The sequence below is a fragment of the Pseudomonas sp. EMN2 genome (genome assembly GCF_009650555.1).
GTDB classification, from domain to species: Bacteria; Pseudomonadota; Gammaproteobacteria; order Pseudomonadales; family Pseudomonadaceae; genus Aquipseudomonas; species Aquipseudomonas sichuanensis.
The window spans coordinates 57672-114041 of record NZ_VZZR01000025.1; the positions used below are offsets into that span (position 1 = coordinate 57672).

Below are 56370 nucleotides of genomic sequence, written 5' to 3' on the forward strand. Positions count from 1 at the left end.
GCAACGGTGTGGTGGTGGGCTTGAAGAATGTCAGCGAGCCGACCGCGCCGGTGTTCGGCAACAACGTCGATATCGGCGCCGGCGCCAAGGTGCTGGGCAATATCCGTATTGGCAACAACGTGGTGATCGGCTCCAACGCCGTGGTGCTGGTGGACGTGCCGGACAACTGCCTGGCGGTGGGAGTGCCTGCAACCGTCAAGGCGCGCAAGCCCGCCGAAGCGATGCCGTGCTCATGAGGCAGGCAACACTGCCCAGCGCCAGCAGGAGGGCGCCATGCTGAAAGGGATTGGTGTTGTGGTGATTGGCCGCAACGAGGGCCAGCGCCTGCAGCGCTGCCTGGCGTCACTGGCCGGACGTGCGCAGCAGGTGGTGTATGTCGACTCGGGCTCGACCGATGGCTCGCAGGCCTTGGCCCTGGGCTTGGGCGTGGAGGTGCTGGCGCTGGACATGACCCGGCCCTTTACCGCTGCGCGAGCACGTAACGAAGGCTTCGCCTGCCTGCAATCTTTGTTGCCGACACTAAGCTACGTGCAGTTCGTCGACGGTGATTGTGAAGTCGTCGACGGCTGGCTGCAGCAGGCCTGCGAATTTCTCGATGCACGTCCGGAAGTGGCGGTGGTGTGCGGTCGGCGCCGCGAGCGCTTTCCGCAGCATTCGGTCTACAACCTGCTGTGCGATCTGGAATGGGACACCCCGGTGGGCGAGGCTCGGGCCTGTGGGGGTGATGCGTTGATGCGTGCCGATGCGTTCAGGGCCGTGGGCGGCTTTCGCGCGGGGCTGATCGCCGGGGAAGAGCCCGAGCTGTGTATTCGCCTGCGGGGGGGCGGCTGGAAGATCTGGCGCCTGCCCGCTGAAATGACCCTGCACGATGCCGCCATGACCCGTTTCAGCCAGTGGTGGCGGCGCAGCCTGCGCGCAGGCTACGCCTTCGCCGAGGGCGCCTTCCTGCATGGCGCGCCTCCTGAGCGGCATTGGCAGCGTGAGTCGCGTCGTGCCTGGCTCTGGGGGCTGGGCATACCGCTGGCAATCGTGGCTGCGTGTTTACTGCTGGGGGGCTGGGGGTTGCTGCTGTTGCTGCTCTATCCGCTGCAGGCCGTGCGCCTGGCGCGCCGTGGTGGCCGCTCGGTTCGCGAGAACTGGCTGCAGGCAGTGTTCCTGATACTGGGCAAATTCCCGGAGATGGTCGGGCAGATGCGGTTTCTGTTGAACCGGTTCACTGCCGGCAAGACGGTGTTGATCGAGTACAAGTGAGAGGCCCATGGCGTTCAGATCGTTACTCAAGAGTGTGCTCACTTTGCAACCCGGCTATTCATTGCGGGCGTTGAACAACAAGTTCAAATTGCTGGTGCTGATCATCACCCAGTGGAGGGACCTGCAGCCGTTCCTGCGGCACATGGAAGCTGCGCTGGGCAAGGAAGGCTTCGACAAGCTCGGCGTCGATTGCATCGGCATGGTGCAATGGCCCTATATCAGCAAGTGCTGGTCGGTGCGTGAACGCCTCGACGCCGTGGCCTCGCACTACCAGCTGGTGACGGCGCAGTTCCCGACCCTGTTGCTGCTGGGCCGGGACGAGCGGCGGACATTGTGCGATCTGTCAGGCTTTTCTGCCGACTGCACCCTGGTCCTGGACCGGCCGATCTGGTTCAAGCGCGAAGGCGAACTGGTGCTCAACCTGTTCCAGGGCGACCTGCGTGTGGCGTCACTGGCTTTCACCCTGCAGCGCACGGCGGCAGGCCTGTGCCTGTTCATCGGCGCGGTGCAGGGGATTCACAAGGGTATCGACAGCGAGCGCTCGCTGGCCATCTACCGCGACCTGACCAAGGACTTCGAAGGGCTGCGCCCGCGCAGCCTGCTGCTCGAGGCGCTCAAATGCCTGGCCAGGGCGGTCGGGGCTGATGGCTTGTATGCGGTGGGCGACAACTATCGACATCACCGGCATCCCTACTTTGGCGCCGAAAAGTCCCAGGACCTGGCCGCCAACTACGACGCCATCTGGCTGGAGCATGGCGCAGTGCCCAGCGAGCGCGAAGACTTCTTCAGCATCCCGCTGGCGGCAGCGCAACGCGCGGCAGAAGACATCGCGCCGAAGAAACGCGCCATGTACCGCAGGCGCCAGGCCTTGCTCGAGGCGTTGTTCGCACAACTTGAAGCTGCGCTGGCGGCCAGTGTGGGCCAACTGCAGGTACATCGGCAACGGCTGGGCTATGCCCTGGCGTTGCAGGAGGCCAGTAAGCCGACAGCCGGGCATTCGCCGCTGGCAAAGGCTGCGCAACTGTTCCGACAGGCCCTGCGCGAACCCCGGGCGGACCAGCGTTTCATGGCGTACATACGCAAGGCCGGGCTATATCCGACCCTGAGAAAGGCCTGGCGGGAACTGTTGCGCCATGGTCCGGCGCTGCTGTGGAAACCACCCGCCGAGCAGCGTCACGACTTGCCCCTGGATGCCCCGGGCGTGGCGGCCAGCACGCTGTTCCCCGGGCACGTCCTGCTGATTTGCGAGGCTGACCCGGCACAAGCGCCTGATGCCCGTCCTGCACAGCTGCGGCACATGCTGGTCGAGCTTGGCTACACCTGCACGGTGGTGGACTGGCGCAATCCACAGGCCTGCCTGGATGCCCTGCAAACCTGCGCGGCAGTCATCCTGCACCGCTTGCCTTACTGTGCGCAGCTGTCGAGGCTGGTCGAAGAGGCCAGCCGCCTCAAGGTCACCTCTTGCTGGGATGCCGACGAGCTGATCTTCGACCCGCAGGCGTATCGCCAGGGCAACGACCTGAATGGTTTGAACGACGCGGATGTGGGCAAGCTGATGGCGGCCGTGGCCCTGCACCGGCAGGCACTGCTGGCGTGCGAGTGCGCAATCGCGTCGAGTGCGGCACTGGCGGCAGCGATGCAAGAGGCGGGGGCCCGGCAGGTCACGGTGGTCGAGTGCAGCCAGCAGTTGGGCCAGATCCTTCCGGCCCTGCCTGGCGTTCGCCCACGCAGGCTGCTGTCGGCGAACATCTTCTTCGCCCCCCGGAGTTTCGGTGGCGCCACGGTTGTTGCCGAGCAGATGGCGCGGTTGCTGGCGGCCACGTCGCCCTGGCAGCAATTCGTCTTCACATCGCTACCGCCGGCCGACACGCCCCCCTACAGCCTGTATAGATACCAGGCGCAGCAGGCTGCGGTGCTTGGCATCGGCCTGCCAGACCAGCGTTCGGCCCTTGAAGACTTCGAGAACCGCGCAACCCTGCCGTTGTTCGACGCCGTGCTCGAGCGCGTCGCGCCGGACCTTGTGCATCTGCATTCGATCCAGGGGCTGGGCGCGCTGCTGGCCGAAAGCTGTGTGCGGGCGGGCATACCTTTCGTGGTGACCTTGCATGACGCGTGGTGGATCTGCGGGCGTCAGTTCATGATCAATGGCCACGGACAATACTGCGGGCAAACGCTTATTCGCGCCGAGGTGTGTGCCGTCTGTGTCGAGGATGCGCCGCTCAACGCCTACCGTCAGCAGGCCCTGGCCGCCACCCTGCGCAAGGCCAGCCTGCTGTTGGCGCCAAGCCGCTTCGCCCGCGACCTGTACGTGGCCAATGGCTTCGACGCGGCGAAGATCCGCATCAACCGCAACGGCATCCTGGCCCCCGGTGCGGGCTACCACAAGCAACCGGGGGCCTTGCTGCGCTTCGGTTTCGTCGGGGGCAACACCGCAATCAAGGGCATCAACCTGATCACCCAGGCGTTTGCCGGGCTACCCCGCTCGGACTACGAACTCAAGGTGGTCGACAACCTGTTGCACCTGGGTTTCCGCTCGTTCAACCGGCACAGCGTAAAGATCCCGGGCAGCGTCAGCATCATCCCTGGCTACACCCAGGACGACATCGACGCGTTCTTTTCCGGCATCGACGTGTTGCTGTTTCCGACCCAGTGGAAGGAGACCTTCGGCCTTGCCGTGCGCGAAGCGCTGGTGCGCGACGTCTGGGTGATCAGCACCGACGCGGGGGGCACGGTCGAGGACATCGTCGACGGGGTCAACGGCACCATCATCCCGTTGAGCTCCGACCCACGGTATCTGCGCGATGCGCTGGCCGATGCGCTTGAGCATCCGGAGCGCTTCGCGCACCCACACAACGCATTCAAGGGCAGCATCACGCTGTGCAGCGACCAGGCCCTGGAGCTACAGGGCATCTATGCGGACGTCATCGAGGGCATTGCAACGGCAGACCCTGCGCCGTCAGCACTGAAAAGCCTGAAATAGGGGGCCGGATGCCGCCGGGGCGGCCCAGCTCATTCATCACGCGGGTATGGACTCGGATTCCAATGCGCATTGCTTATTTCATCAATCAGTACCCCAAGGTCAGCCACAGTTTCATTCGCCGTGAAATTCTCGCGTTGGAGCGCCAGGGTTTCGAGATTCAGCGCATTGCCTTGCGTGGCTGGGATGCCGAACTGCAGGACGACGAGGATGTGCAAGAGCAGGGCAAGACACAGTACGTACTGCAAGGCGGCGTGAAAGCCCTGCTCAAGCCCGGGCTGCAGGTGTTGCGCCAGCAGCCCGGGCGCTTTTTCGCCAGCCTGTGGCTGGCCCTGCGCCTGGGTCTGCGGGCTGACCGGGCATGGCCCTACCACTTGATCTACCTGGCCGAGGCCTGCCGTGTGATGCAGTGGCTGCAGGCATCGGGCGCGGTGCATGTGCATGCGCATTTCGGCACCAACTCGACCGAGGTGGTGATGCTGGCCCGCGCCTTGGGCGGTCCGGCCTACAGCTTTACCGTGCATGGCCCCGAGGAGTTCGACAAGCCACAGTTCCTGCATGTGGGCGAGAAGGTGCGGCGCGCCGCATTCGTCGCGGCGGTCAGCTCCTACGGGCGCAGCCAGCTGTTCCGCTGGGTGGCGCACGAGCACTGGGGCAAAGTCAAGGTGGTGCACTGTGGCCTGGAGCGCAGTTTCCATGATGTGCCCGCCGTGGCTGTACCCAGCGCGCCGCGGCTGGTGTGCGTTGGCCGCTTGTGCGAGCAGAAAGGTCAGTTGCTGTTGCTTGAGGCCGCACGGCTGCTGGCGGCGCAGGCGGTGGAATTCGAGCTGGTGCTGGCTGGGGACGGCGAAATGCGCGAGCAACTGCAAGCCCTGATCGCCCGGCACGGCCTGCAGGCGCAGGTGCGCATTACCGGCTGGATCAGCAGCGCACAGGTACGCGAAGAGATCCTCGCCGCCCGCGCGCTGGTCTTGCCAAGCTTCGCCGAGGGCTTGCCGGTGGTGATCATGGAAGCCATGGCCTTGCGCCGCCCGGTGCTGACCACCTATGTGGCGGGTATCCCCGAGCTGGTAACCCCGGGCGAGAACGGCTGGCTGTTTCCGGCGGGGGCGGTGGAGGAACTGGCCGCGGCCATGGCCGATTGCCTGGCGCAACCTGCGCAAGTGCTGCAGCGCATGGGAGAGGCGGCGTACCAGCGCGTGCTGCAACGCCATGACATCGATACCGAAGCGGCCCGCCTGGCCAGCTACTTCAAGGCATCCGCATGATGATCCTACTGAGCTGGCTGTTGGGCGCCGCGGCGCTGCTTGTCCTGTTACCGGTGCTGGTACTGTTCGTCCAGGTGTTGCTGGGCTGCCTGCCCGCCCGGCCGCTGCCCATGGCCACAGGAGAGCGGGCGCGGGTAGCGGTGCTGGTGCCGGCGCACGACGAGGCCTCGGTCATTCGTGCCACACTCGCCAGCATTACCCCGCAACTGGCCGCAGGTGACCGCCTGCTGGTGGTGGCGGACAACTGCAGTGATGACACCGCCACGCTTGCTCGGCAAGCGGGCGCGCAAGTGGTCGAGCGCCAGGATGATCGGTTGCGAGGCAAGGGCTACGCACTGGATTTCGGTGTGCGCCACCTGGCGGACGACCCACCGCAGGTGCTGATCGTCATCGACGCCGACTGCCTGGCGGACGTAGGCGCTATCGAGCGGTTGGCGCGTTGCTGCAGCGAAACTGCGCGGCCCGTGCAAGCCCTCTACCTGATGCATGCGCCAGCCGGTGCCGGGCTGAAGGTGCAGATCGCCGAGTTTGCCTGGCGGGTGAAGAACCTGGTGCGCCCGCGTGGTTGGGCGTGGTTGGGCCTGCCTTGCCAACTGATGGGCTCGGGCATGGCGTTGCCGTGGCGCGACCTTGCGCTGATCGACCTGGCCAACGGGCACCTGGTCGAAGACCTGAAGCTGGGGCTGGACCTGTGTCGCAACGGCAAACCACCGCTGTTCTGCCCGCAGGCGCAGGTTTACAGCCAGTTCCCGAGCAGCGACGAAGGTCTGGCAATACAGCGTACTCGCTGGGAACACGGCCACCTCGGCGTTTTGCTTGCTGACGCCCCCCGGCTGCTGCTGAGCGCGTTGACTCGAGGCAACGGGCGCCTGCTGGCCATGGCCTTGGATCTGCTGGTGCCGCCGTTGGCCCTGCTGGTGCTGACATTGATGGCATTGCTGGGCATTACCTGGTTGGCGTATGCACTATTCGGCATCTTGTTGCCGGCATTGCTCGCCACGCTGGCCATGGGCCTGCTGGGTAGCGCGGTGCTGCTGGCCTGGCTGCGCTTCTGCCGCGAGCAGATGCCTTTTTCGGTGTTGCTGTATGCGCCTTGTTACGCGGCGAAGAAGATCCCGTTGTATTTGGGGTTTCTGGTGCGGCGCCAGGTGGAATGGGTGCGTTCGAAACGGGATGACAGCTGATGACGGATCGTACATGGCAGCAGCGCTGGGCCACTGTCGTCGACAAACTGCAGGTGGTGGCTGACGCGGCTGATGAGCAACGGCTGCTCGACACTTTGTTGGCACCGCAAGCGCCCACCGTGCTGGGTTTCGTCAATGCCCACGCCATGAACCTTATGGCGGCCAATGGTGAATTCTACAAAGCGCTGGTGGCCGCCGACCTGTTGCTGCGAGACGGTTCGGGCATGGGGCTGCTGTACCGCCGTCTGGGCCTTGCGCCTGGCTTGAACATGAACGGTACCGATTTCATTCCCCGTGTGCTGGCGGCCTGCAAAGGCCGGCGGGTCGCCCTGTGGGGCACTCGGGAGCCTGCCCTGGCCCAGGCGGCGCAGCACTGCGAAGCCCGCTTCGGCGTGCGGCTGGTGTCGGTGCACGATGGCTTCGCCGACATGGAGACCTATCTGCGGCTTGCCCGCGAACTGCAACCCGAGCTGATCGTGCTGGGCATGGGCATGCCCAGGCAGGAACTGGTTGCCGCCCGGCTGGTGGCCGTTTCCGGGCCATGCCTGATCATATGTGGCGGGGCGATCCTGGACTTTCTGGGGGGAGGGGTGGAGCGCGCCCCAGCCTGGATACGACGGCTGGGCATGGAGTGGCTGTACCGCTTGATGAAGGAGCCCAGGCGCTTGTTTGGCCGCTATGTACTGGGTAACCCCTTGTTTGTGTTGCGAACCCTGGCCTGCAGCAAGGCGCGTGGCACCGCCGGTTCCGGTGTGCCGGACAGTGAGCCCTGAACCGTCTGAATGGTGGGGCGCGCCGCAGCGATGGCGCAGTACTGCTACAGTGATATCAATCGCCGCCAGACAGCAAAAACAATAAACAGGCGAAATGCAGCATCAGCCCCTGAATGAACGCCACCCTGGTGGCCGGACGCTCAGGCGGGCTCTTGAATCAGGGGGTCTTGCCGCATGCAGGGATCGATATTGCGCGCTCGCGTTCACGCCATCCGTGGCACCTCAATCACTGCAGTGCAATACAACCCCGGCAGGCTTGCCGGGGCGCGACCGCTATCGCCCGTTGATTTCGTATCGTGTTCAGCCTGATGCAAGGGTGTTCGACACGCTCACATTGATGAGGCCTGACAATGGTTTTGGAACCCAGAAGCAGTCGTCCCGTACTCCAGCGCAGAAGCAACGTCAGCAACGCGGTGCAGGCGGGCCTTGACGGTATTGCGGTGACTGGTGTCGCCTGGTACCTGATCTACGAACAGTTTGGCTACATCACCTCCGACTACGTGATCATGCTGCTGTTGCTGATCGGTGCGTTGGCGGTGATCTACGACCACTACGCCATCTACCGCACCAACGTCGGCCTGACGGTCAAGGCCTTCAGGCTGTTCAAGGCCTGGTCGGCGACCTTCTGCTTCCTGGTGGTGATGGCGTTCCTTACCAAACAGAGCGAATCCTATTCGCGGCTGCTGGTCGGGGAGCTGTTCGTCATCGGTTATTTCGTCCAGTTGTTCCTGCATGTTGCGGTGCGTGAAGTGCAGAAACGCTTCATGGCCCATGCGTACCGCATGGAAAACGCGCTGATCATCGGTAACGGTGAACTGGCCGATTTCCTTTATCGCAAGATCAGCAACAACCCCTGGTTCGGCGAGCGGGTGGTGGGCTGCGTGTTGTTCGACGAAACCGACACAGCGCAGCGGGCGGACGGGCAGCAGGGCCCGCCGGTACTTGGGCATATTTCCAAGCTTGACGAAATCGTCGCGCAGCACGCCATTCGCACGGTGTACCTGGTAACGCCGCTCGGCGGCTCCGAAGTGATCAACGATATCTACTTGAAGCTGCTGGAAAAATGCATTGCCGTGAACTGGGTGCCGGATATCTTCTCGCTGCGCTTGATCAACCACAGCGTTCGCGAAATCGCCGGCATCCCGGTACTGACCTTGTCCGAGACACCTTTGACCGGCATGAGCCTGTTCCTCAAGAACGTCGAGGACCGAGTGCTGGCGGCGCTTATCCTGCTGTGCATTTCGCCGGTACTGCTGGTTGTCGCCCTGGTGATCAAGCTCGATAGCCCCGGGCCGGTGTTCTTCCGCCAGGAGCGCATGGGCTGGACCGGCGAATCGTTCCGCATCTGGAAGTTCAGGAGCATGCATGTGCACCAGCCCGAGGCCGGCGTGCTCCAGCAGGCGCAGAAGAACGACCCACGGTTGACCCGGGTGGGTGCCTTCATCCGCCGTACCAGCCTGGATGAGCTGCCCCAGCTGTTCAACGTGCTGACCGGGGAGATGTCGCTGGTGGGCCCGCGCCCGCATGCGCTGCAACACGACACGCAATACTCCCAGGACATCGTCGACTACTTTGCCCGCCACAACATCAAGCCCGGCATGACTGGCCTGGCCCAGGTACGTGGCTTCAGGGGGGAAACCAAGGACATCGCGCAGATGGTCCAGCGCGTGAATTCCGATATCGAGTACATCAACAACTGGTCGCTGTGGCTCGACTTCGTGATTCTGGTACGCACGCTCAATGCCTTCACCGGCAAACACGCCTACTGAGTAGTGTCGGGCTGACCGGCGGGCCGACGGCCGGTCACACATCCCGCCCCGCAGCACTACACTTGCCCGGTGATGGCGACCTGCCTGCATCGGCCTGGTCGCCCCTTCAAGGATGAAAGACCCAGCCACTGTCGGTCCGCAGCGCGGACCGGCCGTGTCCTGCAAGGAGACGCAGGTCGATGGTCATCAAGCGAATGAGCAAGGTTCGCGTGCCAGCAATGGCCCGTGAGCCGTCGAAAAGTGGCAATGAACTCCAGGGAGCGGTCGAAGGGTTGCTGGCCAGCCCGCTGTTCGTCAAGTCGCGGCGCCTGGGCAGCCTGCTCAGTTACCTCGCCCAGCGTAGCCAGCAGGGCGGCGAGGGCATCCCCAGCGAATACGATATCGGCATCGCGGTGTTTCGCCGGGATCCTGCGGTGTATTGCACGGGCGACGACCCGGTGGTACGGGTGCAGATCGGTCGCCTGCGGCGCAAGCTTGCGGACTATTACGCCACGCATGGGGCTCATGAGCCGTTGCGCCTGAGCGTGCCTGCCGGTGGTTATCGGCTGTGCTGCGAACGGTGGGGCGCGCCGTTGGCCGATGGTCGGCCGGCGGTACTGTGCGTGCGGCCGTTCAGTTGCCTGACCAGCCTGGGTGGGGCGTTCGCGCGGGGGTTGGGCGAGGAGTTGTGCGACTTGCTGTTCCATGGTTTCGAGCGTGCCTCGGTGCGCGTGCGTTTACCACGGGGGGCACCGACGCCAGGCGAACTCACCCATGAGCATGCCTACCTGCTCGAGGGCAGTGTGCGGGCCGAAGCCAACCGTGTGCGGGTGGCGGTGCGTCTGCTGGACGTGGGGGCGGGCAGCCTGCTCTGGTCGGCCCGCTTCGACCGAGGCGGACCATTGCTGATCGCCACCGAGCAGGAGCTGGCCGAGGCCATCTGCCACTGCGTGATCGGTCAGTTCGTCCGGCACACAGGGTGATACCGCCGGGGCGAACCCCGGCGGCCAAGGCTCAGGAAGGGATGATCCACTTCTGGTCGGAGTACATGTAGGTGGCGCTGTTGGCGAAGGTCAGGTCGATCTCCTGGGCATTGGAGCGTGAGCTGCTGAACATGGTGCTGGTCTGCACGTCCTGTTGGAACCACACCAGGATGCTTTCCTTCGGCGTGAGGCTGGTGCTGCCCTGTACGACCGCACTGGTGGCCACGTAGATCGGCGTGCTCACTTGCTTGCCGTCGATGCCGGTGGACAGCTGGTTGACGCCCGGATGGATCGAACCGTACTTGTTGATCAAGGTGACCGCCGTTTCCGGTCCACCGGTGGAAGGCGCCCCGAGTATGCCTGCATCGTCGAGGATCGATTGTTGTCCGAGGCCGATGGTGACGATATTGGTGGCCGTGGTCACCGTGACATTGTCCTGGAAGGTGTTGGTGCCAAACAGCTGGTACTGGGGCGTCCAGCTGAAAGTGTTGTTCATCAGGTACTTGTCGTAGGACTGCCAGACCACGTTGTACGCAGCGTCTCCGACCTTCTTGGCGAAGCACAGCTTGTACTTACCGTCCTTGAGAGTACGCAGGTCATCGGCGGCAATCTGGATGTTCACCGATTTGGTAACGGCATCGGTGATGGTGCGGAACAGATTGGCGTAGTGGCTTTGCTCAAGGGGCTGGGTTCGGCCAAGCAGGGCCTTGACCGCTTGTTGCACCTGTTCCTGGCGCTGCTGGGCGACGGCGAGCTGTTGTTTGCTTGCGGCATTCGAATTGCTCATGGTGTCCCTCTGTCCTTGTTGAGTGATGGTTGCCGAATTCCGGCCTGTGCCGGGGTGTCGACCAGGCCACTCTAGGCGGGGCGAAAGGGCCGGCGAAGTATCACGGTGTTACAAGGCAGCGGCTGTCATGCCGCCCACTCAAATGAACAAGGGCCGCAATGCGGCCCTTGTTGCTCGTGCAGTTATGCAAGCAAGGCTTAGGCCGTGCTCTTGACGTTGGCGTCGGCCCAGGTGAAGTTCCAACTGGTGCGCTTGCCCTTGGCCACTTCGATGAGCTTGTTTTCGTAGGTCGTATGGCTGATCTCGCCGGTGAACGTCAATGTGCGTGCGCTGTTGTTGCCTGTGACTTCGCCCGGCGTGCCGTTGGACAGGATCATCGCTTTCTTGAGGTCTTCCGCGGATGGCGCGCTGGCCTGGTTCTTCTCGACGGTTACGAAATGCATGGTTACACCTCCTGTGTGGGTTTAACCTCGGCACGGCGCGGCGCGCAGGCCGAGGGGCACACTGTAGGCGCGTGGTGGGCAGGGGCTTAAGTTACAAGGCAGGCGCCGAAGTAACAGAGCGTAACTCCATGGCGGATACCCCCGGGTGGCCTTACGCACCTGGCAGTGACAATGGGTGCAATGCCCTGAACCCCTGTGCCTCTTCCACCAGCCAGTCATGCACTGCCCGGGCGCCGGGCTGGGTCAGCCCGCCGGGCGGGTAGTGCAGCACGTAGCGCTTGTGGTTGGCGATCGGTACGCCGAACGGCACGATCAGCGCGCCGCGCTCAAGTTCATCGTTGAGCAGGGTGCGCCGGGCGATGGCCACGCCGACACCGGCAATCGCCGCCTCGATGGTCAGGTGGTTGCGGTTGAAGGTGTGGCCACGGCGCACGTCCAGCCCGCCGGCGCCGATACCGTCCAGGTAGAACTCCCATTCGGCATATTCCGAGCTGCCGCGCCAGGCGGTGATGTCATGCAGCAGCGGATAGTGCACCAGGTCCGTCGGCCCGTGCAGCGGCGGGCGGCCGCGCAGCAGTGCAGGGGAGCAGACCGGGAAAATCTGTTCATCCAGCAACGGGGTGGACAGCATGCCCGGGTAGCTGCCGTCGTTGAGGTCGATGGCCAGGTCGAAGTCATCCGGGTGCAGGGCCTGGTTGCTGTCCTCGGCCACCAGGCGCAACTCGATGTCGGGGTAGCGCTGCTGGAAGCGCGGCAGGCGCGGCGTGAGCCATTTGGCCAGGAACGACGGGATCGAACGCAGGCGCAAGGTGCCACGGATCTCACCGGCATCCAGGCGCAGCAGCTCGGCCTCGATGCTGCCGTAGGCCTCGGCCACGGTCTGCGCCAGCCGCTGCCCCTCGGCTGACAGCTCGACGCCGCGGGCGCGCCGCAGGAACAGGCGATAGCCCAGGCGCTCTTCCAGTTGGCGCATTTGCTGGCTGACGGCGCCGGGAGTGATGTGCAGCTCTTCTGCGCAGCGGGTGAATGACAGGTGCCGCGCCGCGCAGGCAAACACATGCAGCCAGACGTACACCTGACCGTTGAGTGGCCCCTTCATTGTTTAGTCCTGCTAAAGGCTTGTGTAGGAAGTTTCGTTGGTCATGCCGACCTGAGCGCGTCAGTATCGCCCAACTTTGTAATACCGTTCAATTTTTCCGGAGATCCGTGGTGCGCGTTGTACGGCTGCCACGGTCAGGCATTAGCATGGCTATCAGTGTTTTCGACCTTTTCAAGATTGGCATCGGCCCATCGAGCTCCCACACCGTCGGCCCCATGCGCGCCGCGGCAACCTTCGCCTTGGCACTGCGCGAGCGCGGCCTGCTGGCCCAGGTGAGCCGGGTCGAGGTCCGCCTGTACGGTTCGCTGTCGGCCACCGGGGTTGGCCATGCCACCGACCGTGCCTGCCTGTTGGGCCTGATGGGCCAATGGCCGGACCGCATCGACCCGCACAGCATCGAGCCGCGTATCGACCAGTTGATGCAGGAGCAGTGCCTGATGCTCGATGCCAGCCATCCAATCGAGTTCCAGTACAGCCGTGACATGCGCCTGCTCGACGAGAGCCTGGCGTACCACCCCAACGCCATGACGCTGGAAAGCTTCGGCGCCCAGGGCAGCCTGTTCAGCCAGACCTACTATTCGGTGGGTGGCGGCTTCATCGTCGAGCAAAGCGAAATCGACGCACCTCAGGGTGGCGGCGCCGAGGTCGAGCTGCCCTACGAGTTTTCCAGCGCAGAGGAGCTGCTGGCGCTGTGCAAGCAGCACGGGCTGAGTGTCAGCCAGCTGATGCTGGCCAACGAGCGCGCCTGGCGCTCGGAAAGCGAGGTACGCGAAGGCCTGCTGAACATCTGGGCCGCCATGCGCGAGTGCGTGGTCAACGGCCTGCGCAATGAAGGCATCCTGCCCGGCGGGCTCAAGGTCAAGCGCCGCGCCGCGCGCCTGCACCGAAGCCTGCAGGAGCTGGGCAAGCCCAACGTGATCGGTTCGACCCTCAGCGCCATGGAGTGGGTCAACTTGTTCGCCCTGGCGGTCAACGAAGAGAACGCCGCCGGCGGCCGCATGGTCACCGCACCCACCAACGGCGCGGCCGGGATCATCCCGGCGGTGCTGCACTACTACATGAAATTCAACCCCGGGGCCTGCGACGACGATGTGGTGACCTTCCTGCTGGCGGCGGCGGCGGTGGGCATCCTGTGCAAGAAGAACGCGTCGATTTCCGGCGCCGAAGTGGGCTGCCAGGGCGAGGTCGGTTCGGCCTGTTCGATGGCTGCCGCCGGTCTGGCCGAAGTGTTGGGCGCCACGCCGCCACAGCTGGAAAATGCCGCCGAGATTGCTCTGGAACATAACCTCGGGCTGACCTGCGACCCGGTCGGTGGCCTGGTCCAGGTACCGTGCATCGAGCGCAATGCCATTGCTGCGGTCAAGGCGATCAATGCCGTGCAGATGGCCTTGCGTGGTGACGGTGAGCATTTCATTTCCCTCGACCAGGTGATCCGCACCATGCGCGATACCGGTGCCGACATGCACGCCAACTACAAGGAAACCTCCCGCGGCGGCCTGGCCGTGGCGTTCGTCGAGTGCTGACAGAACGCGAGGCATGCACTTGACCCTGTCGGCGTAACTGTCTTTGTAGGAGCGGCCTTGTGCCGCGAAAGGGCCGTGCAGCGGCCCCGGCAATCTATGTGGTAACGCCGGGGCCGCTGCGCAGCCCTTTCGCGGCACAAGGCCGCTCCTACAGAAGCCATGCAACCCATGAGGCCGGCAAGCCGGCTCCCAAACTGCAACACCCGCTGTACCTGCGACAAAAACAACTACAAGGCGATACCCATGACTGATGTACAAAGCACCACGACCCTTCGTGCGGATTCGGCTGCCCCGGCTACGGCCTCGGGCTCGACCACCTGGAACCGCCACGACACCACCTGGGCCCTGGGCCTGTATGGCACCGCCATCGGTGCCGGCACCCTGTTCCTGCCGATCAACGCCGGCGTCGGCGGCTTCTGGCCGCTGCTGATCCTGGCGCTGCTGGCGTTCCCCATGACCTTCTTCGCCCACCGCGCGCTGACCCGCTTCGTGTTGTCCGGGCGCAAGGGCGGCAGCGAAGACATCACCGAGGTGGTGGAAGAGCACTTCGGCGTTGGCGCCGGCAAGCTGATCACCCTGCTGTATTTCTTCGCCATCTTCCCGATCTTGCTGGTGTACAGCGTGGCGCTGACCAACACCCTCACCAGCTTCTTCGAACACCAGCTGCACCTGAGTGCTCCGCCCCGTGCACTGCTGGCGCTGCTGCTGATCTGCGGCCTGATGATCATCGTGCGCTGCGGCCAGCAACTCATCGTCAAGGCCATGAGCCTGCTGGTCTACCCCTTCGTCGCTTCGTTGCTGTTGCTGGCGCTGAGCCTGATCCCCAATTGGAACGGCGCGTTCTTCGCCCAGGCCAATGAAGGCCTCAGCGCCTCGAACCTGATGCTCACCCTGTGGCTGGCGATCCCGGTGATGGTGTTCTCGTTCAACCACTCACCGATCATCTCGGCCTTTGCCGTCGACCAGAAACATCGCTATGGCGTTGACGCCGACCGCAAGAGCGGCCGCACCCTGGCCACTGCCCACGTGATGATGGTGCTGACGGTGATGTTCTTCTGCTTCAGTTGCGTGCTGGCCCTGAGCCCGGAGAACCTGGCTGAGGCCAAGGCGCAGAACATCTCGATCCTGTCGTACCTGGCCAACCACTTCCAGACCCCGGTGATCGCCTTCGTTGCGCCGCTGATCGCGCTGGTGGCGATTACCAAGTCGTTCCTGGGCCATTACATCGGCGCCAGCGAAGGCTTCCAGGGCATGATCGTCAAGAGCCTGCGTGGGCGTGGCAAAACCTGGCCGGCCAAACGCCTGGAGCGTGCCACGGCGCTGTTCATGGTGGTGACCTGCTGGGCGGTGGCCACGCTCAACCCGAGCATCCTTGGCCTGATCGAAGGCCTGGGCGGCCCGGTGATCGCCTGCCTGCTGTTCCTGATGCCAATGTACGCGGTGCACAAGGTGCCGGCGCTGCGTCAGTACTCGGGCAAGCTGTCGAATGTGTTCGTGGTGCTGATCGGCCTGATCACCTTGTCGGCGATCCTCTACAGCTTCGTCGCCTGATCTTCGGGAGCTAGACACAACAAGGCCGCTGTCCCTGCCGGGCAGCGGCCTTGTTGCGTTATCGAGGGTAGCGGCCTATTTGGACTTGTGCTGCAGGGCCACGAAACTGCGACGCATGTCGCTGGCCCAGCCATCGAGCACCGGCTTGACGTCGGCCAGGGTGAGTTTCTGCGTGTCGTTTTCCAGCTCCTTGCCACTGCCTTTACGCACCACCTGGGCCAGCACTTTCTGGCTGGCGCCATCGAGGAAGGCCGCCTCTACCGCAATGTCCACGTCCTGGTCACGCCCGCCGGCGGCGGTGTTGACCGCTGCTGCCACCAGGGCGATGGGGATGACTTCATAGGGCCTGAGCCCTTCGTTGCTGGTGGCCACTGCGGTAATCGCCGGGCGCACCACGATGGTGTTCGGCCCAGGCTCCTTGACCAGCGTCAGCACACTGCCCAGCTCGCGGCGCATGGCTTCGTTGAAGTAGCGGGTGATCTCCTGCAGGGTCTGCGCCGAGATCACCTCGGTCGGTTGTGGTTTGGGGTAGAACTGGCTCGGTTCGATGAACACCTTGGTGTACTGGCTGGCTTTCAGGTTGGGGTCGACCCAGCGCATCACCGGCGCGCCGGAGACGCTTTCGGCCGGCTTCAGACGGCTGTAGTCCTTGAGAAAACCGGAGTAATCCTTGGGGTCGACGCGGTTGCTGGAGCAGGCAACCAGGGCAAGCAGGGCTGCGCACAACAGGGTGCTGCGAGACAGTTGCATCATGATGGCGGTGTCCATGAGTGAATTGGCCAGAACAACGCTAGCAGGTGCTTGGCGGAAGGCCAGCAACCCGTTCGATTCTCATTGCCGTTTCGCACGTCCATGCCCGAAGCAGCTGACTATCCATTCAATCCGAAAGCTGGAAAAGTATGCCCTTTACGGGTATGGTTTGGAGCGTTGGACATGGAAGTCTTTAAAAGAAGGGAGTTCGCCCGCTGGCAACTCAGCGAGAATCTCCCGGATTGCGTGCTGTGCAAGGCTGTTGAGGAGATGCAGTGCGGCCTTGTGGATGCCAGCCTCGGCGGGCTGCTATTCAAGAAACGCATCGCCGGACGCGGTGCCGGGAAGCGCGGCAGCTATCGCACGTTGTTGTCGGCCCGCATCGGTAGCCGCTATGTGTTTCTGCATGGTTTCAAAAAGAACGACCAAGCGAATGTTATGCCCAACGAGCAGAAGGCGTTGCAGTTCGCCGGCAAGGTATTCCTGGATTTATCACCACAGGCGTTGGCCAAGGCCCTGGGCTGCGGTGTACTGATGGAGGTCCACTGTGACCAGCAAACTCATTGAATCATTGCGTGACGACCTATGTGCCCTGGAGCGGGCGGGCGCGGTCGGCAAGGTCACGCTGCGCGATTTCGAAGCAATATGCCCGGCACCCGTGCGGGCGTTCAGTGCCCAGGACATCAAGCAACTGCGTGAAACCCTCAATTTCAGCCAGCCGGTGTTCGCCCTGCACCTGCACACCAGCGCTTCCACGGTGCGCAAGTGGGAGCAGGGCGAAACACGTCCGGCGGGGCCGGCGTTGAAACTGCTCAATGTCATCGCTGACAAAGGCCTGCAAGCCATCCTTTGAGCAGCGCCCGTCAGCCCAGCGCCTCGCGCAGCCGGTACCACAACATCCCCAGCGCCAGCAGCGGCGAGCGCAATGCCTTGCCGCCGGGGAAGGTCAGGTGGGGCACCGCGCTGAACACGTCGAACCCGTAACTGGCCTGGGTGGCGATGGCCTCGGCCAGCAGTTTCGCCGTCCAGTGCGTGGTGTTCAGGCCGTGCCCGGAATAGCCCTGGGCATAGAACACATTGGAGTGCTGGCTGAGCCTGCCAACCTGCGGGAAGCGGTTGGCGGTGATGCCGATCATGCCGCCCCATTGGTAGTCCAGGCGCACATCGGCCAACTGCGGGAACACCTTGAGCACCTTGGGCCGCATGTAGGCGCCGATGTCCTTCGGATCGCGCCCGGAATAGTGGCAGGCGCCGCCGAACAGCAGCCGGTTGTCGGCAGTAAGGCGGTAATAGTCCAGGCCGACTTTCTGGTCGCACAGCGCCATGTTCTGCGGGATCAGCGCCCGGGCAAGCTGTTCGGGCAGCGGTTCGCTGGCCACTACATAGCTGCCGGCAGGCAACACTTTGCCGCTCAGGCGCGGTTCCAGCTCGTCGAGGTGGGCGTTGCAGCCCAGCACCAGGCTCTGGGCGCGGACCTTGCCGCGCGCAGTGTGCAGGGTCACGGTGCTGCCATGTTCTATGCGCAGCACTGGGCTCTGCTCGAAGATATTTACGCCCAGGCCATGGGCGGCGCGGGCTTCGCCCAGGACCAGGTCGAGCGGGTGCAGATGGCCCGAGCCCATGTCCACCAGGCCACCGGCATACTGGTCGCTGGCGACGATTTCGTGCATGCGCTCGGCGCCGACCAGCCGGGTTTCGTGGCGGTAGCCGAGGTCGGCAAGATCGCGCTGCTCGTCTTCGAAGGCGGCGAACTGCGCCGGGGTGTTGGCCAGCTCGCAGAAGCCCCAGCGCAGGTCGCAGTCGATGCCGTACTGTTCGATACGCTTGGCCACCAGCGCCACCGAGTCGATCCCGGCCTGCTTGAGGTAGCGCACGCCGTCCTGGCCGACGTGGCGGGCAAAGCCCGAAACGTCATGGCCGATGCCGCGGATCAGCTGGCCGCCGTTGCGCCCGCTGGCGCCCCAGCCGACGCGCCGGGCCTCCAGCAAGACCACCGTGAGGCCGCGTTCGGCCAGCTCCAGAGCGGCGTTGACCCCGGTCAGGCCGCCGCCGACCACGCACACGTCGGCGTGCAGGTCCTGGTCGAGCACAGGGTAGGGCGCTGCCTGGCGCGCCGTGGCGGCGTAGTAGGAGGCGGTGTGTTCAGTCATGTGAGGCATGGGTGTGCTCGACTCAGCGGTTGGACTTGATCTTGCTCCAGGAGCGGGTCATCTGCCGCAGGATCGGCGGGCTCTGCATGGTGGAAACATACAGTTTGTCCAGCACCTCCTGGGGCGGGTAGATCTCGGGGTTGTTCACCAATGCCGGGTCCATGTCGGCCTTGGCGTCCGGGTTGGCGTTGGCATAGCCGACCGTGGCGCTGACCTTGGCAATCACCTTGGGGTCGAGCAGGTAGTTGATGAACGCCAGGGCCTGCTCGGGGTTCTTGGCATCCTTGGGGATCGCCAGCAAATCGAACCACAGGTTGCTGCCTTCCTTGGGAATGCTGTAGGCGATCTTGACGCCGTTGCCGGCCTCCTCGGCGCGGTGGGCGGCCTGCAGCACATCGCCGGAGTAACCGAAGGCCACGCAGACATCGCCGTTGGCCAGGTCGGATACGTACTTGGAAGAGTGGAAGTAGGTGATGTACGGGCGCAGTTCCAGCAAACGTGCCTCGGCCTTTTTATAGTCGTCGGCCTTCTCGCTGCGCGGGTTCATGCCCATGTAGTTGAGGATGGCCGGGAACAGTTCGTCGGGCGAGTCCATGAACGCCACGCCGCACTGCTTGAGCTTCTTCAGGTTCTCTGGCTCGAACAGCACGGCCCAGGAGTCGATCTTGTCGATGCCCAGCACCGCCTTCACCTTATCGACGTTGTAGCCAATGCCGTTGGTGCCCCACAGGTAAGGCACGGCGTACTGGTTGCCCGGGTCATTCTGCTCAAGCTGCTTGAGCAGTTTCGGGTCCAGGTGCTGCCAGTTCGGCAGCTTGCTGCGGTCCAGTGGCAGGAACGCGCCGGCCTGGGCCTGGCGGGCGAGGAAATGGTTGGACGGCACTACCACGTCGTAGCCGGTGCGCCCGGCCAGCAACTTGCCTTCCAGGGTTTCGTTGGAATCGAACACGTCATAGACCACCTTGATCCCGCTGCTGGCCTGAAAGTCCGCCAGGGTGGTATCGCCGATGTAATCGGTCCAGTTGTACACGCTCACCGTCGGCTGGGCCTGGGCGGCGGCGCCGAACAGCAGGGCGAAGGTTGCGGGGATCAGGGCTTTCGGATGACGCATGTCGACACCTCGTTGGTCTTGTTCTTGGTCGTGGTATTAACGATGGTTCGGGGTTGGGGCATTGTGGGAGCGGGCTTGCCCCGCGATTGGGCTGATGGCCTCGTCGCGGGGCAAGCCCGCTCCCACAAGATGTGTGGTTGATCAGACGCTGAGCAACAGGAACTCACGCTCCCACGAACTGATCACCCGCTTGAAGTTCTCGTGCTCGGCGCGCTTGACCGCCACGTAGCCCTGGACGAACTGCTGGCCCAGGTACTGCTGCACCACTTCACAGTCTTCCATGTGCTGCAGCGCGTCCTCGATGGTGATCGGCAGGCGCAGGTTGCGCCTTTCGTAAGCGCGGCCTTGCACCGGCGCACTCGGCTCGAGCTTCTCGACCATGCCGATATAGCCGCACAGCAGGCTCGCGGCGATGGCCAGGTACGGGTTGGCATCGGCGCCCGGCAGGCGGTTTTCCACGCGCATCGCCTCAGGGCTGGAGGTCGGCACGCGCAGGCCGGCGGTACGGTTTTCTTCACCCCACTCGACATTCACCGGCGCCGAGGTGTCGGGCAGGAAACGGCGGAACGAGTTGACGTTGGGCGCGAACATCGGCAGCAGCTTGGGGATGTACTTCTGCAGGCCGCCGATATGATGCAAGAACAGTTCGCTCATGCTGCCGTCTTCGTTGGCGAAGATCGGCTTGCCGGTGGCGATGTCGATCACGCTCTGGTGCAGGTGCATGGCACTGCCCGGCTCGTCGGTGATCGGCTTGGCCATGAAGGTGGCGGTGACGTTGTGCTTGAGCGCCGCCTCGCGCATGGTGCGTTTGAACACGGTGATCTGGTCGGCCAGGTCCAGTGCGTCGCCGTGGCGGAAGTTGATCTCCATCTGCGCCGGGCCGTCTTCGTGGATCAGCGTGTCCAGGTCCAGGCCTTGCAGTTCGCACCAGTCGTAGACGTCCTCGAACAGCGGGTCGAATTCGTTGGCGGCGTCGATGGAGAACGATTGGCGGCCACTTTCGGCGCGGCCCGAGCGGCCCAGCGGCACTTGCAGTGGCAGGTCCGGGTCTTCACAGCGTTGGGTGAGGTAGAACTCCATCTCTGGTGCAACGATTGGCTGCCAGCCCTTGTCGGCGTAAAGCTTGAGCACTTTCTTCAACACGTTGCGCGGCGACAGCTCGATCGGCTTGCCCTGCTTGTCGAAGGTGTCGTGGATCACGATCGCGGTCGGTTCGATGGCCCATGGGATCTGGTACACCGCGGTGGGGTCGGGGCGGCAGACCATGTCGATGTCCGCGGCGTCGAGCAGGCTGTAGTAGATGTCATCGTCGACGTAGTCGCCGGTCACGGTCTGCAGCAGCACGCTCTCTGGCAGGCGCATGCCACGCTCGTGGAGAAACTTGGCGGTGGGGGCGATCTTGCCGCGGGCGATGCCGGTCAGGTCGCTGATCACGCATTCGACTTCGGTGATCCGGTGTTCTTTCAGCCAGGTGGACAGCTGATCGAAGGGGGCGTTCATACAAACCTCTTGGTTGGGTAGTTGTGGTGGTCAGCACGTTGGGCACTTCCCACAGGTGACGCTGAGGACTATCTTGGGCGCAGCCCCCTGGGCTGATCTATCCACTTTCTTCGTCAGTCAATGCACCAAAAGAGTGCAACTAGGACAGCGCGTGACAACGCCAATCGCCTTGCAGGTTCAGGATTTCCACACCACCGATGTGACCGAACAGACCCGCGCCACTCCCGGCTGGCAGCAGCAGTACCGGCAAATGTCCCCCGGGCATTTCAACGGCCAGCTGCGCTGGCTGGGGCTTGAGGGCGTGGAGGTTTACGAGGAGCGCCTGAACACCCGCGTCGAACAGTTCTTCCGTGCCCCCAGCGGCGCCCTGGCGTTCTGTTTCGACCGCAGCGAGAACAGCCTGTACCTGCTGAACGAAGACAGCCGCAATATCTGGATTACCCCCGAGAACTACCAGGAGGTGGCAGTGGTGTTCGAGCAGCCGTTCCTGGCCAGCCACGGGTTGGATGTGGAGCGCTTGCGCGGGCTGTTCATGGTGCCGCTGAGCTGCCAGCAGAATGCCTTGTTCGGCAACTGGCTGAGCGCCACGCTGACCCGCCTGGGCCAGGCCGATTGCCCGCTGGAGGGCAGGGCGCTGGCGGAGCAGTTGCTGGAGGACTGCCTGTTCATTCTCGACAACGCCGGGCAGCGCCTGCAGGGCGATGCCCTGGGGCGACGCGACGAGGAACGTGCGATCATGCGCCGGGTCAGTGAATGGGCGGCCGATTGCCCCGACGAGACCCTCAACCTGGTGCAGCTGGCCAAGGTTGCCGGGGTTTCCGTGCGTCAGTTGCAGCAGGCGTTCAAGGGCTTTACCAACCTGCCGCCGGCGCACTGGTTGCGTCTGCGCAGGCTCAACGGGGCGCGGCGGGATCTTTTGGCGGGCGATGCGACCGTTGCCGAGGTGGCCATGCGCTGGTCGTTCTGGCACCTGGGGCGGTTTTCCGAAAGCTACCGGCAGCTGTTTCGCGAATTGCCGAGTGAGACTCTGAAGCGGACTCGCGGGATATGACAACAACCTGCAGGGGCTGCTGCGCAGCCCATCGCTGGCAAGCCAGCTCCCACAGATACAGCGCTGATTTTGAGGTTGGCGCTGTACCTGTGGGAGCCGGCTTGCCGGCGAACACCGGCGAAGCCGGTGCCAGGCAACGTTGCCTTATGCTTCGCGGCTAAAGCCGCTCCCACAGGAGCGCACCCCGGCAAAAATTTCTCGTCAGGCCCAGGTATGGATACCCAGCGCACCCCCCGTTTCACCTACCAGAAAGTCCACCGCTACCTCAGCCATTGGCTCGACGCCCGGCCTTCGGGACAAGCGCACCGGCTGCCCTCGCTGCGCGAGGTCGCCCAGCAGTTGCAGGTGTCGCTGTCCAGCTGCAAGCAAGGCTTCGCCCTGCTCGAGTCCCAGGGCCGCATCCAGGCACGGCCCAAGGTCGGCTATTTCAGCGTCGAACAGGCTCCGACGTCACCGCTGCCGCCCACGGCCAGCCTGCTCGATCGCGTCTACGCCAGCGCCCGGCAACCAGGAATGCTGGCCTTGAGCAGCGATGCTCCGGCCATGCTGGGCGCCCTCGATGGCCCGCTGCTGATGCTCGAACGCGAGCTGCTGCGCCGCTCACCGCCCGCGGACCTGCCGCCGTACCAGCCGCTGGGTGAACCTGAGCTGCGGGCGGCGCTGGCGCGTGACTACAGCCAGGGCTCGCCCGAGCCGTGGCAGGCCGACCAGGTGTTCATCGGCCCGGACCTGCGCTGCGTGTTCGATATCGCCCTGCAAGCGTTGATCCCAGCAGGTTCTGTGGCGCTGGTCGAGTCGCCGTGTTCCTGGTTGATACTGGGCCGGCTGCGTGCGGCGGGCCTACAGGTCTTCGAGGCGCCGCTGGACGGGGAGGGGCGGATGGACCTCGATGCCGTGGCCCGGATGCTGGACACCACGCCCGTGCGCGTGGCGGTGTTGTCATCCCGGGTCAACACCCCACAAGGCAGCGCGATGCCGGCAGCCGACAAGCGACGCCTGTGCGAGTTGCTGGCCCGGCGCCGAGTGTGGCTGTTCGAGAACGACAGCTACGGCGGCCTGTGCCCCAACCTGCCCAGTTACCGGGAGCATGCCGACCCGGAGCAACTGCTGGTGTTCGCAAGCTTCGATAAAAGCATCGGTGCCGAGGCCCCGTTCGCCTACCTGTTGTGCCGTAGCGCCACGGCAACCTTGGCCGAGGCATTCTTCGCCCGAGGCTTGCGCCTACCGTCCTACCGCCAGCGCGCCATTGCAGGGCTCTACGGTTCCGGGCGCATCGACCGGCAGCGGACCTTGCTGGGCAAGCAATTGGCAGCCAGCGCGGCGCGCATGGCCGTGCTGTTGAAGCAGCATGCCTATGACTGCTTGCAAGCAACCCTGCCTCAGGCCGGAGCCGCATTCTGGCTGCGGGCCATGCGCCCGGTGGACATGGATGCGGTCTGCGAAAGCCTGCTGGCCGAAGGCATCGTCATCGCCCCGGGCTCGCTGTTCAGCCAGGCGGGCCATTGGCGCGACCACCTGCGCCTGAGCGTCACCGTCGACTGGCGCCAGGACATCGAAGGCGCACTGGTGCGCCTGGCCCAAGCTGTTCGCCAGGCGCCTCAGCTCCCGTAGCAGTGGGATAGTTCGGGGAATTCGCCCTGGCGCACTTCGTTGGCGTAGCGCGCGCAAGCCACCCGGATCACTGCCGCCACGTCGGCATACTGCTTGACGAAGCGCGGCTTGCGCGGCCCGCCCAGGCCGAGCAGATCCTCGGTGACCAGGATCTGGCCGTCGCAGGCCGGGGAGGCGCCGATGCCGATGCAGGGTTGCGTGCTCTGTTCGCTGATACGCCGCGCCAGCGGCTCGGCCACACCTTCGAGCAACAGGCTGAACGCCCCTGCGTCCAAGTTGGCCCGGGCGTCCTCGGTAATCGCCTCGACGCTGGCCTTGGTCAGGCCCTGGGCCTTGTAGCCGCCCATCACGTTGACGAACTGCGGCATCAGCCCGACATGGGCCATCACCGGGATGCCGCGTTCGACCAGAAAAGCCACGGTGCCGGCCAGCGCCTGGTTGCTTTCCAGCTTCACCGCGGCGCAGCCGGTTTCGGCCAGTACCTGGGCGCAGTTGTTGAAAGCCTGCTCGGGCGAGGCCTGATAGCTGCCAAAGGGCATGTCGGCGATCACGCAGGCGTGTTCGGTGCAGCCCATCACCGCGCGGGTGTGGCTGATGGTTTCCTCCAGGCGCATGGCCAGGGTGGAGCGGCGGCCATAGGCGACCATGGCGGTCGAATCACCGACCAGGATGAAGTCCACCAGTGGGTCGATCAGGCGGGCGATGGGGGTGCTGTAGGCGGTGAGGGCGACGATCTTCTGCCGGCCTTTCATGGCGGCCAGTTCGGGGATGGTCAAGCGCCGGGTGGGGATATGGGTGCTCATCGGTTACCTCCGGGGTGGTCGGGAGGTCATCGATTATTCACCCGATGCAGGGTGATTCAAGGCACAGGATCGAGCGATTTTGCAGCCCAGAAGGTATTCGCCGGCAAGGCCGGCCCCCGCAGGAGCCTGCCTTGCCGGCGAGCAGCGCGGTCAGATCAGTTGCGATCCAGCCACACGGTCTGGGCATTGGTGAACTCACGCACGCCAAAGTGCGACAGCTCGCGGCCGAAACCACTCTTCTTCACGCCGCCGAAGGCCACACGGGGGTCGGAGGCGCAGTAGCCGTTGATGAACACGCCACCGGTGTCCAGCGCGCTGGTCATGCGCTCGGCCAGGGCGTAGTCGGCGGTGTAGATGGTCGCGGCCAGGCCAAAGTCGCTGTCGTTGGCCAGTTCCACCGCATGGTCGGCGTCACGGGCAGTGATGATTGCCGCCACCGGGCCGAACAGCTCCTGCTTGAACGCGGTCATGTCCGGGGTGACGTTGGCGAACACGGTCGGTGCGTAGAAGTTGGCCGCGCCTTCGACCTTGTGGCCGCCCAGCAGCAGGGTGGCGCCTTCAGCCAGGGTGGCCTGCACTTGGCCGTCGAGTTCGTCACGCAGGTCGTAGCGGGCCATCGGGCCGATGTAGGTGGCGTCGTCCAGCGGGTTGCCGACGGTCAGGGCACGGGTGGCCTCGACGAACTTGGCGGTGAAGGCCTCGACAATACTTTCCTCGACGATCAAACGCTTGGCGGCGGCGCACACTTGGCCGGTGTTCTGGTAACGGCCGATCACGGCTGCTTTCACAGCAGCGTCCAGGTCGGCGTCGGCCAGCACGATGAACGGGTCCGAGCCGCCCAGCTCCAGCACGCACTTCTTCAGCGCGGCACCGGCCTGTGCACCGATGGCCATGCCGGCGCGCACGCTGCCGGTGAGGGTGATGGCGGCGATGCGCGGGTCGTTGATGGCGCGGGTGACGCCGTCAGGGGTGACGTTGAGCACTTCGAACACGCCTTCCGGCAGGCCGGCGCGCTTGAACAGGTCGGCCAGCAGATAGGCGCTGCCCATCACGTTGGGGGCGTGCTTGAGCACGTAGGTGTTGCCGGCCAGCAGGGCGGGCACGGCGCCACGCAGCACCTGCCAGATCGGGAAGTTCCACGGCATCACGGCAAGGATCGGGCCCAGCGGGCGGTATTCGATGCGGGCTTTCTCGACCTGGGTCGGTTCGGCGGCGAGCATGGCCGGGCCGTGTTCGGCGTACCACTGGCACAGGCCGACGCACTTGGCGACTTCGCCACGGGCCTGGGCGATCGGCTTGCCGATCTCGCGGGCGATCATCTGGGCGAAGTCTTCGGCGTTGGCCTGCAGGGCGTCGGCCAGGGCGATCAGGTATTCGCTGCGCTGACCCAGCGACACTTTGCGCCACTGGTTGTAGCCAACCTTGGCGCGTTGCAGCGCCGCTTCCAGTGCGGCGTCGGTGTCGAAGGCATAGTGGCCGATCTGCTCGCCGGTGTAGGGGTCGACGGAGATGGCGTGGGTCAGGCTGCTGATCTCGCTCATGGCGGGGGTCTCTTGTTATGAATCGATGAGCCCAGACTAGTGGTGGCGCGCTTTAATGAAAACTGAATAATAATGAGCGAAACATTCACGTTTGGAGAATGACCTGTGGACCTGGTGCAACTGGAGATCTTCAAGGCGGTGGCCGAGCACGGCAGCATCAGCGCTGCCGCCCAGCACATCCACCGGGTGCCGTCGAACCTGACCACCCGTATCAAGCAGCTCGAAGAAGACCTCGGCGTCGAGCTATTCATCCGCGAGAAGAGCCGCCTGCGCCTGTCGCCGGCCGGCTGGAACTTCCTCGAATACACCCGGCGCATCCTCGACCTGGTGCACGAAGCGCGGCTGACCGTGGCCGGGGAGGACCCGCAGGGCACCTTCGCCCTGGGCTCGCTGGAGAGCACTGCGGCGGTGCGCATCCCGGCGTTGCTGGCGGCCTACAACCAGCGCTATCCCAAGGTAGACCTCGACCTGTCCACCGGCCCGTCGGGGACCATGCTCGAAGGCGTGCTGTCCGGGCGCCTGGTGGCCGCCTTCGTCGATGGCCCGGTGCTGCACCCCACGCTCGAAGGCATGCCGGTGTTCGAAGAGGAGATGATGGTCATCGCACCGCTGCACCATGCGCCGGTCACCCGTGCCCGCGACGTCAACGGTGCGAGCATCTACGCATTTCGCGCCAACTGCTCGTACCGCCACCATTTCGAGAGCTGGTTCGTTCACGACCAGGCCGTTCCGGGCAAGATCCACGAAATGGAGTCCTACCACGGCATGCTCGCCTGCGTCAGCGCAGGCGCAGGCCTGGCGATGATGCCGCGCAGCATGCTCGACAACATGCCCGGTTGCAGCACGGTCAGCGCCTGGCCGATGGCCGAGGACTTTCGTTACCTCAAGACCTGGCTGGTGTGGCGCCGGGGCACGGTGTCGCGCAGCCTGAGCATGTTCATCAAATTGCTCGAGGAGCGCCGGGCCGAGTCGTTGGCGGGTTGAGTGCAAGGCTCACACATTAAATGCCCGGAGCGATCCTTGTGGGAGCGGCGGTTCGCCGCTGCGATTCACCCGCGAACACGGGCATAGCCCGTGCCAGGCACCGAGGTGTCAGCTTCGCGGGTAAACCCGCTCCCACAGGCAAAGTGCAGGTCTTGAATTCGGCGGGATCATTTGGGAGCAACTGTCTTCTTGTAGAGGCTGGCCTTGCCGGCGATGGGCAGCGCAGCAGCCCCCCATACCTGACTAACGGTCCGAAACCACGCGAACGTGCGCTGCAGCCAGGCATCAAAACTGTGTAGACCATCCCTGCGAGGGAGGAATGCACCATGCGTACTCATCACTACGGGCTTTGCGCGGCACTGCTGGTGACCTTGGCCATGCCCTGGACCTTGGCGGCGGCCGCCGACCTCAACGCCCCCATCGACCCACAAGCCGTGCAACTGCAGCCGCAGGAGCAGAACGGCATCCGCTACCTGCAGGGCGGCATCGGCCAGGATGAGGCCAACGCCTTGCGCCGCACCCCCGGCTACGACCTGCACATCACCCTGTCCACCGGTGCCGAAGGCAAGTTCCAGAGCGGAGCTGCGTTGGATATCCAGTCTGCCCAGGGCAAGTCGGTGCTGGCCTTGCAGGACGTCGGGCCACTGATCTTCGTGCAACTGCCACCGGGGCACTACCGGGTGACTGGCAATGCCGACGGCCAGAGCGTGCAGCAGCAGGTCAACGTTGACGGCAAGACGCCGGCACGGGTGGACTTGAACTGGCGCTGAGCAATAAAGAGTACAAATGTGCCCATGGCCCGTGGAGGGACACCAATGAACCCTGTTGAGTCCCTCCACACGCAGGGCTTCGCCGTGATACCCGGAGTGCTCGACCCAGCACGCATCGCTTTGCTGCACGCTGCCATCGATGGCCTGCAACCGCTGCATTGGGACTATCAAGGCCTGCTCGAACACTACAAGTGTGTGTTCAACCGCGACCCACTGTGGTTGCCGTTCCTTGACCTGCCACCTTTGATCGAACTGGCCGAAGCGGTGCTGGGCAGCGACTGCCACGTCATCGGCCAGACCGCCTGGCGCAGCCACCCGGGCTACCCGGGCATGGGCCTGCACCTGGACCATCTGCCCATGCCACTGCCGACCGAGCTGCATGGTCGCTTTAGCCTGCCCGCCCAGATTCTCACGGCGCAGCTGTACCTGTGCGATATCGACCTGCAAGTGGGGCCGACCCTGATCATCCCCGGCAGCCACCGCGCCGGTCGCGAGCCCCAAACGGGAGAGGACAACTGGCAAGGGCATGTCCTGCGCCCGGTGCTGTGCCAGGCAGGTGACGCACTGGTGATGCGCAGCGATGTCTGGCACAGCGGCGGCGCCAACCGCAGCGCCGAGAGGGTGCGCGACATGCTGCAGGTGCATTACGGCCGGCGCATGGTGGCGCAGAAGTTCTCGCCCTACCTCACCTGGCGTTTCAACCCCGAAGTGCTCGCTGCGGCCACGCCGCGCCAGCGGCGGTTGCTGGGCGAGCATGAAGAATCGGTCTATGACTGAACGAGGCCTCGGTCAGTAGTGGCAAAGTACTTTCAACTTATGGCGCGTTCAGACAATAATCGAGAAAACTATTACCACTTGTGACCTGGTTGGATGCACCAGCCCACAGGTGCATAACGAGGGGCCCAAGCCCCCATTCGCCGCAGGCCTGCGCACGTCAGGCCGGGCCTGTTCGTGAAGACCCTCAGGAGTAGTCATTGATGAACACCCGTCTTGCCAGTTCCCTGGCCGCTGTCGTGCTGGCGTTCGCCGGCGTCAACCTGGCCCAGGCCGCACAGCTGTCCGGTGCAGTCGGCGCCACCAGCCAGGGCGACATGACCTACCGTCTCGGTGCGTCGTTCGATTGGGACAAGCGGTGGCTGGAAAGCAGTGCGGGCCACCTGACGGGTTATTGGGATGCGGCCTACACCTACTGGGAGGGTGGCGACTACAGCGGCGCCCATTCGCTGTCATTGAGTCCGGTGTTCGTATATGAATTCAGCGGCTTCACCTATACCCCGTTCATCGAGGCCGGCATCGGCCTGGCAGCGTTTTCCAAGACCGAGGTCGGCGACCAGCGCCTGGGCTCTTCGGTCAACTTTGAAGACCGTATCGGCTTTGGCCTGAAACTGCCGGCTGATCAGAAGATCGGCATTCGCGCCATGCATTACTCCAACGCTGGCATCAAGCAACCCAACGACGGCATCGAGTCGTACTCGTTGTTCTACAGCAAGGGTTTCTGACCCCGGCGAAGGCGGGCGCTGTCAGCGCACCGCCTTGATCGCCAGCACGTTGCACAGCGGGTGCTCCAGCACGTGCGACGTGGTCCCGCCGAGGAAGGTGTGCAGCGCATCGTGCCGGTGAGTACCCATGACGATCACGTCGATGCGGCTGTGGCTGACGTACTGGGCGATCGCCTTGATCGCCGGCCCTTCAAGGAAATGCCTGCGCTCCAGGGCGATTTCATAGTGATCGCCCAGGCGGTTGAACGCCGCGCGCTGGGCGGCGCGCACGCTGCCCTCGAAGCCGGGCATGGTCACGGTGCCGGCGCCGAAGTCGGCGATATGGGTTTTTGCCGCGTCGCACACGTGCAGCAGATGCAGCTCGGCGTTGCACTGCAGGGCCAAGGCATGGGCGCTGCGAAACACCTGGTCGTCCAGGTGCTCGCCGGCGCCGTGGAGGTTGAGGTCGACCGCTGCGGCGATCTGGCGGGGCAGGGGCAGGCGGATATCGCTGACCAGGTGCACGGCCACCGGGCTGTCCTTGAGCAGTTGCCAGTCCAGTGGCGTGACCAGCAGGCGCTTGAGCACCGGTTCGTGCTGCACGTCCTTGACCAGCAGGTCGCAGCCCAGGCGTTCGATCTGTTCGACGGCGCTGCCCAGCGGGTCGCGGGTCAGCAGCAGTTCGGTCGACACATCCAGCCCGTTGTCGGACAGTTGCTCCTTCGCGTCCGCCAGCCATTGCCGGTTATCGGCGAGCAGCCGTTCGCGCTCGCGGCCATCGCTCATCAGCCCGAAGGTATCGACGTCGTCGACGAATACATTGATGTCCAGCAGGGCCCCGCTGGACTCGGCCAGTGCTGCGGCCCGTTGCAGGGCAGGGCTGTAGCGCATCTGCGGGCCGAGCATGACGAACAAACGCTTGAACTGGCTCATCGCACACCTCCACGTGTGGCAGCCCCCCGTTCAGGTCTGGCCCGGACCGTGCGCTGCGGTGCGGGTGTAGTGCGTTTAGTCTAGCCGCTGTGCCGGCGAACAGGTTGCAGCGACTACCTTGCACTGCTTGTGCAGGCCTCATCGCTGGCAAGCCAGCTCCCACAGGTACAGTGCATTCCTTGAGTGCAGCGCTGTGATTGTGGGAGCCGGCTTGCCGGCGATGAGGCCAGAACAAGCAACACAACGCAGTGCCTTCCACCTCGATGCAATGGCATCAAATCGAATAGTGCTTCAACTCCCGCGCAATCAGCATGCGCTGGATCTCGCTCGACCCTTCGTAGATCTGGGTAATCCGCGCATCGCGGTAGTACTTCTCCACCGGATAGTCTTCCAGATATCCATATCCACCATGCACCTGGATCGCCATCGAGCACACCCGCTCGGCCATTTCCGAGGCGAACAACTTGGCCTGGGAGGCCTCCGACAAACACGGCTTGCCGGCCGTGCGCAACCGTGCGGCATGCAGGATCAGCAAGCGGGCAGCGTTGATCTGCACCTGCATGTCGGCCAGCAGGTTGGCGATGCTCTGGTGCTCGTTGATCGGCTTGCCGAACTGGATGCGCTCGCGAGAATACAGCAGCGCCGCCTCGAACGCGGCACGGGCGATGCCCAGGGCCTGGGCGGCGATGCCGATGCGCCCGCCTTCGAGGTTGGACAGGGCGATCGCCAGCCCCTTGCCGCGCTCGCCCAGCAGGTTGGCGGCAGGGATACGGCAGTTGTCCAGGGAGACCGCGCAGGTATCGGAAGCGCGGATACCCATCTTGTGTTCGCTGCGGTCGACCTTGAACCCCGGGTTGTCGGTGGGCACCAGGAACGCCGACAAGCCTTTCTTGCCCAGGTCCGGGTCGGTCACCGCGAACACGATGGCCAACTTGGCGCGGCGGGCGTTGCTGACGAACTGCTTGGCACCGTTGATCACCCACTGGCCATCGACCAGCTCGGCGCGGGTGCGCAGGTTGTGGGCTTCGGAACCGGCCTGGGGCTCGGTCAGGCAGAAGCAGCCGATCACCTCACCGCTGGCCAGCTTCGGCAGCCAGGCCTGTTGTTGCTCAGGGTTGCCGTAGGCCAGCAACGGGCCGCAGCCCACCGAGTTGTGAATGCTCATCAGCGCCCCGATGGCGCCGTCACCGGCGGAGATCTCCTCCACCGCCAGGGCATAGGCGACGTAGTCGGTGTAGCTGCCGCCGAACTGTTCCGGTGCGACCATGCCGAGCAGGCCGAGCTCGCCCATCTTGCGCACCACCTCGTCATCGATCCAGCCGGCCTTTTCCCAGGCCTGGGCGTGGGGCGCGATCTCGCCACGGGCGAAATCCCGTGCCATGTCGCGGATCATGATCTGTTCTTCGCTCAGTTCCAGGTCTTGCATCTGCGTACTCCCGGCCTTACAGGCCTTCGAAGAATTGGTCGACCCGCTGGGCATTGAGCGCCGCCAGGGTCGGCGGGTTCCAGCGCGGTTGCTTGTCCTTGTCGATGATCAGGGCGCGCACGCCCTCGATGATGTCGCCGTGGTCGAACCACTGGCGGTCGATGTGCAGCTCCATGGCGAAGCAGTCCTCCAGCGCCAGGTGGCGGCCACGGCGCAGCAGCTCCAGGGTCACGGCCATGGCCAGCGGCGAGCGGGTCTGCAGCAGGTCGGCGGTGTCCAGCGCCCATTGGTGGCTGTCGCCGATGCTCACAGCGCGTAGCTGCTCGACGATGCTGGGCAGGTCGGGCAGGGCGAAGAAGTGGTCGATCACCGGGCGCAGCCTGGCCAGCGGCGCATCGCCCAGGGTCTGGGTGCCAAGCCGCGCGAGCAGGCCTTGCAGGTCCTTGAGCGGGTGGTCGCCGAAGGCCAGGCGGTCGAGCCCTTCATCCAGCGCGGCCAGTTTGTCGCTGTCCAGGTACCAGTCGGCGAGGCCGCAGTACAAGGCATCGGCGGCCTTTATCTGGGTGCCGCTGACGCCCAGGTAGATACCCAGCTCGCCGGGCACGCGCGGCAGGAAGTAGCTGCCGCCGACATCGGGGAAGTAGCCGATGCCCACCTCGGGCATTCCCAGGCGGCTGCGCTCGGTGACGATACGCAGGTCGCAGCCCTGGGCCAGGCCCATGCCACCGCCCAGGGTGAAGCCGTCCATCAGCACCATGACTGGCTTGCGGTAACGGTGGATGCACAGGTCGAGAGCGTATTCCTCTTCGAAGAAGTCCAGATGCAGGCGCTGGCCGGCCTTGTAGCTGTCATGCAGCGAGCGGATATCGCCACCGGCGCAGAAGCCCTTCGGCCCTTCGCCGCGCAGCACCACGGCGTGCACGTCGGCATCCTGGGCCCAGCGATGCAGGTGTTTTTGCAGGCTGCGGACCATGTCGAGGGTGAGGGCGTTGAGGCCGGCGGGGCGGTTGAGGGTGAGGTGGCCGATATGGTTACGGACCTCGGCCAGTACATGATCCGTTGCCGAGGTGTGAGCGTGCGCGGTCATCGCGTTCTCCCTGCTTTGTTATTGATTTTCCAAGTGAAGCCTGGAATGCGCGGGCGGGTCGCAGGATCCTGTCATGCGAATTTGCCTTGCACAATTGGCAAATCTGCAGGGTTAGGCTGCATTTTTACCTTAGGTGCGCGCCTTCCGGCCGAGGTGGTTCAACTTTAGCCCGTCGGGCCTCAAGGGTCCTGCGGATCATGTCCCAACGACTGCAGGAACAACGAAAACAGCTCTGGTTGCGACGAAATATCCAGCTTGGCGTACAGGTGACGCCGATGCACCTTGACCGTCTCCGGCGAGATCGCCAGCCGTTCGGCCATGGCTTTTGACGAATACCCCCGCAACACCAGCCGGGCGATCTCCAGCTCGCGCTCCGAAAGCACCTTGGCGCCGAACAGGCTCATGGCATCGCGCACCTGGCTGGCCATCGCCGGGGCAGGGGCCTGACGCTGCCAGTGCTGGCCGAGCAGCGCCAGCACCCACGGGCAGACCATCACCAGCAGGCCATGCTGCGCCGCCTCGAAGCGCTGGCGGCTGCCCAGCGACAGCGACAGGGCGCCGCTGTCGCCCAGTTGCACGATGAACTGCACCTCGTCCTCGAGCACATGGTCGTGGAAGTAGGTGAGGTAGTACTCGCTCTGGCGGAACTGGTCCGGAGCGACTTCTTCCAAGCGGTGCAGGCCATCGCCGATGCCTTCCTGGCAGGCCTGGTAGAAGGGGTCGAGCTGGTACAGCCCGCTCAGGTACAGGGCCATGGCCTCGGGGTTGCCCTCGCCGCGGGCATCGAAGATCTCCAGCGCCCGCGGCAGGCCGGCGCGCGGGTAGAACATCGCCAGGGCATTGTCGAACGGCACCCAGTGCTGCAACAGCAGCATCAACTGGCGCCAGAAGCGCGGCTGGCCGAGCTGCTCGACGGTGCGGGCCAGGCCTGTGTGGGCGCTGGCTTCGGTGAACAGGTTGTGCATGATCCCCCGGCATTCGCAATGTAGGCCTATCGCGGGGCAAGCCCGCTCCCACAGATGCCTCACAAAAACGTGGGAGCGAGCTTGCCCCGCGATGAACGTCCCACAGTATCAGGTGATCTTTCCCTACGTCGTCAAGGGGCGTACCCCCATAGGGTAATTGGCACCCAGCGCCTCCCAGCCTAGAGTCCAGCCAGGTCCAGCGGCCGCACGACCCCGGTTTTGCCCTCACAACCAATAACAATCAGAGGAAAAACACCATGAGCTCCAGCGAAGCGCCCGCGAGCGCGCTCAAGCAGCGCCTGGGTATGCCCGATGTGGTCGCCATCACCGTTTCGGCGGTCACCCCCGCCAGTTCCGTGTTCGTCATCGCCCCGTTCGCCATCCAGCAGGCCGGCAGCGGCGCGTTCCTGTCCTTTCTCATGGCGGCGCTGCTGGCCCTGATGTTCGCCTGGTGCTACGCCGAGCTGGGCCGCGCCCACAGCACCGCCGGCGGGGAGTACGTGTATGCCAAGCGGGTGTTCGGCGGGCTGGCAGGCTATGCCACCTTCCTCACCGTGCTGGCCTCGATGCTGTTCATCCCGCCGGTGCTGGCGGCCGGCGCCGCCACCTACCTCAATAACGCCCTGGGCACAGGCTTCGATACCCAGAGCGTGGCCCTGGTGATTGTGGTCGCCAGCTATGCCCTGGGCATTCTCAATATCCGCCTCAATGCCTGGATCACCGGGCTGTTCCTGATCTGCGAGGTGGCCGCCTTGCTGGTGATCGTCGCCCTGGGCTTCGGCAATGCCAGCCAGCCGACGGCCAGCCTGCTGCAGCCACAGGTGCTGGAGCAGGGTGCCCTGGTGGCTGCTCCCTGGGCGCTGGTGCTGGGCGCGGTGGGCATGGCGCTGTTCGCCTTCAACGGTTACGGCGGCGCGGTACTACTGGCCGAGGATATGAAGGACGGCGGGCGGACCGTGCACCGGGCGGTGCTGTGGTCGCTGGTCGTGGTGGTGGCCATCGAAGTCATACCGCTGGCCGCGCTGTTGATCGGTGCGCCGTCGCTCGAGGCGATGCTGGCCAGCGGCGACCCGATCGGCTACCTGCTCACCGCCCACGGCAACGAAACCCTCGCACGGCTGGTCAGCGCCGGGATCTTCCTGTCGGTGTTCAACGCCATCGTCGCCATCGTCATCCAGGTTGGCCGGGTGGTGTACAGCAGCGGCCGCGATGCCATCTGGACGCCGGCCCTCAACCGCGCCTTCACCGTGATCCACCCGCGCTGGGAATCGCCGTGGCTGGCCACGCTGTTCCTGGCCATCCCCTCGGCGCTGCTGAGCCTGTCCGGCAGCCTCGAAGAGCTGACCTCGTTCACCGTGCTGTTGCTGCTGCTGATCTACCTGGTAGTGGCCGCCTGCGCCCTGTGCAGCCGGGTGCTGCGCCGCGACCGCGAGCACCCGTACCGCATGCCACTGTGGCCGTTGCCGGCACTGCTGGCCGTGAGCGGCGCCGGCTGGCTGCTGGTGACCCTGCTGCAACAGGCCTCGCTACGTGACCTGCTGGTCCTGCTTGGGCTGCTGGCAGTGTCCGTCATTCTCTACAGCACCCACGGCCGACTCAGCCCGACCTTCCAGAAATTGTGAGTATCCAAGGAGTAGACATGCGTGCGCGTCATTTGGGCATTACCCTCGGCCACGGCACCCCGGGCCCGTTCAATGCCATTACCGATGTGCCGGGCGTGCGGGTTGGCCACAGCACCCTGCTGGATGAACAACGCCCGGCGCCGATCCGCACCGGGGTCACCGTGATCGAGCCGCGCCCCGGTGCCGCGCGCCTGGCGCCGTGCTTTGCCGGTTGCCATGTACTCAACGGCAATGGCGATGCCACCGGCCTTGAGTGGATCCGCGAGGCGGGCCTGTTGACCACGCCGATCGCCATTACCAACACCCACAGCGTCGGCGTGGTGCGCGATGCGCTGATCGCTGCCGAGCGTGAGCGCCTGGCGGACGAGGCCGTGTACTGGTGCATGCCGGTGGTGATGGAAACCTACGACGGGTTGCTCAACGATATCTGGGGCCAGCACGTGACCCCGTTGCAGGTGCGTCAGGCGCTGGACAACGCCGCACCCGGCGCGGTAACCGAAGGCCCGGTGGGCGGCGGCACCGGGATGATCTGCCATGAGTTCAAGGGCGGTATCGGCACCGCTTCGCGGCAATTGCCGGTGCAACAGGGCGGCTGGACGGTGGGGGCGCTGGTGCAGGCCAACCACGGCCAGCGTCAGGAGTTGCGCATCGATGGCTATCCGGTGGGGCGCCAGCTTGGGCACCTGCCATCGCCCTTTGCCGAACGTGAACAAGGCACGCCTGGGATGGGTTCGATCGTGGTGGTGATCGCCACCGATGCGCCGCTGCTGCCGCACCAGTGCCAGCGCCTGGCGCAACGGGCGTCGATCGGGATTGCCCGCACCGGTGGCGGTACCGAGGACTCCAGTGGCGATATCTTCCTGGCGTTCTCCACCGGTAACCAGGGCCTGCCGCCGGCTGACTACGGGCGCAAGGACCTGGCCCAGTGCACGCAGGTGCAGATGCTCAACAACGACCATATCTCGGCGTTGTTCATGGCGGCGGCGGAGGCGGTGGAGGAGGCGATTGTCAATGCGCTGCTGGCAGGGAGGACGATGGTCGGCAAGGGCGGGGCGGTGGTGCCGGGGTTGGATGGCGACACACTGCTGACTGCCTTGCATGAGGCAGGGTGGAAGGCGCAGGCCCGGCATTAAAAGTATCGCGGGGCAAGCCCGCTCCCACGCATTGAGGCGTGGGAGCGGGCTTGCCCCGCGATCGGTTTTGCTAGCGAGCGCGGGCGAACGCGGGATTACCCGAACGCGAAACCCGCAGCGCCACCACGCTACCCAGCACGATCAACCCCGCCAGCGCATACAGCGCCGCATCGGTCGACCCGGTCTGGTCCTTGATGAACCCGACCAGGTACGGGCTGAGGAAGCCCGCCATCTGCCCCACCGAGTTGATCACCGCCAAGCCCGCCACGGCGGTACCCGCACTGAGCAGCGCGGTCGGCATCGGCCAGAACATCGGCAGCCCGGTCAGCGCGCCCATGGTGGCGATCGACAGGCCGAGGATGGCAATGGTCGGCTGAGCGGCGAAGTTGACCGCGATCAGCAGGCCCAAGGCGCCCATCAGCATCGGCACGACCAAATGCCAGCGCCGTTCGTTGCGCAGGTCCGCCGAGCGGCCCACCAGGATCATGAACACCCCGGCCAGCAGGTACGGAATGGCACTCAGCCAGCCGATCAGCAGCGGGTTGTCGAAGCCCATGTTCTTGATGATCGACGGCAGCCAGAAGTTGATGGCATACACGCCGCTCTGGATGCAGAAGTAGACGAAGCCGAAGGTCCAGATCAACGGGTTGGTCAGCACGGCGAGCACGCCGTCACCCGTAGTGGCCGGCTTGCTCGCAGCGTCGGCCGCCAGGTCTGCCGCGATCAGCTGGCGTTCTGCCGGGCTCAGCCATGGGGCTTTCTGGTAGCCGTCGCTGAGCAGCACGATGGCCAGCGCACCCAGTGCCACGGTCGGCAGGCCCTGGATCAGGAACATCCACTGCCAGCCGGCCAGGCCACCCTGGCCTGCCGCGAAGTGCTGCAGGATCCAGCCGGAGAACGGTCCGCCCAGCAGGCCGGAGACCGGGATCGCCGACATGAACAGGGCCATGATCCGGCCCCGGCGCGCCGCCGGGAACCAGCGCGAAAGGTACAGCACCACGCCAGGGAAGAAGCCCGCCTCGGCGGCGCCGGTGAGCAGGCGCAAGGCATAGAACTCGGTGGGGGTGGTGACGAACAGCAGGCAGGTACTCAGGCTGCCCCAGGCGATCATCATCAGTGCGATCCAGCGCCGCGGGCCGAAGCGGTTGAGCGCCAGGTTGCTGGGCAGGCCGCATAGCACGTAGCCGATGAAGAAGATCCCGGCGCCAAGGCCGTACACGGTTTCGCTGAATTTGAGCGCGTCGAGCATCTGCAGCTTGGCGAAGCCGACGTTGACGCGGTCCAGGTAGTTGAACAGGTAGCAGATGAAAATGAACGGAATCAGCCGCAGGGTGATGCGCCGGTACAGCGCGTTGCGGGTGACGTCGTTGCCTTGGTCAGGGGCGGGGCTGTGTGCCATGATCGGGTTCTCTTTTGTTATGGTTGTCACCGCGTCGCCTGTCTCGGCGCTCGCCCTGACGAGTCTCGGGGAGTGTAGCGCCACTGTCTTTGTGCTTTTGCACAGCCCCAGACTCAGCCTGCTGTGCCGCCGACCAACCCTAGGCAACCCTAAGGACCTGCTCATGTTCGAACTGGACCACGACCTGGCCCAGGACATCGTCGACCGGGCGATGGCCATCCTGCCGTGCAACGTCAACGTGATGGACAGCCAGGGGCTGATCCTCGGCAGCGGCGAGCCGGAACGCATCAACACCCGCCACGAAGGCGCCCAGCTGGTGCTGGCCAACGGCCGGATCGTCGAGCTCGATGTGGACGCTGCCAAGTGCCTCAAGGGTGTGCAGCCCGGGGTCAACCTGCCGCTGATGCTCGATGACCGGCTGATCGGCGTGCTCGGCCTTACCGGCGACCCGCAGCAACTGCGCACCTACGGCGAGCTGGTGCGCATGACCGCCGAAATGCTCCTGGCCCAGCGCCACTTGCAGGTTGAGCAGCAATGGCGCCGCCAGCGTTGCGACGACCTGCTAGCCCTGCTGCTGGGGGGCAGCGGCGAATCGCCCCGGCTGGTCGATGAGGCCCAGCAACTCGGGCTCAAACCCAACCTGCCACGCATTCCCTGCCTGTTCGAACTGCAGGCCGGGCCCCCGGCCGAAGCCTTGTCGGCCTGGCTGATGAGCCGCTACCCCGACAGCTGGTGTGTAAGCCCCGCCCGCCAATCGCTGCTGTGGTGCCGCCCGGCCAACGTGGCGCTGGACGAGCCGCGCCTGCTGGAGCGCCTGCAACGCCATGGCTGGGTGGTCGAACGCCTGGCCTTGGGCAGCCCGGCGCAAAGCCTGGAGCAATTGCGCCGCGGCTACCGGCGGGTGCGCGACCTGCTGGCCTACGGGCGCGAAGTGCTGCCAGGCGAGCGCCTGCTAAGCCTGGCCCGCTACCGCCTGCCGGCGCTGCTCTGGCGCCACCGCAACGACGATGCCCTGGACGAGCTGCTCGAACCCTTGCTGCGCGTGCGCGCCAAGGATGCCAGCGGCCAGCTGCTGGCTACGCTGCGCGCCTGGTGCGCCCATGACGGGCAGAGCCAGGCCTGCGCCGATGCCTTGGGCATTCACCGCAACAGCCTGCGCTACCGGCTTGAACGCATCGCCGAACTGGGCGAAGTCGATCCGCTGCGCCTTGAAGGGATGCTCAGCCTGTACCTGGGCTTGCAACTGTTACCCGCAGACTGAGTGCTGCACCGCGTTTTTCATGGAGATGTGCATTGGATTCACTGACCCAAGCCGTACTCGGCGCCGCCCTGCAGGGCACCGTGCTGGGCCGCATTCAAGGCCGCCGCTCGCTGCTGTACGGCGCCGCCCTGGCCACGCTGCCGGACCTCGACGTGCTGATCCGCTACGCCGACCCGGTGTCGCAGATGACCTTCCACCGAGGCTTTTCCCATTCGCTGTTCGTCCTTACCGGGCTTGCGCTGTTGATGGCCTGGACGGTTGCCTGGCTGGGCCAGCGCTACTGGCCGCACAAGGGCTACCGCTGGCCACGGTTGTTCCTGGCGTTCTGGCTGGTGCTGGCCACCCACCCGATCCTCGATGCGTTCACGGTGTATGGCACCCAGTTGCTCTGGCCCTTGCAGCCCACGCCGCAAAGTTGGGCGGCCGTGTTCATCATCGACCCGGTGTACACCGTGCCGTTGCTGCTGGCGGTGCTGTACGCAACGTTCAAGGGGCTGCAGGGCAGGGCGGTCGGCGTGTTGTGCCTGGCGTTGGCGTTCAGCACGGTTTACCTGGGCTTTGGCCTGGCCGGGCGCATGGCTGCAGAGCAACGCTTCAGCCAGGCGCTGGCTCAGCAGGGTATCGTCGCAAGCGAAGTGCGCGGGGTGCCGATGGCCTTCAACAGCCTGGTCTGGCGGATGCTGGCGAAAACCCCAGGCGGCGATTACTACGAAGGCGTCAGCAGCCTGTTCGACCGTGAGCCGCCCGAAATACTGCGCCAGTCACTCAACCTTGAAGCCGGCAAGGTGCTGGCCGGGGTGCCGCTGCACGAGCGTCTGCGCTGGTTCACCGGCGACTGGCTGCGTTACGACGTAGTCGGCGACGCGCTGGTGGTCACCGACCTGCGTATGGGTGTGCCGGGCAACTACAGCTTCCGCTTCCAGATGGCCCAGCGTGACGCTGCTGGCCAATGGCAGGTGATCCAGCCCAGGGGCTGGATCGGCGGCGGTGCGGCTTCGCTGTTCGATGGCGCCAAACTGAGCCTGATCTGGCGGCGCATCCTCGACCAGCAGCCACCCTTGCCGCTGGCAGCCTGGGCCAGCCAGTCGCTGGGGCATGCCGCCGAGGCCGGGCGCTGAGGGCGGCGGCCTTGCAATCAGCGGTTGCGCACCCATTTAGCTGGCTTGTCTTGTTCAGGAATACAGCATGGAACCCAACCGCTTCGGCGATATCGCCGCCTTCGTCAGCGCCGTGAAGGCCGGCAGCTTCACCGCTGCCGCCGCCAGCCTGGGCCTGACCCGCTCGGCGGTGGGCAAGAGCATCGCCCGGCTGGAAGCACGCATGGCGGTGCGGCTGCTCAACCGCACCACGCGCAAGCTGAGCCTGACCGACGAGGGGCTGGTGGCCTTCGAGCGTTGGCGGCAGATCCTCGACGACCTCGATGAAGTCGAGTCGACCATGGCCCAGCGTCGGGGCCAGCCTACCGGCACCTTGCGCCTTACTGCGCCGTTGTCGTTCGGCCAGCGCCATGTGCTGCCGATCCTCGACCGCTACCTCAAGCTGTGGCCCGAGCTGCGCGCCGATATCCGCTTCACCGACCGCTTCGTCGACCTGGTCGAGGAGGGTGTCGACGTGGCGGTGCGTATCGGCGCGCCGAAAGAGGACTCGCAACTGCTGACCCGTACCGTGGCCTGGCAGCAGTTCGTCACCTGTGCCTCGCCCGACTACCTGCAGCGCCACGGCACGCCGCAGGTGCCGGCCGACCTTTATGGGCATGACAAGATCGCGTTTCTGGCGGGTGAAAAATCCAGCCCGTGGCGTTTTCGCACCGATGCCGGGTTGCATCTGTGCGAGGAGCCCGGGCGGTTGAACATCGACAGCTCCGAGGCGATGCTCGATGGCGCGCGGGCGGGGTTCGGGCTGATTCACCTGCCGACTTACATCACCGGCGATGACCTGCGCGCCGGGACGCTGGTCGAAGTGCTGCACGACTACCGGCCACCTGCCGACCCGATCCGCATCGTCTACCCCAGCAAGCGGCATCTGTCGCCACGGGTGCGCGGCTTCATTGATCTACTGGTCGAAAGCTGGCAGGACGGGGTGCCCTGGGAGTCGTTGTAGGAACAACTGTATTGTAATGCCCGCGTTTAACTCATCGCAGGCTGCTCCCCCACAGTTACTACGCTTGGCGTCAAAGCGGCGCGTATCCTGTGGGAGCGGGTTTACCCGCGAACACCGGCAGAGCCGGTGCCATCCAACGCGCCGCCTGCTTCGCGGGTAAACCCGCTTCTACACAGCAAGCGCGCAGTCTTTGGGGAATCCGAGGCCCCAGTATCGGGCCGCTCTTCGGCTTTATCCGCAGCTACCCACCCCGGACACTCTGCTGTCACGCAAACTTCATCAGGAGCCCCCATGACAGCCCTGTCCGTACTGGACCTGGTCATGATCGGCGAAGGCAAGACCTACGCCGACGCGATCGAAGAAACCCGCCAGCTTGCCCGCCACGTCGAACAGCACGGCTACCGCCGCTACTGGATCGCCGAACACCACGACATGCCCGGCATCGGTTCTGCCGCCACCTCACTGGTGATCAACGAAGTCGCCAACGCCACCCGGCAAATCCGCGTCGGCGCCGGCGGCATCATGCTGCCCAACCACGCACCGCTGGTGGTGGCCGAGCAGTTCGGCACCCTTGATACCCTGCACCCCGGGCGCATCGACCTGGGCCTGGGCCGTGCGCCCGGTACTTCCGGCCCGACCGTACGTGCCTTGCGCGGCGCAGCGCCCGAACGCGACTTCGAAACCGACATCGGCGAGCTACGCGACTACCTCGCCGACAACGGCCAGCGCCCGGTGCGCGGTGTACCCGGGCAGCATGACGTGCCGATCTGGATCCTCGGCTCCAGCCTGTTCGGCGCCGACCTTGCGGCCAGGCTCGGTTTGCCCTACGCCTTCGCTTCGCATTTCGCGCCGCGCTACCTGCTGCAGGCCGTCGCCCATTACCGCGCCCACTTCAAACCCTCGGCTCAACTGGCCAGGCCCTATGTGATGGTGGGTGTGAACATCTTCGCCGGCGGCAGCGATGCCGAAGCCGACTACCTGGCCAGCTCGCACCGCAAATGGATGCTCGACCTGCATGTGGGCCGTTACGGGCTGTTGCCCAAACCTCAGGAAGGGTATGTCGAAGGGCTGCCTGGCCATGAACGGGCCGTGCTGGAGCAGGTGATGGCCTGCACCATCGCCGGTGGCCCGCAGCGGGTGAGGGAAGGGTTGCGCTCGCTGATCGAGCAGACCGGAGCGGATGAATTGATGATTGATTGCCGCATCCATGATCCGCTGGCGCGGCAGCGCTCGCATGCAGTGGCGGCCAATGCACTGGCGTCATTGGCCTGACGCTGAGCCCGGCGATCCAGCTGGAAATCTGGTGGGCGTCATCGCGGGGCAAGCCCGCTACCACGAAGTACCATCCCAACACTTGGACGCTGCGTGGGAGCGGGCTTGCCCCGCGATGAGGCCCGAACAGGCTACGCCCGGCGCAGGAACGGATAGTCGGTATACCCCTCAGCCCCATTGGCATAGTCGAACTGCGCTCGGTGCGCGTTCAGCGGCGCCTGCTGCTTCAGTCGCTCGACCAAGTCCGGGTTGGCAATGAACGCCCGCCCAAAGGCCACCGCATCGATCAAACCACGCGCAAGCAAGTCTTCTGCCTTGTCGGCGGTGTAGGCGCCTGCAGCGACGATCACCCCGGGATACGCAGCGCGGATCGCCTCGCGGAACGCGTCACGCAGCGGCTTGCCACCGGCCCAGTCCGGCTCGGACAGGTGCAGGTAGGCCAGGTTGCGCTTGGCCAGCTCGCCGATCAGGTACAGGCCGGCGGCCTCCTGGTCTTCACCGTTGTCGATGCCATTGAAGCCGCCGAGCGGGAAGATGCGGATACCCACGCGCTCGGCGCTCCACTGGGCAATCGCGGCATCGACCGCTTCGAGCACGATGCGCGCACGGTTTTCAACGCTGCCGCCGTAACGGTCGTCGCGAGTGTTGGCACTGGGGGTCAGGAACTGGTGCAGCAGGTAACCGTGGGCCGCATGCAGCTCGATGAAGTCGAAGCCGGCTTCACGGGCGTTGGCCGCCGCCTGGCCGAAGTCGGCGACGATGCCGGCGATCTCGGCTTCGCTCAAGGCGCGTGGGGTCGAGGTGTCGACCCGGATGAGCTGGCCGTTCTCGTCGCGCAGCGTGGTGCGCGCATTGGCCGGCAACGCCGAAGGCGCCACCGGCGCTTGGCCACCCGGTTGCAACGAGGTGTGCGACACGCGCCCGGTGTGCCACACCTGCACCGCGCTGTGCCCGCCGCGTTGGTGGATGGCGTCGTTGACCTGGCGCCAGCCGGCGATCTGCTCAGCGGTGTGGATGCCGGGCGAACCGGAATAGCCCTTGGCCTGGAACGAGATCTGCGTGGCTTCGCTGATGATCAGCCCGGCGCTGGCCCGCTGGCCGTAGTACTCGGCCATCATCGCGGTTGGCACGTCGCCCGGCTCCAGGCTGCGCAGGCGGGTGAGGGGGGCCATGAAGATCCGGTTGGGCAGGGTTAGAGGGCCAAGCTTGAGTGGTTCGAAGAGTTTCATTGGGGATGCCGTCGCAAGGTGATTTCGATGGCACGCACGATACCGAGGTGATTGGGGAAAGGGGCTCCCGATACCCCGGCGTAGCGCTCCCCAATGCCTGGCAAAGGCTCAAGGGCGCAGTGTCGGCGCCATCATACGCTCAAGCCCCGCGTAATCCTTGTGCCCCACTGGCACCAGCCCGGTGGCGTCCTGTGACGCCACGAACCCGGCCAGTGCCTTGGGGTCATCGAGCATCGCCTGACGCAGGCGCTGCTTCAGCGCCGGGCACAGGTTGGCGCTGAACACGTAAGGGTCATAACGGATCGGCGCCGAGCGCCACAGCACCTGCAGCTTTGCCGGGTCGACAGCGTGGCTGGCCAGGTAGGCGTCGGCCCGTTCGCTGGCGACAAAGGCGGCATCGACCCGCCCTTCGAGCAGCGCCTCGAGCGCCTTGTCATGGTTGCCGGCGTACACCAGCGCCGCGAAGTAACGCGGTAATGGTGTGTTGACCAGCGCGGCGAACTCGACGCTGGGTACCAGGCTGCCCGAGGTGCTGGCTGGGTCGCTCAGCGCAACCCGCTTGCCGCGCACGGCGTTGAGGCTGGTCGGGCCGTCGGCGCGGGTCAGCAGCAGCGCCTGGTAATGGTTGCCCGCCGGGGTGTAGGTGCCCGCGGCGAGGGTGTAGGTGGCGAACGGCTCGATGCGCCGGTCACGCTGGCGGGCGAGGATATAGGAGGCCGGGCCCAGCCGGGCGATGTCGGCGCCGCCGGAGACGATGGCATCCACCACGCTTTCGTAGGAGGCGCTGATCACCAGTTCCACCGGCACGCCTGCGGCCTTGCTCAGGCGCTCGACCAGGGGCTGGTGCTCGCGGGTCATGGCTTCGACGTCCTTGATCGGGATCACTGCAAGCCGCAGGCCGTGGGGTGTGCAGTTGGCCAGCGCGGGGCCCGTCAGCAACTGCGCCAGCGCCAGGGCGCCGAGGGATTTCAGTACACGCATGCCTTGTCCTCGTTGCCGATGAAGGGGGGGTATTCGTGCAACTGGGCCGGCGACAGCGGCCGGCTGAAATGGTAGCCCTGGGCGATGTCGCAACCGGCGAGCTTCAGGCACACCACCTGTTCGCGGGTCTCGACGCCCTCGGCCACCACCTCCAGGCCCAGGCGCTTGGCCAGGATGATGGTCGAAGACACGATCGGGCTGTCGTCGTAGCTGTTGCACAGCGGCGCGATCAGCGAGCGGTCGATCTTCAGCCTGGATAGCGGCAGCGCCTGCAAATGGGCAAACCCTGCATAGCCGCGGCCGAAGTCGTCCAGGCTGATGCCGATGCCGGCGGCGCGCAGGCGGTGCAGGTGTTCAACGGCGGTGCCTTCCGGGTCGAGCACGGTGGTTTCGGTGATCTCCAGCTCCAGGCGCTGGGGGGCGATGCCGTAGTAATCGAGCTCGGCCAACAGCCGGGCGCTGAAGTCGCCCTGGCGCAGTTGCAGCGCCGACACATTGACCGCCAGGTGCGCGGTCTGATCGCGCACAGCCCAGCGTGCCAGCTCCTCGCAGGCCAGGCGCAGGACTTCCCAGCCCAGTTCGACGATGAACCCGCTGCGCTCGGCCAGGCCGATGAAACGGTCGGGGTAGAGCAGGCCGAACTGCGGATGGTCCCAGCGCACCAGCGCTTCGTAGCCCAGCACCTGCAAGGTATCGAGGCGGATCTGCGGCTGGAAGTGCAGGACGAATTGGCGTTCGCTCAGGGCGCTGCCAAAGGCCTGTTCGAGGGTGAACGCCTGGATGTCGGAGAGGTTCAGCGATGGGTCGAAGAAGCGGTACTGGGCACGCCCGGCCTGCTTGGCCGAGTACATGGCGGCGTCGGCGCAGCGGATCAGCGCGTCGATGTCCTGGCCGTCGCGGGGGCAGATGCTCACGCCCACGCTGGGGCTGGTGTTGACCTCCTGGCCGTCGAGGGCGTAGGTGGCCGAGAGTTTCTCCACCAGGGCGCGCACCCAGCCGTCGATCTGCTCCTCGCTGCGTTCGCCGGCCAGCAGCACCACGAACTCGTCGCCGCCAAAGCGCGAGGCCTCGTCGCCCGGCTCCAGCAGGCGCTGGATACGCCCGGCCACGGCCTGCAGCAGCAAGTCGCCGATCTTGTGCCCGAGGGAGTCGTTGATCGATTTGAAGCGGTCCATGTCGATGAACAGGATGGCCAGCAACCGGCGCTTGCCGCGCTGGCGGGTGAGCGCCTGGGCGGCCACCTCGACGAATTGGCGCCGATTGTGCAGGCCGCTCAAGTGGTCGGTGGCGGCGGCATGGCTGCTGCGCCGGTGCTCGTCTTCGAGGCGGCCGATCAGCTGCTGGTTGACCTGCTGCGCGTACTCGAGCTCGGTGAAGGCCTCCTGGCGCTTGTGCAGCAGGCGCAGGCCCCAGGCCAGGCTGGTGAGGATCAGCAGGGTCATGCTCAGGTTCAGCCAGAACTGGCGATTGGTGGTGCGGCTGGCGGAGGCGAGGATTTCGTCCTGGCGCTGGCTGACCATCACGCTGAAGCCGCGCTCGGGCATGCGCCGGTACAGGCTCTGGAAGGCGCCGTCGAGGCTGTACTGGGTGAGCTGGCCGGCGTCTTCGCCGCTGCCCGGCAGCCCGGGTACCAGGGTCTGGCCGGCCACCACCACGCCGCTGCCGTCGATGCGCAGACGCTCCTGGCCGTCGTCCTGCAGCAGGCGCACCAGGCCGCTGCGGCCCAGGTCGATGTGCTGGAACAGTACCGCCAGGTAGCCGATGTCCAGTTGCACCACGAGGATGTTGTCGATCTCGCGGCCGGGCAGGTCGGTCAGCGGCAGCAGGAACGGCAGGCGCCAGTTGGGCAGGGTGCTGTTGCCCGCCGGCAGGGCGCGGGGCAGGAAGGCCTTGAAACCGTACTGCCCGACATGGCGCTTGAGCTGGTCGAGCCAGGCGTCGGGCAGTTGCCCGGGCTCGTCGGCATGGCTGGAGGAGAGCAGCCGGCCATGCCGGTCGTACAGGCTCATGCGCTTGAACACCGGGTCTTCGGCCAGCAGCCGGGCCAGGCTCAGGTTGCCCTGGCGCAGGCGCTTCATGTCGTCCTGGGTTACCCGGCCAACGGCCTGGGCGCGGTCCACCAACTGGCGCAGGTTTTCACCGACGATGCTGGCCAAGTTCAGGTGTTCGGCGGCTTTTGCCGACAGCGCATCCTGGCGCGTGGCGGCCTTCTGATTGATGTGCAGCCCCCAGAGGAAGGTTAGGGTGACGGCGCACAGCATCAACAGCAGCAGCGGCAACAGCCCTGCGGATGAGAGAGAACGGCGTATCACTGCTGGTTTTCCCTGCCCTGGGTGAGCGATGAAAAATACGACAGAAAGATGACAGGGTCATGACTGGTGGCACATTGCCTCATGTCAGCCGCTCCTACACACACAAACCGCCAATCCTGGACCTTGCCGCGACAAGTTGTCTGCTTGACTTCAATCGATGTAACAAGAGTTGTATCTTGACTTGATAGTCAATTTTTGTGATCGTGCGCGCCCTTCGCGTTTCACAAGCACCAGAACAAAGCATGGGCAGCGCCTGACTGCCCAGAGGATCAACCATGTCCAACCGTGAAATTTCCCGGCGTTCGTTCCTGCAAGGCGGGCTGATCGCCGGTGTCGGCGTGACCATGGCGCCGCTTGGCAGCCAGGCCTTCGCCGCCCTGATGGAAGACCGTGTCACCACCTCGCCACAAAAGTGGATGAACCACGACGGCAAGGCGCGTTTCCGTAACGACGCGCTGTCCAAGGTGTGCGGCAACAAGGTGTTTGCCCGTGACATCCGTGCCAAGGACATGCCCGGTTGGCCGCAGCAGCAAGGCCACGCCATGCTGCTCAAGGCCACCAAAGCCGACCGCATCTACGCAGGCTACGACCTGTCGCTGCTGGGCGCCGAGCTGCAGCCGGACCGCATCGTCACCGCCGACGACCTGAAGAAAGACGGCATTGCCTGGCCCGAAGCCCACTCGCCGGACCCGCTGCTGCCCCCCGGCCAGGTGCCGATGTTCATCGGCCACCCGGTGGCGATCCTGATCTGGAACGACTTCGAACGCTTCCGCAAGGCCAAGCTCAAGCTGCAGTTCAACGACCAGGCGATCCGCTACGGCGCCCAGGCGCCGCTGTACCAGCGCGACCCCTACGGCAGCTTCCGCTTCGTGCGCGTGGGCGGCAAAACGCCGTTCGACGACGACGAATACTCAAGCCTCAAGAACACAATGCTGTTCCCCACCATCCTCGCCCGCAAACCGGTGTGGACCGCCGAGCCCAAGCAGCACGGCAACCTCACCGAGCAGGGGATGTTCTACGCCCAGCGCATCGATGAGCAGCTCAAGCAGCCGCCGGAAAACTGGCTGCTGTTCGACGAGCGCTACAAGACTCCGTCGATCGAGCCGGCGGCGCTGGAGCCGGACAACGGCAACGGCTGGTACGACCCGGCCACCGGCACCCTGCATTTCGTCGTGGCCACCCAGTGCCCGTTCGAAGTGGCGCAGGAGTGCGTGCACATGATCAAGCCGTCGCGCTTCGGCCTGAAGAACCTGAACATGCACCCCGGCTACACCGTGGGCTACGGCTCGAAGGACAACAACATCTTCGTGTTCTACGCCGCCGTCGCTGCCTTGTACGGCGCGGGCGTGCCGATCCGCCTGGCCAACGACCGCTATGAGCAGTTCCAGAGCGGCATCAAGCGCCACCCGTTCGACATCCGCTACCAACTGGCGGTGGACAAGAACGACCTGAGCTTCAAGATCTTCCGCGCCGACATGAGCGTCGACGGCGGCGGGCGCATCAACTACAGCCCGTCGGTGGCGGCAGTGGGCGCTACCGCAGCGCAGTCGATCTACTACATGCCGCAGAACGACCTGTCGGTCACCGCCTACCACTCCCGTGGTGTGGAGGCCGGTTCCATGCGCGGTTACGGCACCCTGCAGAGCATGGCCGCCACCGAGATGATGGTCGACGAGATTGCCGACCGTCTAGGTGTCGATGCCATCGAACTGCGGCGCAAGAACGCGCTCAAGTCGGGCATGAAGAACACCCAGGGCGCGGTCCCGGCTGGTGCCCTGCGCCTGCACGAGATTCTCGACAAGGCCAGCCAGCACGAATGGTGGAAGAACCGCCATGCGCGCAAGCAAGCCATGGACGCCAAGGACCACGACAACTGGTACGGCGTGGGCTTTGCCATCACCCAGAAAGACTTCGGCACCGGCTCCGAAGCGCCGATGGCGGCGGTGGAGTTCACTGCCGACGGCCAGATCACCCTGCGCCATATCGGCACCGAACTGGGCACCGGCATGTCGACCTCCCAGGCCCTGGTGGTCAGTGACTTCCTTGGCCGCGTTGCCGACCAGGTGCAGACCGCCCAGACCGAATGGCCCGAGCTGCAACTGAGCACCAGCGGCAACCCCTACCTGATCAGCCAGGCCGAGCAGGACGCCGCGCTGCGCAACCCGCGCTGGGTCGGCAAGCTGGCTTCGCCGTCGTCGGCGACCAACTCGGCGTTCTACTTCAGCCACGCTACCCGCGAAGCGGCCCGCGTGCTGTTCAACCACGGCCTGTGGCCGGCGGCCATGGCCCTGTGGCGCCAGGGCCCTTATGGCGGCCAGGCCAACCCGCTGGTGGTGCGCCGCGAGAACGCGGTGTGGGTCAACGGTGAATTGACTGGCAACGGCCTGGCGCCGATTCCGTTCGCCGAGCTTGCGAAAAAGGCCCATGAAATGGGCCTGGTCACCGGCGTCAGCGTGCACGGCTTCAACCGTTGGAGCTGGGCCGAGGCCGATTTCGTCATCGACGGCGTGCGCGAGCGCCTGCCGCTCGATGCCCTGGCGGTCAAGTACGGCGACGGCGCGGTGAACGCCAAGAAGGCGCAGATGAACAGCGCCGGCTTCCACCTGCTCGACCGGCAGAACGCCGCGTACCCGGCCACCCAGCTGAACAACGCCATGGTCACCTACTACAGCCCGGTGGCAACCATCGTCGAAGTGAAGGTGAACAAGGGCAGTGGCGAAGTGAGCGTGCTCAACCACCACAGCTGGGTCGAGTGCGGCCGGGTGCTGGTGCCCGAGCTGGTCAAGGGCCAGCTCGAAGGCGGCATCGCCATGGGTATCGGCCACGCATTGCTGGAAGAAATGCCTTTGTACGAGGGTGGCCCGGGCGAGGGCAACTGGAACTTCAACCGCTACCGCCTGCCGATGGCCAAGCATGTGGCGGTGTGGAAGCAGACCTCGGAGATCCTGCCGCCGTTGTCGCCCACCGACCCGTCCAAGGGCATCGCCGAAGTGGTGATGATCCCGGTGGTCGGCGCCATCGGCAACGCCGTGGCCCATGCCATCGGCAAGCGTGTCCGCGACCTGCCCATCACCCCCGCCCGCGTCAAGGAGGCCCTCAATGGCTGACCGCAAGCTACAACTGACCCTCAACGGTCAACCTGTCGTCACCGAAGTGGTCCCCGATGACCTGGCGATGCTCGACTACCTGCACGAATACCAGAACCTCACAGGCTCGCGCCTGGGCTGCGGCCAGGGCATCTGCCATGCCTGCGTGGTGATCGTCGACAACCCCGACGGCACCAGCGAGGAAGTGCGCACCTGCATCACCGGCGCGCATTACTTCGAGGGCAAGAAGGTCCGTACCATCGAAGGCCACGCCAAGCGTGACCAGGCCGGCAACCTCACCGAGCTGAACCCGATCCAGCAGAAGTTCGTCGACCGCTTCGCCTTCCAGTGCAGCTACTGCGCCCCGGGCTTCGTCAACGCCGCCACCGTGCTGGTGGAGAAGGCACAGCGCAAGCCGCTGAAAAAGAGCGAGCTGGAAGATGCCATCGAAGCCAGCCTCGGCCACCATGTGTGCCGCTGCACCGGCTATGTGCGCTACTACGAGGCGACCCGCGATGTACTGGGCGACCTCGGCCTGGTCAAGGAGGGCTGAGCATGACCCGTGTTTTCAATGGCCTGGCCCTGGCTGTGGGCCTGGTGCTGGCGTGCGGCGCGCAGGCGGCGGATGAGCAACTGGTCAAGCGCGGCGAATACCTCGCCCGCGCGGCCGACTGCATGGCCTGCCACACGGCCGAGGGCGGCGCGCCTTATGCCGGCGGCCTGCCGATCCATTCGCCGTTCGGAACCATCTACGGCACCAACATCACCCCGGACAAGCAGTACGGCATCGGCAACTACAGCACGGACGAATTCTTCGCCGCCCTGACCGAGGGCAAGCGCAAGGATGGCGCCAACCTGTACCCGGCCATGCCCTACACCTCGTACCACCTGGTCAAGCGTGAGGACTCGGACGCCATCCACGCCTACCTGATGACCGTGGCACCGATCAATCGCCCGGCACCGCAAACCAGCCTGAGCTTCCCGTTCAACGTGCGCACCGGCCTGATGGGCTGGAACATGCTCTACGGCAAGAGCGTGCAGCTGGAAGAGGGCAAGGGCAACAGCGAAGCCTGGAAGCGCGGCCAGTACATGGTCGAGGTGCTCGGCCACTGTGGCGAATGCCATACCCCGCGTAACCCGATCGGCGCGCTGCAGCAGGACAAGCGCCTGACCGGCGGCCTGCTGCTGGGCTACCTGGCGCCGAGCCTGCTGGCCCAGGACCTGGCCGATCGCGGCTGGAACCAGGCTGACCTGGCCACCTTCCTCAAGCACGGCATGAGTGCCCAGGGCAGCATGTTCAACGAGATGTACCCGGTGGTGCACCACAGCACCCAGCATCTGGAAGACAGCGACCTGTCGGCCATGGCCACCTACCTGCTGGGCGACCAGCCGCCGGCGGCCAAGGTGGTGCAGGCGGTGGCCCATGAAACCCTGGGCGAAAGCGCCAAGCGCGGTCGCCAGCAGTACCTCAACGTCTGCGCCGGCTGTCACGGCGTCGATGGCGAGGGCAAGCCGCACATCGCCGTGGCCATGCAGGGCAACACCGTGCTGCGCCAGGCCGACTCGCGTAACCTGGTCAAGGCCATCGTCGACGGTATCCGTGAACAGCAGTTCACCGGCTTCGAGCGCATGCAGCCGATGCCGGGCTTCGCCGACAAGCTCGACGACCAGCAACTGACCGACATGGTCAACTACCTGCGTGAAGCCTGGGGCGGTTTGCCGGGCGACCTGACCACCCAACAGCTGGCCCAGCTGAAGGCGGACTGACGTGCAGCATCTCGACCTGCTGGTGGTGCAACAGGCGGCGCAGTGGTCGCGTGACGGCTTGCGCGTATGGCTGTGCACCGTGCTCTGCACCTATGGCTCGGCGCCACGTGCGCCGGGCTCGCTGCTGGCCGTGAGCGAGGGCGGGCACTGGGTGGGGTCGCTGTCCGGCGGTTGTGTCGAAGAGGACTTCCTCGAACGCGTCGCCGCCGGCGAGTTCGTCGATGCCGTTGCCGTGGTGCGCTATGGTGACGGCAGCGACACCCGCTCGAATATCCGCCTGCCCTGTGGCGGCATCCTCGATGTGCTGGTCGAGCACCTGCCGGGCGATTGCGACACCCAGGCTCACCTGGCGCAACTGGAGGCGGCGCTGCTGGGCCGGCGCCGGTTGTTGCGTGAAGTGAACCTGCGTACCGGTGCGCGGCAACTGCACGATGACCAAAGCCAGGGGCCGCGGGTGGAGCAGGGCGAAGCCAGCGTGCGCCTGCGCGTTGGCGCCGCCCAGCGCCTGTTGCTGGCGGGGTATTCGAGCGTCGCGCACTTCTGCGCCGAGTTCGGCAAGGGCCTGGGCTTTGAGGTGGTGCTGTGTGATCCGCGTGACGAGGTGATGGACAACGTGGTGCTCGACGGGATAGAAATCCGCCGGGAACTGCCCTCGCTGTTCATCGCCAACGGTGGCTGCCACCGCGACACGGCGGTGGTGGCGCTCACCCACGACCCGAAGATCGACGACCTGGCCATGCTCGAAGCCGTACAGACCGAAGCTTTCTATATAGGCGTGATGGGCTCACGCGCCACCTCGGAAAAACGCCGTGAACGCCTGCGCCGCATCGGCGGGCTTGGCGATGCCGAGATGGCCCGCATCCACGCGCCCATCGGCCTCAACCTGGGCAGCAAGACCCCGGCGGAAATCGCCCTGGCGGTGCTCGCCGATATCCTGCGTACCCGCAGCGGCATTGGCCGCGAGGCACTGTGACGGTCGTCGCGCTGGTGTTGGCGGCGGGGCAGGGCTCGCGCTTTGGCGCGGACAAACGCCGCGCCGTGCTCGGTGATGGCCGCAGTTTGCTGCAGCACAGCGTCGAGCGGGCCCTGGCGGTGTTCGACGAGGTGCGGGTGGTACTGCGCAACGGTGAGGGAGCCGAGGTGCTGGGATTGCCTGGCGCTTGTCGCATCGTCCCTAGCCCCGATGCGGGTTTGGGCATGGGGCATAGCCTGGCGGCCGGTGCTGCTTCGCTGAGTGATTGCGATGCTCTGGCGGTGGCCATCGTGCTGGGGGACATGCCCTGGATCTTGCCGCACACTTACCGTCGGCTGGTCGAGGCGGCGGATCCGGCAGCCATCGTGGTGCCGCGCTACCAGGGCCAGAATGGCCATCCGGTGCTGTTCGGCCGCGATTATTGGCTTGAGCTGGCCGGGTTGTCCGGTGATGAAGGGGCGCGTTCGGTGCTGCAACGGCACCGTGGTCGCGTGAGGGTGTTGGACGTGGACGACGGTGGGGTGGTGCGCGACGTCGATACACCTGCCGCGCTCGACTAGACTGCTTCGGGTCGCTCAAGGGCCATCGCGGGGCAAGCCCGCTCCCACGCCATACCTCCATAGTGTGGCATGGCGTGGGAGCGGGCTTGCCCCGCGATGGCTGCTAAGCATCGTTTACCGACGCCACCTTTCCGGTGGCCTCCTAGCAGGGATCCAGCTACCCACCCCCAGGCACAGGAGCACAGCAATGACTACCTCACCTGACGACAAACGCCCACAGCCCGACCCGGCCGAAGACAACGCCTTCTTCCCCTCGCCGTATTCCCTAAGCCAGTTCACCTCGAGCAAGTCCGACCTCAGCGGCGCCGACTACCCAGCCCCCTATAAAGGCGGACGCTGGAAGATCCTGCTGATTGGCGCCGATGAACGCTACCTGCTCACCGACAACGGCACGCTGTTCTCCACCGGCAACCACCCGGTGGAAACCCTGCTGCCCATGTACCACCTGGACAAGGCCGGCTTCGCCTTCGACGTGGCAACCCTGTCGGGCAACCCGGTCAAGTTCGAATACTGGGCCATGCCCGGTGAAGACAAAGAGGTGCTGGGTCTTTTCGAGCGCTACCGCAAGGCGTTCAAACAGCCACGCAAACTGGCGGAGTTGCTCGAAGGCTCGCTGTCCGACTACATCGGCGTGTTCATCCCCGGTGGCCACGGCGCGCTGATCGGCCTGCCGCACAGCAAAGAAGTCGGGCAGGTGCTGCAATGGGCCGCCGACCACGACAAGTTCGTCATCAGCCTGTGCCACGGCCCGGCCGCGTTGCTGGCTGCCGGGCACCTCTACAAGGGCTACAAGATGTGCGCCTTCCCCGATGACCTGGACGCCAAGACTCCGGACATCGGCTACATGCCCGGCCACCTGACCTGGAAGTTCGGCGAGCGCCTTAAGGCCTGTGGCGTCGAAATCATCAACGACGGTATTTCCGGCGCCGTTCACCAGGACCGCAAGCTGCTCACCGGCGACAGCCCGCTGGCGGGCAATGCGCTGGGCAAGCTGGCCGCCGCGGCGCTGCTCAAGGCCGTCAACGGCGGGTGATCGGCACGTTTTTCAATACAGTGGCGCCGTGGGCGGTTCAGCCCTCGTGCGCCACGCTCAGCACCACCTTGCCGATATGCCGGCCCGACTCCATCAACGCGTGGGCTTGGCTCGCCGCCGCCAGCGGCAGGGTGGCATGGATCAGAGGCTTGACCGCGCCACTGTGCACCTGGTGCCAGACCTGGGCCTGCAGGTCGGCAAGAATTGCCGCCTTGTCGTCGGCGCTGCGCGCGCGCAGGGTCGAGCCGATATGGGTCAGGCGCTTGGTCAGCATGGGGAACAGGTTCACCTCGCTGGCCGGCCCCTTGATCACGCCGATCTGCACGATGCGCCCATCCATGGCGGCGGCCTGGAAGTTTCGCGCCACGTAGTCGCCGGCAATGATATCGACGATCACATCCACGCCCTTGCCCGCGGTGTGCAGCATGACCTGCTCGACGAAGTCTTCACGGGTGTAGTCGATGGCCACATCGGCGCCCAGTGCAAGGCTGGCGGCCTGCTGGGCAGCATCCTTGACCGTGGTGAAGATCTGCGTTGCGCCGAAGGCCTTGGCCAGTTGCGTGGCGGTGGTGCCGATGCCCGAGGCGCCGCCGTGGATCAGGATGCTGTCGCCGGCCTTGAAACCGCCGCGCTGGAACAGGTTGACCCACACGGTCATGAAGGTTTCCGGCAGCGCCGCCGCCTCGATCATGCTCAGCCCCTGGGGCAGGTGCGCGGTGGTACGTTCATCGGCCACGGCGTATTCGGCATAGCCGCCACCGGTTACCAGGGCGAGCACGGCATCGCCCAGGGCGAACTGACTGACCTGTTCGCCCAGTGCGACCACCTTGCCTGCGATTTCCAGGCCGGGGATGTCCGAGGCGCCGGCGGGCGGGTCGTACAGGCCCTTGCGTTGCAGCAGGTCGGGGCCGTTGACGCCGGCGGCGTGGACCTCGATCAGGACTTCGCGCGGGCCGGGCCGGGGCATGTCGCGGGTGGTCGGCTGCAGCACCTGCGGCTCGCCGGGCTGGGTGATCTCGATGGCAGTCATGTGCTGGGGAAGGATGTGACGCATGGTGACCTCTGTCATTCTGAACAACGTGCCGCACAGGGTAGGCAACCATCACCCGGCGGTCGCGCGGCGATTTTGCGGCGCACCGTTGCAGATTTTCTTCGAGGAACGCGCTGATGAATTGGGATGACGCACGCATGCTGCTGGCACTGAGCCGCGAACGCACCTTGCGCCGGGCGGCGCGGGTGCTGCGGGTCGATCAGGCCACGGTGGGGCGGCGGGTGGCGGCGCTGGAGGCCGACCTGGGCTCGACCCTGTTCCTGCGTACGCCCGCGGGTTACCAGTTGACCGCCAGCGGCGAGCTGGCGGCGGAACTAGCGCAGCAGATGGAGCGCGCGGCGCTGGAGCTGGCCGCACGGCTGCAGGGCACCGACAACGAGTTGGCTGGCGAGGTACGGGTAGCGACCACCGATTCGCTGGCCTGCGACTTTGTCTTGCCGGCACTGGCGCAGTTGCAGCAGAGCCATCCGCAGATCAGGGTGATCCTTGCCAGCGGCTCGGAACTGGTCAACCTGTCCCAGCGCGAGACCGATATCGCCATCCGCAACCTGCGCCCCGACAACCCGGACCTGGTCCTGCGCAAACTGGCCAGCTGGTCGCTGGGCCTGTTCGCCAGCGACAGCTATGTGCAGCGCCGTGGCGAGCCGTTCGAGGGCAACGGTTTCAGCGGTCATGAACTGGTGGTCTACGAGCCGTATTGGCGCGGCAACCCGTCACCGACGCTGGTGGATGAGCCGATTGCTCAGGCGCGGGTGGCGCTGGCGGTCGGCTCGAACCTGATGTTGCGCCGGGCGATCGCCAGCGGGCTGGGCATCGGTGAAATCCCCATCGAGCTCGGTGAGCG

General features: G+C 65.3%; 50 protein-coding genes and 1 pseudogene (2 of these 51 running past the window's edge). 33 read left to right on the forward strand and 18 right to left on the reverse strand.

Features of this window, described 5'->3' with window-relative positions:
• The 9 genes and pseudogenes from F6X61_RS09185 to F6X61_RS09220 form a co-directional block, all read left to right on the forward strand.
• Positions 1–236 carry the 3' portion of a serine O-acetyltransferase gene (locus F6X61_RS09185; protein WP_153786345.1) on the forward strand. 289 nt of this gene lie to the left of the window's left edge, so only the last 236 of its 525 coding nucleotides appear in the window; the start codon falls outside the window, past its left edge; it ends in the stop codon at positions 234–236.
• 37 nt (positions 237–273) lie between these two features.
• Positions 274–1251, forward strand: coding sequence for a glycosyltransferase family 2 protein (locus F6X61_RS09190; RefSeq protein ID WP_153786346.1), 978 nt, complete (start codon positions 274–276; stop codon positions 1249–1251).
• 7 nt (positions 1252–1258) lie between these two features.
• Positions 1259–2168 (forward strand): annotated as a pseudogene (locus tag F6X61_RS27230) (DUF535 family protein); the annotation flags it as partial.
• A 719-nt stretch (positions 2169–2887) separates the two neighbouring features.
• Positions 2888–4231 (forward strand): glycosyltransferase family 4 protein, encoded by a 1344-nt coding sequence (locus F6X61_RS27235; RefSeq protein WP_256671342.1) that lies wholly within the window; start codon positions 2888–2890, stop codon positions 4229–4231.
• A gap of 62 nt (positions 4232–4293) precedes the next feature.
• Positions 4294–5496, forward strand: a complete 1203-nt coding sequence (locus F6X61_RS09200; RefSeq protein WP_153786348.1) for a glycosyltransferase — start codon at positions 4294–4296, stop codon at positions 5494–5496.
• Positions 5493–6680 carry a glycosyltransferase family 2 protein gene (locus F6X61_RS09205; protein ID WP_153786349.1) on the forward strand — a complete coding sequence of 396 codons (1188 nt, stop codon included), beginning with the start codon at positions 5493–5495 and terminating at the stop codon, positions 6678–6680. Before F6X61_RS09200 ends, F6X61_RS09205 begins: the two co-directional genes overlap by 4 nt.
• Entirely contained in the window at positions 6680–7453 is a 774-nt protein-coding gene (locus tag F6X61_RS09210) for a WecB/TagA/CpsF family glycosyltransferase (RefSeq protein ID WP_153786350.1), read from the forward strand. The genes F6X61_RS09205 and F6X61_RS09210 overlap by 1 nt, the downstream gene beginning before the upstream one ends.
• Positions 7454–7803: 350 nt before the next feature.
• Entirely contained in the window at positions 7804–9222 is a 1419-nt protein-coding gene (locus F6X61_RS09215) for an undecaprenyl-phosphate glucose phosphotransferase (protein ID WP_153786351.1), read from the forward strand.
• Between the two features lie 179 nt (positions 9223–9401).
• Positions 9402–10184, forward strand: coding sequence for a hypothetical protein (locus F6X61_RS09220; protein ID WP_256671339.1), 783 nt, complete (start codon positions 9402–9404; stop codon positions 10182–10184).
• A gap of 31 nt (positions 10185–10215) precedes the next feature.
• Here the strand turns inward: F6X61_RS09220 and F6X61_RS09225 are convergent, their stop codons facing one another.
• From F6X61_RS09225 to F6X61_RS09235, 3 genes are all read right to left on the reverse strand, one after another.
• Positions 10216–10971, reverse strand: a complete 756-nt coding sequence (locus F6X61_RS09225) for a hypothetical protein (protein WP_110992647.1) — start codon at positions 10969–10971, stop codon at positions 10216–10218.
• A gap of 197 nt (positions 10972–11168) precedes the next feature.
• Complete coding sequence (locus tag F6X61_RS09230) at positions 11169–11414, reverse strand: hypothetical protein (RefSeq protein WP_125858502.1); 246 nt, start codon at positions 11412–11414, stop codon at positions 11169–11171.
• Positions 11415–11565: 151 nt separating this feature from the next.
• A complete protein-coding gene (locus F6X61_RS09235) occupies positions 11566–12513 on the reverse strand; it encodes a LysR substrate-binding domain-containing protein (protein ID WP_125463953.1) in 948 nt (315 codons plus the stop codon).
• A gap of 146 nt (positions 12514–12659) precedes the next feature.
• Between F6X61_RS09235 and F6X61_RS09240 the strand changes: the two genes are divergently transcribed.
• The gene (locus F6X61_RS09240; protein ID WP_153786352.1) at positions 12660–14036 is read left to right on the forward strand and encodes an L-serine ammonia-lyase; all 1377 of its coding nucleotides are present in this window, start codon (positions 12660–12662) and stop codon (positions 14034–14036) included.
• A gap of 243 nt (positions 14037–14279) precedes the next feature.
• Complete coding sequence (locus F6X61_RS09245) at positions 14280–15587, forward strand: serine/threonine transporter (RefSeq protein WP_153786353.1); 1308 nt, start codon at positions 14280–14282, stop codon at positions 15585–15587.
• 75 nt (positions 15588–15662) lie between these two features.
• Here F6X61_RS09245 and F6X61_RS09250 read toward each other — a convergent pair whose 3' ends face one another.
• Entirely contained in the window at positions 15663–16340 is a 678-nt protein-coding gene (locus tag F6X61_RS09250; RefSeq protein ID WP_153786354.1) for a DUF3313 domain-containing protein, read from the reverse strand.
• A gap of 180 nt (positions 16341–16520) precedes the next feature.
• Here F6X61_RS09250 and F6X61_RS09255 point away from each other — a divergent pair, with 180 nt between their 5' ends.
• Both F6X61_RS09255 and F6X61_RS09260 read left to right on the forward strand, forming a co-directional pair.
• Complete coding sequence (locus F6X61_RS09255; protein ID WP_153786355.1) at positions 16521–16904, forward strand: type II toxin-antitoxin system RelE/ParE family toxin; 384 nt, start codon at positions 16521–16523, stop codon at positions 16902–16904.
• On the forward strand, positions 16885–17190 hold the full coding sequence (locus F6X61_RS09260; protein WP_153786356.1) for a DNA-binding transcriptional regulator: 306 nt from the start codon (positions 16885–16887) through the stop codon (positions 17188–17190). Before F6X61_RS09255 ends, F6X61_RS09260 begins: the two co-directional genes overlap by 20 nt.
• Positions 17191–17200: 10 nt before the next feature.
• On the opposite strand, the gene F6X61_RS09265 is transcribed toward F6X61_RS09260, so the two are convergent.
• The 3 genes from F6X61_RS09265 to F6X61_RS09275 all read right to left on the reverse strand — a co-directional run bounded on the left by F6X61_RS09265 (position 17201) and on the right by F6X61_RS09275 (position 21098).
• Complete coding sequence (locus F6X61_RS09265) at positions 17201–18496, reverse strand: FAD-binding oxidoreductase (RefSeq protein ID WP_153786357.1); 1296 nt, start codon at positions 18494–18496, stop codon at positions 17201–17203.
• Positions 18497–18509: 13 nt separating this feature from the next.
• Positions 18510–19598 (reverse strand): polyamine ABC transporter substrate-binding protein, encoded by a 1089-nt coding sequence (locus tag F6X61_RS09270; protein ID WP_153786358.1) that lies wholly within the window; start codon positions 19596–19598, stop codon positions 18510–18512.
• 141 nt (positions 19599–19739) lie between these two features.
• Positions 19740–21098, reverse strand: coding sequence for a glutamine synthetase family protein (locus tag F6X61_RS09275; protein ID WP_153786359.1), 1359 nt, complete (start codon positions 21096–21098; stop codon positions 19740–19742).
• 151 nt (positions 21099–21249) lie between these two features.
• Here F6X61_RS09275 and F6X61_RS09280 point away from each other — a divergent pair, with 151 nt between their 5' ends.
• Both F6X61_RS09280 and F6X61_RS09285 read left to right on the forward strand, forming a co-directional pair.
• Positions 21250–22149, forward strand: a complete 900-nt coding sequence (locus F6X61_RS09280) for a helix-turn-helix domain-containing protein (protein ID WP_153786360.1) — start codon at positions 21250–21252, stop codon at positions 22147–22149.
• Positions 22150–22362: 213 nt separating this feature from the next.
• Positions 22363–23760, forward strand: coding sequence for a PLP-dependent aminotransferase family protein (locus F6X61_RS09285; protein WP_153786361.1), 1398 nt, complete (start codon positions 22363–22365; stop codon positions 23758–23760).
• On the opposite strand, the gene panB is transcribed toward F6X61_RS09285, so the two are convergent.
• Entirely contained in the window at positions 23748–24563 is an 816-nt protein-coding gene (gene panB, locus F6X61_RS09290) for a 3-methyl-2-oxobutanoate hydroxymethyltransferase (protein WP_153786362.1), read from the reverse strand. The two genes, F6X61_RS09285 and panB, sit on opposite strands and share 13 nt — an antisense overlap.
• A 155-nt stretch (positions 24564–24718) precedes the next feature.
• On the reverse strand, positions 24719–26104 hold the full coding sequence (locus F6X61_RS09295) for an aldehyde dehydrogenase family protein (RefSeq protein ID WP_153786363.1): 1386 nt from the start codon (positions 26102–26104) through the stop codon (positions 24719–24721).
• A gap of 105 nt (positions 26105–26209) precedes the next feature.
• Here F6X61_RS09295 and F6X61_RS09300 point away from each other — a divergent pair, with 105 nt between their 5' ends.
• From F6X61_RS09300 to F6X61_RS09315, 4 genes are all read left to right on the forward strand, one after another.
• Positions 26210–27088 (forward strand): LysR family transcriptional regulator, encoded by an 879-nt coding sequence (locus F6X61_RS09300; protein WP_125463967.1) that lies wholly within the window; start codon positions 26210–26212, stop codon positions 27086–27088.
• 326 nt (positions 27089–27414) lie between these two features.
• Positions 27415–27858 (forward strand): carboxypeptidase regulatory-like domain-containing protein, encoded by a 444-nt coding sequence (locus F6X61_RS09305; RefSeq protein WP_153786364.1) that lies wholly within the window; start codon positions 27415–27417, stop codon positions 27856–27858.
• A 45-nt stretch (positions 27859–27903) separates the two neighbouring features.
• Positions 27904–28635 carry a phytanoyl-CoA dioxygenase family protein gene (locus F6X61_RS09310; RefSeq protein ID WP_153786365.1) on the forward strand — a complete coding sequence of 244 codons (732 nt, stop codon included), beginning with the start codon at positions 27904–27906 and terminating at the stop codon, positions 28633–28635.
• A gap of 200 nt (positions 28636–28835) precedes the next feature.
• A complete protein-coding gene (locus F6X61_RS09315; RefSeq protein WP_153786366.1) occupies positions 28836–29357 on the forward strand; it encodes an acyloxyacyl hydrolase in 522 nt (173 codons plus the stop codon).
• A 21-nt stretch (positions 29358–29378) separates the two neighbouring features.
• Here the strand turns inward: F6X61_RS09315 and F6X61_RS09320 are convergent, their stop codons facing one another.
• The 4 genes from F6X61_RS09320 to F6X61_RS09335 form a co-directional block, all read right to left on the reverse strand.
• Positions 29379–30269, reverse strand: coding sequence for a universal stress protein (locus F6X61_RS09320; RefSeq protein WP_153786367.1), 891 nt, complete (start codon positions 30267–30269; stop codon positions 29379–29381).
• Positions 30270–30543: 274 nt separating this feature from the next.
• Positions 30544–31695: an acyl-CoA dehydrogenase family protein gene (locus F6X61_RS09325; protein ID WP_153786368.1), complete on the reverse strand. Its 1152-nt coding sequence runs from the start codon at positions 31693–31695 to the stop codon at positions 30544–30546.
• A gap of 16 nt (positions 31696–31711) precedes the next feature.
• Positions 31712–32782 (reverse strand): enoyl-CoA hydratase/isomerase family protein, encoded by a 1071-nt coding sequence (locus F6X61_RS09330; protein WP_153786369.1) that lies wholly within the window; start codon positions 32780–32782, stop codon positions 31712–31714.
• Positions 32783–32961: 179 nt separating this feature from the next.
• The gene (locus F6X61_RS09335) at positions 32962–33747 is read right to left on the reverse strand and encodes a helix-turn-helix transcriptional regulator (RefSeq protein WP_153786370.1); all 786 of its coding nucleotides are present in this window, start codon (positions 33745–33747) and stop codon (positions 32962–32964) included.
• 257 nt (positions 33748–34004) lie between these two features.
• On the opposite strand from F6X61_RS09335, the gene F6X61_RS09340 reads away from it, so the two are divergent.
• Positions 34005–35369 (forward strand): APC family permease, encoded by a 1365-nt coding sequence (locus tag F6X61_RS09340; protein WP_153786371.1) that lies wholly within the window; start codon positions 34005–34007, stop codon positions 35367–35369.
• A 17-nt stretch (positions 35370–35386) separates the two neighbouring features.
• Complete coding sequence (locus F6X61_RS09345) at positions 35387–36502, forward strand: P1 family peptidase (protein ID WP_153786372.1); 1116 nt, start codon at positions 35387–35389, stop codon at positions 36500–36502.
• A gap of 70 nt (positions 36503–36572) precedes the next feature.
• Here the strand turns inward: F6X61_RS09345 and F6X61_RS09350 are convergent, their stop codons facing one another.
• Positions 36573–37901: an MFS transporter gene (locus F6X61_RS09350; protein ID WP_153786373.1), complete on the reverse strand. Its 1329-nt coding sequence runs from the start codon at positions 37899–37901 to the stop codon at positions 36573–36575.
• 163 nt (positions 37902–38064) lie between these two features.
• Here F6X61_RS09350 and F6X61_RS09355 point away from each other — a divergent pair, with 163 nt between their 5' ends.
• The 4 genes from F6X61_RS09355 (at position 38065) to F6X61_RS09370 (ending at position 42534) form a co-directional block, all read left to right on the forward strand.
• Positions 38065–39162 carry a sugar diacid recognition domain-containing protein gene (locus F6X61_RS09355; protein WP_153786374.1) on the forward strand — a complete coding sequence of 366 codons (1098 nt, stop codon included), beginning with the start codon at positions 38065–38067 and terminating at the stop codon, positions 39160–39162.
• Positions 39163–39194: 32 nt separating this feature from the next.
• On the forward strand, positions 39195–40280 hold the full coding sequence (locus F6X61_RS09360; protein WP_153786375.1) for a metal-dependent hydrolase: 1086 nt from the start codon (positions 39195–39197) through the stop codon (positions 40278–40280).
• A gap of 67 nt (positions 40281–40347) precedes the next feature.
• The gene (locus F6X61_RS09365) at positions 40348–41262 is read left to right on the forward strand and encodes a LysR family transcriptional regulator (RefSeq protein ID WP_153786376.1); all 915 of its coding nucleotides are present in this window, start codon (positions 40348–40350) and stop codon (positions 41260–41262) included.
• A 291-nt stretch (positions 41263–41553) separates the two neighbouring features.
• Positions 41554–42534, forward strand: coding sequence for an LLM class flavin-dependent oxidoreductase (locus tag F6X61_RS09370; RefSeq protein WP_153786377.1), 981 nt, complete (start codon positions 41554–41556; stop codon positions 42532–42534).
• A 131-nt stretch (positions 42535–42665) separates the two neighbouring features.
• On the opposite strand, the gene F6X61_RS09375 is transcribed toward F6X61_RS09370, so the two are convergent.
• From F6X61_RS09375 to F6X61_RS09385, 3 genes are all read right to left on the reverse strand, one after another.
• The gene (locus tag F6X61_RS09375; RefSeq protein ID WP_153786378.1) at positions 42666–43763 is read right to left on the reverse strand and encodes an alkene reductase; all 1098 of its coding nucleotides are present in this window, start codon (positions 43761–43763) and stop codon (positions 42666–42668) included.
• 108 nt (positions 43764–43871) lie between these two features.
• The gene (locus F6X61_RS09380) at positions 43872–44744 is read right to left on the reverse strand and encodes a phosphate/phosphite/phosphonate ABC transporter substrate-binding protein (RefSeq protein ID WP_153786379.1); all 873 of its coding nucleotides are present in this window, start codon (positions 44742–44744) and stop codon (positions 43872–43874) included.
• The gene (locus tag F6X61_RS09385) at positions 44732–47056 is read right to left on the reverse strand and encodes a bifunctional diguanylate cyclase/phosphodiesterase (RefSeq protein ID WP_153786380.1); all 2325 of its coding nucleotides are present in this window, start codon (positions 47054–47056) and stop codon (positions 44732–44734) included. The genes F6X61_RS09380 and F6X61_RS09385 overlap by 13 nt, the downstream gene beginning before the upstream one ends.
• A 275-nt stretch (positions 47057–47331) precedes the next feature.
• Here F6X61_RS09385 and F6X61_RS09390 point away from each other — a divergent pair, with 275 nt between their 5' ends.
• The 6 genes from F6X61_RS09390 (at position 47332) to hchA (ending at position 54475) form a co-directional block, all read left to right on the forward strand.
• Positions 47332–50163, forward strand: a complete 2832-nt coding sequence (locus F6X61_RS09390) for a xanthine dehydrogenase family protein molybdopterin-binding subunit (RefSeq protein ID WP_153786381.1) — start codon at positions 47332–47334, stop codon at positions 50161–50163.
• On the forward strand, positions 50156–50695 hold the full coding sequence (locus tag F6X61_RS09395; protein ID WP_153786382.1) for a (2Fe-2S)-binding protein: 540 nt from the start codon (positions 50156–50158) through the stop codon (positions 50693–50695). Before F6X61_RS09390 ends, F6X61_RS09395 begins: the two co-directional genes overlap by 8 nt.
• A gap of 2 nt (positions 50696–50697) precedes the next feature.
• A complete protein-coding gene (locus F6X61_RS09400) occupies positions 50698–51909 on the forward strand; it encodes a cytochrome c (protein WP_153786383.1) in 1212 nt (403 codons plus the stop codon).
• Between the two features lies 1 nt (position 51910).
• Positions 51911–52882 (forward strand): XdhC family protein, encoded by a 972-nt coding sequence (locus tag F6X61_RS09405; RefSeq protein WP_153786384.1) that lies wholly within the window; start codon positions 51911–51913, stop codon positions 52880–52882.
• Positions 52879–53442, forward strand: a complete 564-nt coding sequence (locus F6X61_RS09410) for an NTP transferase domain-containing protein (RefSeq protein WP_153786385.1) — start codon at positions 52879–52881, stop codon at positions 53440–53442. Before F6X61_RS09405 ends, F6X61_RS09410 begins: the two co-directional genes overlap by 4 nt.
• Positions 53443–53629: 187 nt before the next feature.
• The gene (gene hchA / locus F6X61_RS09415) at positions 53630–54475 is read left to right on the forward strand and encodes a glyoxalase III HchA (RefSeq protein ID WP_153786386.1); all 846 of its coding nucleotides are present in this window, start codon (positions 53630–53632) and stop codon (positions 54473–54475) included.
• A 37-nt stretch (positions 54476–54512) separates the two neighbouring features.
• On the opposite strand, the gene F6X61_RS09420 is transcribed toward hchA, so the two are convergent.
• Positions 54513–55505, reverse strand: a complete 993-nt coding sequence (locus F6X61_RS09420) for an NAD(P)H-quinone oxidoreductase (RefSeq protein ID WP_153786400.1) — start codon at positions 55503–55505, stop codon at positions 54513–54515.
• A gap of 22 nt (positions 55506–55527) precedes the next feature.
• Here F6X61_RS09420 and F6X61_RS27240 point away from each other — a divergent pair, with 22 nt between their 5' ends.
• Both F6X61_RS27240 and F6X61_RS09425 read left to right on the forward strand, forming a co-directional pair.
• Entirely contained in the window at positions 55528–55656 is a 129-nt protein-coding gene (locus F6X61_RS27240) for a hypothetical protein (RefSeq protein WP_256671341.1), read from the forward strand.
• Positions 55643–56370, forward strand: the 5' portion of a protein-coding gene (locus F6X61_RS09425) for a LysR family transcriptional regulator (RefSeq protein WP_153786387.1). It continues 151 nt past the right edge of the window; only the first 728 of its 879 coding nucleotides appear in the window; it begins with the start codon at positions 55643–55645; the stop codon falls past the right edge of the window. The genes F6X61_RS27240 and F6X61_RS09425 overlap by 14 nt, the downstream gene beginning before the upstream one ends.

What these genes read in the sequence shown, in the direction of transcription:
- F6X61_RS27235 (WP_256671342.1), top strand. Translation starts at nt 2,888, where the DNA reads ATGCAAGAGGCGGGGGCCCGGCAGGTCACGGTGGTCGAGTGCAGCCAG.
- F6X61_RS09345 (WP_153786372.1), top strand. Translation starts at nt 35,387, where the DNA reads ATGCGTGCGCGTCATTTGGGCATTACCCTCGGCCACGGCACCCCGGGC.
- F6X61_RS09420 (WP_153786400.1), bottom strand. Translation starts at nt 55,505, where the DNA reads ATGACTGCCATCGAGATCACCCAGCCCGGCGAGCCGCAGGTGCTGCAG.
- F6X61_RS09295 (WP_153786363.1), bottom strand. Translation starts at nt 26,104, where the DNA reads ATGAGCGAGATCAGCAGCCTGACCCACGCCATCTCCGTCGACCCCTAC.
- F6X61_RS27240 (WP_256671341.1), top strand. Translation starts at nt 55,528, where the DNA reads ATGGTGACCTCTGTCATTCTGAACAACGTGCCGCACAGGGTAGGCAAC.
- F6X61_RS09315 (WP_153786366.1), top strand. Translation starts at nt 28,836, where the DNA reads ATGAACACCCGTCTTGCCAGTTCCCTGGCCGCTGTCGTGCTGGCGTTC.
- F6X61_RS09320 (WP_153786367.1), bottom strand. Translation starts at nt 30,269, where the DNA reads ATGAGCCAGTTCAAGCGTTTGTTCGTCATGCTCGGCCCGCAGATGCGC.
- F6X61_RS09375 (WP_153786378.1), bottom strand. Translation starts at nt 43,763, where the DNA reads ATGAAACTCTTCGAACCACTCAAGCTTGGCCCTCTAACCCTGCCCAAC.
- F6X61_RS09220 (WP_256671339.1), top strand. Translation starts at nt 9,402, where the DNA reads ATGGTCATCAAGCGAATGAGCAAGGTTCGCGTGCCAGCAATGGCCCGT.
- F6X61_RS09380 (WP_153786379.1), bottom strand. Translation starts at nt 44,744, where the DNA reads ATGCGTGTACTGAAATCCCTCGGCGCCCTGGCGCTGGCGCAGTTGCTG.
- F6X61_RS09210 (WP_153786350.1), top strand. Translation starts at nt 6,680, where the DNA reads ATGACGGATCGTACATGGCAGCAGCGCTGGGCCACTGTCGTCGACAAA.
- F6X61_RS09200 (WP_153786348.1), top strand. Translation starts at nt 4,294, where the DNA reads ATGCGCATTGCTTATTTCATCAATCAGTACCCCAAGGTCAGCCACAGT.
- F6X61_RS09245 (WP_153786353.1), top strand. Translation starts at nt 14,280, where the DNA reads ATGACTGATGTACAAAGCACCACGACCCTTCGTGCGGATTCGGCTGCC.
- F6X61_RS09305 (WP_153786364.1), top strand. Translation starts at nt 27,415, where the DNA reads ATGCGTACTCATCACTACGGGCTTTGCGCGGCACTGCTGGTGACCTTG.
- F6X61_RS09355 (WP_153786374.1), top strand. Translation starts at nt 38,065, where the DNA reads ATGTTCGAACTGGACCACGACCTGGCCCAGGACATCGTCGACCGGGCG.
- F6X61_RS09255 (WP_153786355.1), top strand. Translation starts at nt 16,521, where the DNA reads ATGGAAGTCTTTAAAAGAAGGGAGTTCGCCCGCTGGCAACTCAGCGAG.
- F6X61_RS09330 (WP_153786369.1), bottom strand. Translation starts at nt 32,782, where the DNA reads ATGACCGCGCACGCTCACACCTCGGCAACGGATCATGTACTGGCCGAG.
- F6X61_RS09350 (WP_153786373.1), bottom strand. Translation starts at nt 37,901, where the DNA reads ATGGCACACAGCCCCGCCCCTGACCAAGGCAACGACGTCACCCGCAAC.
- F6X61_RS09285 (WP_153786361.1), top strand. Translation starts at nt 22,363, where the DNA reads ATGGATACCCAGCGCACCCCCCGTTTCACCTACCAGAAAGTCCACCGC.
- F6X61_RS09225 (WP_110992647.1), bottom strand. Translation starts at nt 10,971, where the DNA reads ATGAGCAATTCGAATGCCGCAAGCAAACAACAGCTCGCCGTCGCCCAG.
- F6X61_RS09335 (WP_153786370.1), bottom strand. Translation starts at nt 33,747, where the DNA reads ATGCACAACCTGTTCACCGAAGCCAGCGCCCACACAGGCCTGGCCCGC.
- F6X61_RS09395 (WP_153786382.1), top strand. Translation starts at nt 50,156, where the DNA reads ATGGCTGACCGCAAGCTACAACTGACCCTCAACGGTCAACCTGTCGTC.
- F6X61_RS09310 (WP_153786365.1), top strand. Translation starts at nt 27,904, where the DNA reads ATGAACCCTGTTGAGTCCCTCCACACGCAGGGCTTCGCCGTGATACCC.
- F6X61_RS09265 (WP_153786357.1), bottom strand. Translation starts at nt 18,496, where the DNA reads ATGCCTCACATGACTGAACACACCGCCTCCTACTACGCCGCCACGGCG.
- F6X61_RS09340 (WP_153786371.1), top strand. Translation starts at nt 34,005, where the DNA reads ATGAGCTCCAGCGAAGCGCCCGCGAGCGCGCTCAAGCAGCGCCTGGGT.
- F6X61_RS09190 (WP_153786346.1), top strand. Translation starts at nt 274, where the DNA reads ATGCTGAAAGGGATTGGTGTTGTGGTGATTGGCCGCAACGAGGGCCAG.
- panB (WP_153786362.1), bottom strand. Translation starts at nt 24,563, where the DNA reads ATGAGCACCCATATCCCCACCCGGCGCTTGACCATCCCCGAACTGGCC.
- F6X61_RS09370 (WP_153786377.1), top strand. Translation starts at nt 41,554, where the DNA reads ATGACAGCCCTGTCCGTACTGGACCTGGTCATGATCGGCGAAGGCAAG.
- F6X61_RS09240 (WP_153786352.1), top strand. Translation starts at nt 12,660, where the DNA reads ATGGCTATCAGTGTTTTCGACCTTTTCAAGATTGGCATCGGCCCATCG.
- F6X61_RS09235 (WP_125463953.1), bottom strand. Translation starts at nt 12,513, where the DNA reads ATGAAGGGGCCACTCAACGGTCAGGTGTACGTCTGGCTGCATGTGTTT.
- F6X61_RS09325 (WP_153786368.1), bottom strand. Translation starts at nt 31,695, where the DNA reads ATGCAAGACCTGGAACTGAGCGAAGAACAGATCATGATCCGCGACATG.
- F6X61_RS09215 (WP_153786351.1), top strand. Translation starts at nt 7,804, where the DNA reads ATGGTTTTGGAACCCAGAAGCAGTCGTCCCGTACTCCAGCGCAGAAGC.
- F6X61_RS09400 (WP_153786383.1), top strand. Translation starts at nt 50,698, where the DNA reads ATGACCCGTGTTTTCAATGGCCTGGCCCTGGCTGTGGGCCTGGTGCTG.
- F6X61_RS09230 (WP_125858502.1), bottom strand. Translation starts at nt 11,414, where the DNA reads ATGCATTTCGTAACCGTCGAGAAGAACCAGGCCAGCGCGCCATCCGCG.
- F6X61_RS09275 (WP_153786359.1), bottom strand. Translation starts at nt 21,098, where the DNA reads ATGAACGCCCCCTTCGATCAGCTGTCCACCTGGCTGAAAGAACACCGG.
- F6X61_RS09250 (WP_153786354.1), bottom strand. Translation starts at nt 16,340, where the DNA reads ATGATGCAACTGTCTCGCAGCACCCTGTTGTGCGCAGCCCTGCTTGCC.
- F6X61_RS09365 (WP_153786376.1), top strand. Translation starts at nt 40,348, where the DNA reads ATGGAACCCAACCGCTTCGGCGATATCGCCGCCTTCGTCAGCGCCGTG.
- hchA (WP_153786386.1), top strand. Translation starts at nt 53,630, where the DNA reads ATGACTACCTCACCTGACGACAAACGCCCACAGCCCGACCCGGCCGAA.
- F6X61_RS09270 (WP_153786358.1), bottom strand. Translation starts at nt 19,598, where the DNA reads ATGCGTCATCCGAAAGCCCTGATCCCCGCAACCTTCGCCCTGCTGTTC.
- F6X61_RS09205 (WP_153786349.1), top strand. Translation starts at nt 5,493, where the DNA reads ATGATGATCCTACTGAGCTGGCTGTTGGGCGCCGCGGCGCTGCTTGTC.
- F6X61_RS09390 (WP_153786381.1), top strand. Translation starts at nt 47,332, where the DNA reads ATGTCCAACCGTGAAATTTCCCGGCGTTCGTTCCTGCAAGGCGGGCTG.